Annotated in this window: 55 protein-coding genes, 3 tRNA genes and 1 riboswitch (2 of these 59 running past the window's edge); of the genes, 31 read left to right on the top strand and 27 right to left on the bottom strand. The window is 65.6% G+C overall.

The annotated features are described in order from the left end of the window. A protein-coding gene (locus AC1RHV_RS24045; RefSeq protein WP_492302150.1) for a UbiH/UbiF/VisC/COQ6 family ubiquinone biosynthesis hydroxylase crosses the window boundary here: on the bottom strand, positions 1 to 648 show its 5' portion. The gene continues 522 nt to the left of window position 1, outside the view; only the first 648 of its 1,170 coding nucleotides appear in the window; the start codon lies at positions 646 to 648; its stop codon lies off the left edge, out of view. A 79-nt stretch (positions 649 to 727) separates the two neighbouring features. Here AC1RHV_RS24045 and AC1RHV_RS24040 point away from each other — a divergent pair, with 79 nt between their 5' ends. Continuing rightward, positions 728 to 1,192 (top strand): TM2 domain-containing protein, encoded by a 465-nt coding sequence (locus AC1RHV_RS24040; protein ID WP_492302148.1) that lies wholly within the window; start codon positions 728 to 730, stop codon positions 1,190 to 1,192. 23 nt (positions 1,193 to 1,215) lie between these two features. Here AC1RHV_RS24040 and AC1RHV_RS24035 read toward each other — a convergent pair whose 3' ends face one another. Further along, the gene (locus tag AC1RHV_RS24035; protein ID WP_119449696.1) at positions 1,216 to 2,559 is read right to left on the bottom strand and encodes an aminopeptidase P N-terminal domain-containing protein; all 1,344 of its coding nucleotides are present in this window, start codon (positions 2,557 to 2,559) and stop codon (positions 1,216 to 1,218) included. Positions 2,560 to 2,687: 128 nt separating this feature from the next. Further along, positions 2,688 to 2,876: riboswitch (yybP-ykoY riboswitch) on the top strand. Between the two features lie 52 nt (positions 2,877 to 2,928). Here AC1RHV_RS24035 and AC1RHV_RS24030 point away from each other — a divergent pair. The 6 genes from AC1RHV_RS24030 to AC1RHV_RS24005 all read left to right on the top strand — a co-directional run bounded on the left by AC1RHV_RS24030 (position 2,929) and on the right by AC1RHV_RS24005 (position 10,330). Continuing rightward, positions 2,929 to 3,933: a sodium:calcium antiporter gene (locus AC1RHV_RS24030; protein WP_119449695.1), complete on the top strand. Its 1,005-nt coding sequence runs from the start codon at positions 2,929 to 2,931 to the stop codon at positions 3,931 to 3,933. A 441-nt stretch (positions 3,934 to 4,374) separates the two neighbouring features. Beyond that, positions 4,375 to 4,728, top strand: a complete 354-nt coding sequence (locus AC1RHV_RS24025) for a hypothetical protein (protein WP_054449923.1) — start codon at positions 4,375 to 4,377, stop codon at positions 4,726 to 4,728. 421 nt (positions 4,729 to 5,149) lie between these two features. After that, a complete protein-coding gene (gene mgtA, locus AC1RHV_RS24020; RefSeq protein WP_175159432.1) occupies positions 5,150 to 7,948 on the top strand; it encodes a magnesium-translocating P-type ATPase in 2,799 nt (932 codons plus the stop codon). Between the two features lie 52 nt (positions 7,949 to 8,000). Then, positions 8,001 to 9,104 carry a porin gene (locus tag AC1RHV_RS24015; RefSeq protein WP_492302145.1) on the top strand — a complete coding sequence of 368 codons (1,104 nt, stop codon included), beginning with the start codon at positions 8,001 to 8,003 and terminating at the stop codon, positions 9,102 to 9,104. Between the two features lie 87 nt (positions 9,105 to 9,191). Next, positions 9,192 to 10,067, top strand: a complete 876-nt coding sequence (locus AC1RHV_RS24010; RefSeq protein WP_492302143.1) for a cytochrome c oxidase assembly protein — start codon at positions 9,192 to 9,194, stop codon at positions 10,065 to 10,067. Between the two features lie 65 nt (positions 10,068 to 10,132). Further along, positions 10,133 to 10,330, top strand: coding sequence for a hypothetical protein (locus AC1RHV_RS24005; protein ID WP_054449932.1), 198 nt, complete (start codon positions 10,133 to 10,135; stop codon positions 10,328 to 10,330). A gap of 28 nt (positions 10,331 to 10,358) precedes the next feature. Here the strand turns inward: AC1RHV_RS24005 and galU are convergent, their stop codons facing one another. Beyond that, positions 10,359 to 11,210: a UTP--glucose-1-phosphate uridylyltransferase GalU gene (galU, locus tag AC1RHV_RS24000; protein WP_054449934.1), complete on the bottom strand. Its 852-nt coding sequence runs from the start codon at positions 11,208 to 11,210 to the stop codon at positions 10,359 to 10,361. A gap of 57 nt (positions 11,211 to 11,267) precedes the next feature. Between galU and AC1RHV_RS23995 the strand changes: the two genes are divergently transcribed. Next, positions 11,268 to 12,794, top strand: coding sequence for a M48 family metalloprotease (locus AC1RHV_RS23995; protein ID WP_054449936.1), 1,527 nt, complete (start codon positions 11,268 to 11,270; stop codon positions 12,792 to 12,794). A gap of 36 nt (positions 12,795 to 12,830) precedes the next feature. Here the strand turns inward: AC1RHV_RS23995 and AC1RHV_RS23990 are convergent, their stop codons facing one another. The 4 genes from AC1RHV_RS23990 to AC1RHV_RS23975 form a co-directional block, all read right to left on the bottom strand. Then, positions 12,831 to 13,931, bottom strand: coding sequence for a YheT family hydrolase (locus tag AC1RHV_RS23990; RefSeq protein WP_054449938.1), 1,101 nt, complete (start codon positions 13,929 to 13,931; stop codon positions 12,831 to 12,833). Positions 13,932 to 13,948: 17 nt separating this feature from the next. After that, the gene (locus AC1RHV_RS23985; protein WP_054449940.1) at positions 13,949 to 14,371 is read right to left on the bottom strand and encodes a YybH family protein; all 423 of its coding nucleotides are present in this window, start codon (positions 14,369 to 14,371) and stop codon (positions 13,949 to 13,951) included. A 37-nt stretch (positions 14,372 to 14,408) separates the two neighbouring features. Next, a complete protein-coding gene (locus AC1RHV_RS23980; protein ID WP_054449942.1) occupies positions 14,409 to 14,624 on the bottom strand; it encodes a zinc-finger domain-containing protein in 216 nt (71 codons plus the stop codon). 77 nt (positions 14,625 to 14,701) lie between these two features. After that, positions 14,702 to 15,622, bottom strand: coding sequence for a branched-chain amino acid transaminase (locus AC1RHV_RS23975; protein WP_054449943.1), 921 nt, complete (start codon positions 15,620 to 15,622; stop codon positions 14,702 to 14,704). Positions 15,623 to 15,818: 196 nt separating this feature from the next. Here AC1RHV_RS23975 and AC1RHV_RS23970 point away from each other — a divergent pair, with 196 nt between their 5' ends. The 3 genes from AC1RHV_RS23970 (at position 15,819) to AC1RHV_RS23960 (ending at position 18,699) form a co-directional block, all read left to right on the top strand. After that, positions 15,819 to 16,568, top strand: a complete 750-nt coding sequence (locus AC1RHV_RS23970; protein ID WP_059371643.1) for an AzlC family ABC transporter permease — start codon at positions 15,819 to 15,821, stop codon at positions 16,566 to 16,568. Beyond that, positions 16,565 to 16,900 (top strand): AzlD domain-containing protein, encoded by a 336-nt coding sequence (locus AC1RHV_RS23965; RefSeq protein WP_054449947.1) that lies wholly within the window; start codon positions 16,565 to 16,567, stop codon positions 16,898 to 16,900. Before AC1RHV_RS23970 ends, AC1RHV_RS23965 begins: the two co-directional genes overlap by 4 nt. A gap of 323 nt (positions 16,901 to 17,223) precedes the next feature. Further along, entirely contained in the window at positions 17,224 to 18,699 is a 1,476-nt protein-coding gene (locus AC1RHV_RS23960; RefSeq protein WP_156337298.1) for a DEAD/DEAH box helicase, read from the top strand. Between the two features lie 81 nt (positions 18,700 to 18,780). Here the strand turns inward: AC1RHV_RS23960 and AC1RHV_RS23955 are convergent, their stop codons facing one another. Then, on the bottom strand, positions 18,781 to 19,164 hold the full coding sequence (locus AC1RHV_RS23955; protein WP_054449951.1) for a thioredoxin family protein: 384 nt from the start codon (positions 19,162 to 19,164) through the stop codon (positions 18,781 to 18,783). Between the two features lie 63 nt (positions 19,165 to 19,227). Between AC1RHV_RS23955 and AC1RHV_RS23950 the strand changes: the two genes are divergently transcribed. The 3 genes from AC1RHV_RS23950 (at position 19,228) to AC1RHV_RS23940 (ending at position 21,919) form a co-directional block, all read left to right on the top strand. Continuing rightward, positions 19,228 to 20,037 carry an EI24 domain-containing protein gene (locus AC1RHV_RS23950; RefSeq protein ID WP_054449954.1) on the top strand — a complete coding sequence of 270 codons (810 nt, stop codon included), beginning with the start codon at positions 19,228 to 19,230 and terminating at the stop codon, positions 20,035 to 20,037. A gap of 34 nt (positions 20,038 to 20,071) precedes the next feature. Continuing rightward, entirely contained in the window at positions 20,072 to 20,887 is an 816-nt protein-coding gene (locus tag AC1RHV_RS23945) for a competence/damage-inducible protein A (RefSeq protein ID WP_125471645.1), read from the top strand. 168 nt (positions 20,888 to 21,055) lie between these two features. Beyond that, positions 21,056 to 21,919 carry an IclR family transcriptional regulator gene (locus tag AC1RHV_RS23940; RefSeq protein ID WP_119449688.1) on the top strand — a complete coding sequence of 288 codons (864 nt, stop codon included), beginning with the start codon at positions 21,056 to 21,058 and terminating at the stop codon, positions 21,917 to 21,919. 81 nt (positions 21,920 to 22,000) lie between these two features. On the opposite strand, the gene AC1RHV_RS23935 is transcribed toward AC1RHV_RS23940, so the two are convergent. Then, entirely contained in the window at positions 22,001 to 22,978 is a 978-nt protein-coding gene (locus AC1RHV_RS23935) for a tripartite tricarboxylate transporter substrate binding protein BugD (RefSeq protein WP_054449960.1), read from the bottom strand. Between the two features lie 376 nt (positions 22,979 to 23,354). On the opposite strand from AC1RHV_RS23935, the gene phaP reads away from it, so the two are divergent. After that, complete coding sequence (phaP, locus tag AC1RHV_RS23930) at positions 23,355 to 23,933, top strand: TIGR01841 family phasin (protein WP_054449962.1); 579 nt, start codon at positions 23,355 to 23,357, stop codon at positions 23,931 to 23,933. Between the two features lie 149 nt (positions 23,934 to 24,082). Here the strand turns inward: phaP and AC1RHV_RS23925 are convergent, their stop codons facing one another. The 5 genes from AC1RHV_RS23925 to AC1RHV_RS23905 all read right to left on the bottom strand — a co-directional run bounded on the left by AC1RHV_RS23925 (position 24,083) and on the right by AC1RHV_RS23905 (position 28,265). Then, the gene (locus AC1RHV_RS23925; RefSeq protein WP_119449687.1) at positions 24,083 to 25,123 is read right to left on the bottom strand and encodes a quinone-dependent dihydroorotate dehydrogenase; all 1,041 of its coding nucleotides are present in this window, start codon (positions 25,121 to 25,123) and stop codon (positions 24,083 to 24,085) included. A gap of 67 nt (positions 25,124 to 25,190) precedes the next feature. Beyond that, on the bottom strand, positions 25,191 to 25,928 hold the full coding sequence (locus AC1RHV_RS23920) for an arginyltransferase (protein ID WP_054449966.1): 738 nt from the start codon (positions 25,926 to 25,928) through the stop codon (positions 25,191 to 25,193). A gap of 42 nt (positions 25,929 to 25,970) precedes the next feature. Continuing rightward, positions 25,971 to 26,744, bottom strand: a complete 774-nt coding sequence (gene aat / locus AC1RHV_RS23915) for a leucyl/phenylalanyl-tRNA--protein transferase (RefSeq protein WP_054449968.1) — start codon at positions 26,742 to 26,744, stop codon at positions 25,971 to 25,973. Further along, on the bottom strand, positions 26,741 to 27,322 hold the full coding sequence (locus AC1RHV_RS23910; protein ID WP_175181135.1) for an NUDIX hydrolase: 582 nt from the start codon (positions 27,320 to 27,322) through the stop codon (positions 26,741 to 26,743). The genes aat and AC1RHV_RS23910 overlap by 4 nt, the downstream gene beginning before the upstream one ends. A gap of 10 nt (positions 27,323 to 27,332) precedes the next feature. After that, a complete protein-coding gene (locus AC1RHV_RS23905) occupies positions 27,333 to 28,265 on the bottom strand; it encodes a LysR family transcriptional regulator (RefSeq protein WP_313387496.1) in 933 nt (310 codons plus the stop codon). Between the two features lie 130 nt (positions 28,266 to 28,395). Here AC1RHV_RS23905 and AC1RHV_RS23900 point away from each other — a divergent pair, with 130 nt between their 5' ends. Together AC1RHV_RS23900 and AC1RHV_RS23895 are read left to right on the top strand one after the other, a co-directional pair. Continuing rightward, entirely contained in the window at positions 28,396 to 28,797 is a 402-nt protein-coding gene (locus AC1RHV_RS23900; RefSeq protein ID WP_125471643.1) for a DoxX family protein, read from the top strand. A 97-nt stretch (positions 28,798 to 28,894) separates the two neighbouring features. Beyond that, positions 28,895 to 29,359, top strand: a complete 465-nt coding sequence (locus AC1RHV_RS23895; RefSeq protein WP_175159438.1) for a nuclear transport factor 2 family protein — start codon at positions 28,895 to 28,897, stop codon at positions 29,357 to 29,359. Positions 29,360 to 29,368: 9 nt separating this feature from the next. On the opposite strand, the gene AC1RHV_RS23890 is transcribed toward AC1RHV_RS23895, so the two are convergent. From AC1RHV_RS23890 to AC1RHV_RS23880, 3 genes are all read right to left on the bottom strand, one after another. Beyond that, entirely contained in the window at positions 29,369 to 29,959 is a 591-nt protein-coding gene (locus AC1RHV_RS23890; RefSeq protein WP_054449975.1) for a DUF2946 family protein, read from the bottom strand. A gap of 2 nt (positions 29,960 to 29,961) precedes the next feature. Further along, positions 29,962 to 30,285, bottom strand: coding sequence for a hypothetical protein (locus AC1RHV_RS23885; protein WP_054451291.1), 324 nt, complete (start codon positions 30,283 to 30,285; stop codon positions 29,962 to 29,964). 113 nt (positions 30,286 to 30,398) lie between these two features. Further along, on the bottom strand, positions 30,399 to 31,310 hold the full coding sequence (locus AC1RHV_RS23880) for a LysR family transcriptional regulator (RefSeq protein ID WP_175181139.1): 912 nt from the start codon (positions 31,308 to 31,310) through the stop codon (positions 30,399 to 30,401). A 98-nt stretch (positions 31,311 to 31,408) separates the two neighbouring features. Between AC1RHV_RS23880 and AC1RHV_RS23875 the strand changes: the two genes are divergently transcribed. After that, complete coding sequence (locus AC1RHV_RS23875; RefSeq protein WP_492302136.1) at positions 31,409 to 32,383, top strand: D-2-hydroxyacid dehydrogenase family protein; 975 nt, start codon at positions 31,409 to 31,411, stop codon at positions 32,381 to 32,383. Further along, positions 32,380 to 32,838 carry a hypothetical protein gene (locus tag AC1RHV_RS23870; protein WP_492302134.1) on the top strand — a complete coding sequence of 153 codons (459 nt, stop codon included), beginning with the start codon at positions 32,380 to 32,382 and terminating at the stop codon, positions 32,836 to 32,838. Before AC1RHV_RS23875 ends, AC1RHV_RS23870 begins: the two co-directional genes overlap by 4 nt. A 100-nt stretch (positions 32,839 to 32,938) precedes the next feature. On the opposite strand, the gene AC1RHV_RS23865 is transcribed toward AC1RHV_RS23870, so the two are convergent. The 4 genes from AC1RHV_RS23865 to AC1RHV_RS23850 form a co-directional block, all read right to left on the bottom strand. Further along, a tRNA-Cys gene (locus tag AC1RHV_RS23865) sits at positions 32,939 to 33,012 on the bottom strand. A 55-nt stretch (positions 33,013 to 33,067) separates the two neighbouring features. Next, positions 33,068 to 33,143 (bottom strand) — tRNA-Gly (locus AC1RHV_RS23860). Positions 33,144 to 33,293: 150 nt separating this feature from the next. Next, on the bottom strand, positions 33,294 to 33,932 hold the full coding sequence (locus AC1RHV_RS23855; RefSeq protein ID WP_492302132.1) for a ProQ/FinO family protein: 639 nt from the start codon (positions 33,930 to 33,932) through the stop codon (positions 33,294 to 33,296). A gap of 249 nt (positions 33,933 to 34,181) precedes the next feature. Further along, on the bottom strand, positions 34,182 to 35,042 hold the full coding sequence (locus AC1RHV_RS23850) for a hypothetical protein (protein WP_492302130.1): 861 nt from the start codon (positions 35,040 to 35,042) through the stop codon (positions 34,182 to 34,184). 515 nt (positions 35,043 to 35,557) lie between these two features. On the opposite strand from AC1RHV_RS23850, the gene AC1RHV_RS23845 reads away from it, so the two are divergent. After that, positions 35,558 to 38,512 carry an autotransporter family protein gene (locus tag AC1RHV_RS23845; RefSeq protein WP_492302128.1) on the top strand — a complete coding sequence of 985 codons (2,955 nt, stop codon included), beginning with the start codon at positions 35,558 to 35,560 and terminating at the stop codon, positions 38,510 to 38,512. 172 nt (positions 38,513 to 38,684) lie between these two features. On the opposite strand, the gene AC1RHV_RS23840 is transcribed toward AC1RHV_RS23845, so the two are convergent. Together AC1RHV_RS23840 and AC1RHV_RS23835 are read right to left on the bottom strand one after the other, a co-directional pair. Beyond that, the gene (locus AC1RHV_RS23840; protein WP_054449988.1) at positions 38,685 to 39,299 is read right to left on the bottom strand and encodes a hypothetical protein; all 615 of its coding nucleotides are present in this window, start codon (positions 39,297 to 39,299) and stop codon (positions 38,685 to 38,687) included. Positions 39,300 to 39,410: 111 nt separating this feature from the next. Continuing rightward, positions 39,411 to 39,486, bottom strand: a tRNA-Gly gene (locus AC1RHV_RS23835). A gap of 321 nt (positions 39,487 to 39,807) precedes the next feature. Here AC1RHV_RS23835 and AC1RHV_RS23830 point away from each other — a divergent pair. From AC1RHV_RS23830 to AC1RHV_RS23785, 10 genes are all read left to right on the top strand, one after another. Continuing rightward, a complete protein-coding gene (locus AC1RHV_RS23830) occupies positions 39,808 to 40,542 on the top strand; it encodes a succinate dehydrogenase/fumarate reductase iron-sulfur subunit (RefSeq protein WP_054449990.1) in 735 nt (244 codons plus the stop codon). Position 40,543: 1 nt separating this feature from the next. After that, on the top strand, positions 40,544 to 40,879 hold the full coding sequence (locus AC1RHV_RS23825) for a succinate dehydrogenase (protein ID WP_054449992.1): 336 nt from the start codon (positions 40,544 to 40,546) through the stop codon (positions 40,877 to 40,879). Further along, positions 40,876 to 41,220: a succinate dehydrogenase/fumarate reductase transmembrane subunit gene (locus tag AC1RHV_RS23820; protein ID WP_054449994.1), complete on the top strand. Its 345-nt coding sequence runs from the start codon at positions 40,876 to 40,878 to the stop codon at positions 41,218 to 41,220. The genes AC1RHV_RS23825 and AC1RHV_RS23820 overlap by 4 nt, the downstream gene beginning before the upstream one ends. Before the next feature lies 1 nt (position 41,221). After that, positions 41,222 to 42,961, top strand: a complete 1,740-nt coding sequence (locus tag AC1RHV_RS23815) for an L-aspartate oxidase (RefSeq protein ID WP_175213856.1) — start codon at positions 41,222 to 41,224, stop codon at positions 42,959 to 42,961. 12 nt (positions 42,962 to 42,973) lie between these two features. Continuing rightward, complete coding sequence (locus AC1RHV_RS23810; protein WP_054449999.1) at positions 42,974 to 43,909, top strand: fumarate hydratase; 936 nt, start codon at positions 42,974 to 42,976, stop codon at positions 43,907 to 43,909. Beyond that, positions 43,903 to 44,583, top strand: coding sequence for a fumarate hydratase C-terminal domain-containing protein (locus AC1RHV_RS23805; protein ID WP_054450001.1), 681 nt, complete (start codon positions 43,903 to 43,905; stop codon positions 44,581 to 44,583). The genes AC1RHV_RS23810 and AC1RHV_RS23805 overlap by 7 nt, the downstream gene beginning before the upstream one ends. Positions 44,584 to 44,632: 49 nt before the next feature. Next, positions 44,633 to 45,466, top strand: coding sequence for an amidohydrolase family protein (locus AC1RHV_RS23800; protein ID WP_054450003.1), 834 nt, complete (start codon positions 44,633 to 44,635; stop codon positions 45,464 to 45,466). A gap of 52 nt (positions 45,467 to 45,518) precedes the next feature. Then, a complete protein-coding gene (locus tag AC1RHV_RS23795) occupies positions 45,519 to 46,391 on the top strand; it encodes a LysR family transcriptional regulator (RefSeq protein WP_054450007.1) in 873 nt (290 codons plus the stop codon). Between the two features lie 170 nt (positions 46,392 to 46,561). Then, positions 46,562 to 47,563, top strand: coding sequence for a Bug family tripartite tricarboxylate transporter substrate binding protein (locus AC1RHV_RS23790; protein ID WP_119452067.1), 1,002 nt, complete (start codon positions 46,562 to 46,564; stop codon positions 47,561 to 47,563). A gap of 6 nt (positions 47,564 to 47,569) precedes the next feature. Then, positions 47,570 to 48,325 (top strand): sulfite exporter TauE/SafE family protein, encoded by a 756-nt coding sequence (locus AC1RHV_RS23785; RefSeq protein WP_306650015.1) that lies wholly within the window; start codon positions 47,570 to 47,572, stop codon positions 48,323 to 48,325. 12 nt (positions 48,326 to 48,337) lie between these two features. On the opposite strand, the gene AC1RHV_RS23780 is transcribed toward AC1RHV_RS23785, so the two are convergent. Beyond that, on the bottom strand, positions 48,338 to 49,867 hold the full coding sequence (locus AC1RHV_RS23780) for a CoA-acylating methylmalonate-semialdehyde dehydrogenase (protein ID WP_119452066.1): 1,530 nt from the start codon (positions 49,865 to 49,867) through the stop codon (positions 48,338 to 48,340). 119 nt (positions 49,868 to 49,986) lie between these two features. Between AC1RHV_RS23780 and AC1RHV_RS23775 the strand changes: the two genes are divergently transcribed. After that, on the top strand, positions 49,987 to 50,952 hold the full coding sequence (locus tag AC1RHV_RS23775; RefSeq protein WP_119452072.1) for a LysR family transcriptional regulator: 966 nt from the start codon (positions 49,987 to 49,989) through the stop codon (positions 50,950 to 50,952). On the opposite strand, the gene AC1RHV_RS23770 is transcribed toward AC1RHV_RS23775, so the two are convergent. The 3 genes from AC1RHV_RS23770 to AC1RHV_RS23760 all read right to left on the bottom strand — a co-directional run. After that, positions 50,949 to 51,950 (bottom strand): Bug family tripartite tricarboxylate transporter substrate binding protein, encoded by a 1,002-nt coding sequence (locus AC1RHV_RS23770; protein WP_054450013.1) that lies wholly within the window; start codon positions 51,948 to 51,950, stop codon positions 50,949 to 50,951. The genes AC1RHV_RS23775 and AC1RHV_RS23770 overlap by 4 nt on opposite strands. A 62-nt stretch (positions 51,951 to 52,012) precedes the next feature. Next, positions 52,013 to 53,644, bottom strand: coding sequence for a thiamine pyrophosphate-binding protein (locus AC1RHV_RS23765; RefSeq protein WP_492302122.1), 1,632 nt, complete (start codon positions 53,642 to 53,644; stop codon positions 52,013 to 52,015). Between the two features lie 113 nt (positions 53,645 to 53,757). Beyond that, positions 53,758 to 54,129, bottom strand: the end of a protein-coding gene (locus AC1RHV_RS23760) for a catalase (RefSeq protein WP_492302121.1). Its footprint extends 1,086 nt past the window's final position; 372 of the gene's 1,458 nt are visible here — the last part of the coding sequence; its start codon lies beyond the right edge, outside the window; the stop codon is at positions 53,758 to 53,760.

The raw sequence follows: 54,129 nt of genomic DNA, 5'->3' as shown, positions 1-54,129 counted from the left end.
GTCCGGGGTCTGCGGATGCGGCAGCAGCGCCAGCGGGCCCTCGGCGGTGAAGCGCTCCCAGGCCCAGCCGCGGCGGGGCAGGGTGGCGTGCGCCGTGGTCAGCACCGCGTGCTGGTCGTAGTCGCGGCGCACGTCGACCGCGCCCGCGCCGTCGGATTGCACCGCCACCCGGCACAGCAGCGTCGTGTCGCCTTGTTCGATGCGCACGCCGTCCGCGTCCTGCATGCCGATCCGGGCGGGCGGGCCCGGCAGCACGGTGACGCCGCAGGCGGCCACGCATTCGTCCAGCTTGGCATGCAGGCCGGAATAGGCGACCACGCTGCCCAGTTGCGGCACGCCGAAATCGGTGTTCTGGATCAGCGTCCGGCCCAGCCGGCCGCGTTGCGACACATGGATGTTGCGGATGTCGGCCGAGCGTTCGGGCCAGGCATGCAGCGACTCCAGCAGCACCCGACTGCCGTGGTTCATGGCCAGCACGCGGGGATCCGTGGCGGGCGCCGCCACCGACGGCGCGACCGGGGCGGGCGCGCTGGCGGCAAGCAGCGCGATGCGCGCGGGGTCGGGCGCCACGCGCGCCAGCATCAGGGCCAGCACGCGGCCCACCGGGCCCGCGCCTAGAATCGCTATGTCGAAGGCGGATGAAGTCATGCCCGGATTTTAACCGTCCACTACAATCCGCAGCAGCCGGCGCGTCTTGGCGCCGTGGTCCTCTTTCCGGTCGATCGACATGACGCAGCTACAGGCCTCATCCCCGTTGTCCGCAGCTTCCGCCCGCCGCCCGCGCGGCAAGGTCGCGGTCGGGCTGCTGGCCTGCCTGTTCGGGGCGGTGGGGGTGCATTGGTGGTATCTGGGGCGCCGCCACGCCTGGCTGGTGACCGCGTACACGCTGATCAGCCTGTTCTGTGCCGTCAGCTTCTACCCTGTCTGGTACGACAACCCCGCCTTCTTCCTGGTGTTCATACCCATGGTCGACGGGTTCATCGAGAGCGCGGTGTTCTCGTTGATGCCGGACGAGAAATTCGACCGCCTCTACAACGACGGATTGGGCCGGCCGACCCAGACCGGCTGGGGGCCGGTGCTGGTTGCGATCCTGGCCTGCCTGGTCGGCGCCATCGTGTCCATGTTCGCCATCGCCATGGTGGTGGTCTACACCTGGATCGCCATGGGCTGGCTCGACGGCTACGTCTTTTAGCGCGGCTCTGGCGCGCCGCCAGCCTACTCGCGCATCAGCGCTTCGATCTCGCCGGCCTGCACCGGCACGCCGCGGGTGATGAGTTCACAGCCTTCGTCCGTGACCAGCGCGTCGTCTTCGGTGCGGATGCCGATGTTCCAGTAGGCCTCGGGCACGTCGTCAGCGGGCCGCACGTAGATGCCGGGCTCGATCGTCAGCATCATTCCCGGTTCCAGCTTGCGCCAGGGGCGTTCGGCGCCGTGGGCCGGGCCGGGCTGGCGGTAGTCGCCCACGTCGTGCACGTCCAGGCCCAGCCAGTGGCCGGTGCGGTGCATGTAGAAGCGGCTGTAGTCGCCGGATTCCAGCACCCCGTCCAGCGAGCCTTTCAAGAGTTTCAGGTCCAGCATGCCCTGCGCCAGCACGCGCAGGGCGGCCTGATGGCCGTCGTTGAAGCTGCGGCCGGGCGCCGTGGCCTGGGCGGCGGCATCCTGCGCGGCCACCGTCAGGTCGTACAGCGCGCGCTGCGGACCGCTGTAGCGGCCGTTCACCGGGAACGTCCGGGTGATGTCGCTGGCGTAGCTGTCGACCTCGCAGCCTGCGTCGATCAGCACCAGGTCGCCGTCGCGCAACACGGCTTCGCCGGCCGGGTAGTGCAGCACGCAGGCATTGGCGCCGGCGGCCACGATGCTGTTGTAGGCCACCGATTGCGCGCCGTGGCGGCGGAACTCGTACAGCAGTTCGGCCTCGATCTCGTACTCCCGCATGCCGGCGCGGGCGACGCGCATGGCGCGCACGTGGGCGCCGGCGGAGATCTTGGCCGCGCGCCGCATGGCCGCGATTTCCGTGGCGTCCTTGATCAGCCGCATCTCGGCCAGCAGCGGCCGGATGTCCTGTTGGCGCGAAGGCGGCGCATGGCCGCCGCGGCCGGCCTCGCGCGCCGCGGCCAGCCAGCGGTGCAGGCGCCCGTCGCTGCGCTTGTCGCCCGCCAGTGGAGCGTACAAGGTGGCATGGTCCTGCAGCAGCGCAGGCATCAGTTCGTCCAGCGCATCGAGCGGATGGGCGTCGTCGAAGCCGAAATGCGCGGCAGCCGCCTCGGGGCCGAAGCGCTTGCCCTCCCATATTTCATGTTCGATGTGGCGGGGGCGGCAGAAGAGCACGGCGCGGTCGGTCGCACCGGCGGTCAGTACCAGCCAGGCGCCGGGTTCGGTGAAGCCGGTCAGGTAGAAGAAGTCGCTGTCGTGCCGGTATGGATATTCCGCGTCGCGGTTGCGCGTGGCTTCCGGGGCGGTCGCCAGTATGGCGATGCCGCCGCCCTCCGCGCGCATCTGCGCCATCAGGCGTTGGCGCCGCGCGGCGTAAGGGGCGATGTCGTCGGGAGGCAGGCTCATGGCGGACTGGGGCGCGAACCCCGGCAGGGTGAGGATGCCGTTTACTTTACCTGCCATCCCCTGCTTGCGACAGCCCGCAAGGGGCGCACTGAATTCGCTGGACCGCGCAGGCCAAGCTGCTACAATCGCCGCTCTGTCATTGGGGAGTAGCCATCCTTTGTCCCCACAAAGGAGCTAGCGTCAACAGACTTGGTGGTTCAGCGCTGCGCAGCAGCCGCTAGAACTCCATGGCGCTAGTAGCGGTATCCATGCACGGCGGCACCCGCCGCATGGATCAGCCAGGCGAGACCTTTGGCCGCGTTGCGTTCACCCCAGCCGGGCGAGCCGCGACGTCGCGCCAATTGGTTTCTGCTCGTCCGGCTCGCCCATATGTTTCTCACCCTGTTCCTGTTTTTCCTGTCAGCGGCAGTGATCTACTTCGCCTGCGAGTTCTTCGTGAACGGCGTCGAATGGGTCGGCCATCGCTTCCAGCTTGGCGCCACCGCCACCGGCACCGTGCTGGCCGCGTTCGGTACGGCCTTGCCGGAAAGTGCCGTGACCTTCATGGCTGTCGTGTTTGGCGAAACCCCCGAGCAAAAAGACATAGGCGTCGGCGCGGCCATGGGCGGCCCGCTGGTGCTGGCGACGCTGGCGTATGCGGTGGTTGGCCTGGCTCTGTGGCGCTCGCGCCGCGGGCGGGCCACGCAGGCGGACTGTATCAACGCGGACCAGCGCCGGTTGGCCCGCGACCAGGCCTGGTTCATGGGCATCTTCATCTTCAAGGTGGGCCTGGGCCTGCTGGCCTTTGCCTGGAAGCCCTGGTTGGGCATCCTGTTCCTGGCCACGTACGGCCTTTACGTCAAGCGCGAGCTCAGCAACGACGAGGAGAGCCTGGACAGCGAGGACCTCGAACCGCTGAAGCTGCGCCCGCGCGACGAGGATCCGAGCATGTTCTGGGCAGTCACGCAGACGGTGCTGGCCCTGGTCGTGATCGCCGGGGCATCGCATGTGTTCGTGAACCAGATCGAGTTGCTGGGCGTGGCGATGGGCGCATCGCCTCATGTGGCCGCGCTGTTGCTGGCGCCGGTGGCGACCGAGCTGCCGGAAATCATGAACGCGCTGATCTGGGTGCGCCAGGGCAAGGAACGGCTGGCGCTGGCCAATATTTCGGGCGCCATGATGATTCAGGCGACCATCCCAAGCGCGCTGGGTATCTTCATGACGCCCTGGCTGTTGGACGGTCCCCTGCTCGCGGCAGGCCTGTTCACGATGCTGTCGATCGGCCTGCTGTGGCTCCGTTTCCGCCGCTCGGCCATGAGCGTGCCGGCGTTGTCGGCCGTGGGGGGCCTGTATGCCGTGTTCGCAGCCTATCTGGGCTGGCATTTCTACGTCTGACGGCGTTTGGTGCGCGGGGCTTGGGGCCCCGCGCTTTTTTCCGCATTCAGGCTCGATTTAGCGCCAAAAGCCTTGTCCATAAGTGGAAACCCGCGTAAAATTTTGCCCGTTATCCATCCCAGGAGCAGTCTTCGTGAATACCGATTCCGGCGAAAGTTGTCGATCTTGCATCGACGTCGCTGTTTAACAGGTCCACGCAGAACTCCGTCTGCCGCAGCCTGTTGAACAGGTTGCGGTTGTATCCCAAGCTCCAGGCGCAAGCCAGGGCAATCGCGCAAGCCAGCGGCTTGCCGGGAAACTCCCCAACATAAACCGCCAGAACCGCCGCTTCAGCCGCAGCGTCAGCGTTCGCGCACGTTTTTCTCGTGCCTGTCCGCCAAGCGCAGCGCGCATGCGCGCGTATTCGCGATCACGCTCCCCATTCTTGCAATGGAGGTCGTTATGCGTTTCTTCGACTTGTTCCTACGCCGCGCCGGCGTGGACCGCGCCACCGCCCTGGGCCGCCGCCGCGGCACTTCGCGCCTGACGGTCATCTGTCCGCGCGACGAGCTGGGCGCCTTGCGCAAGCAGATCTGCCTGGACTTCAGCGCCGCCGGCCTGGACGTCTCGCAAGTGCAGATCGACCAGGGCCGGGATCCTGGCATGGCATCCGCCTGCATCACCGTCAATTGCCCCCCGGAGCTGCGGGGCGAACTGATGTCGCAGGCGCGCCGCCTGAGCGCCAATCCCGCCGTGCGCCACGTGCATTTCGGCACCCAGACCACGACGCCGGCCGCGCAGGCCGCGCTGGCCTGAAGCCGTCCTTTCTTCCACAGGAGAGATCATGCCCAGTGCCTTAGACCCCGAGCCTCGATTGCGCCCAGTGCGCGGCGCCGGCATGCCTGTCTGACCTGTCTCCTCGCTGCGAGCCGACAGGCAGGATAGTCATCCTGGCCCGTACGGAGTCCGCAGCCAAGAATCACCGGCCTGGCCCACGTCGCGTGCGCCTCTGCCGCCGGCACCGATTCCTCCGCTAGCTCCCATCCGTTTTCCGCACCCGGCGCATTTCATGCGATCCGGATACCGGCAACATTGCCCCGGCGCCTGCGCACGCCTGTACGCGGCGGTTTGACGGCTTTCTGCGCGAAAGCCGCGGACCGCTGCTGCCCGCGCGCAGCCAGCAGAGGGCAGGGTCGTCCGTGTCTCCAACAACTACACGTACAACCGGAGCACTCCGATGTTCAAGTTTCTCAAGTCCTTCTTTACGTCGGCGGCGGGCCTGCGCCATAGCGCCAGACACTTCCGCCGTTCGCCCATGCCGGAACGCGGCGTCGCGACCGCCGCGGCGTCTTCCGACACCGCGCGCCATGCCAACCGCCAGATGCTGGACCTGTCGCGCATGGGCTTCGGCGCCCTGTTCGCCCTGTTCGGCAGCAGCCGCGGCGGGCTGTCCGAGGCCCAGGCCCAGACCGCGCGCGAACGCTACGGCGCCAACGAGGTCGACCACGAAAAGCCGCTCTCCTGGTACACGCATCTGTGGCTGTCCTATCGGAATCCGTTCAACCTGCTTCTGACCGCGCTGGCGGCGCTGTCCTGGCTCACCGACGTGCGCATGGCCGTGCCGGACGACCAGTCCTGGACGGCGGTATTCATCATCGGCGCCATGGTGCTCATCTCCACCGTGCTGCGGTTTGCGCAGGAACAGCGCTCCAGCCGCGCCGCCGAGGCGCTCAAGGCCATGGTGCAGAACACCGCCACCGTGCTGCGCAGCGACCCGGCGACCCAGGCCGAGGGCGATGCCCGCCGCTATTTCGGCGTGGCGCTGCATGTCAGCGGCTCGCGCCAGATCGAGGTGCCGCTGGCGGAGCTGGTGCCGGGCGACGTGGTGCTGCTGTCCGCGGGCGACATGATTCCCGCCGACTGCCGCATCCTGAATGCCAAGGACCTGTTCATCGCGCAGGCCGCGCTGACGGGCGAATCGCTGCCTGTCGAAAAGTACGCCACGCAGCGCAGCGAGACCGCCAACGCGCTGGAACTTGAGAACATGGCGTTCATGGGTACCAACGTGGTCAGCGGCTCGGGCAGCGCCCTGGTGGTCGCCACGGGCTCGCGCAGCTACTTCGGCCAATTGGCCGGGCGCGTCACGCAGACCAGCCGCGCGCCGACCCAGTTCCAGCAGGGCATCAACCGCGTGAGCTGGGTGCTGATCCGTTTCATGCTGGTCATGGCGCCCATCGTCATGCTGATCAACGGCTTTACCAAGGGCGACTGGATGGAGGCGCTGCTGTTCGCGCTGGCCATCGCCGTGGGCCTGACGCCCGAAATGCTGCCCATGATCGTCACGGCCACCCTGGCCAAGGGCGCCGTGCGCATGTCGCGCCGCAAGGTCGTGGTCAAGCGGCTGGACGCGATCCAGAACCTGGGCGCGATGAACGTGCTGTGCACGGACAAGACCGGCACCCTGACCCAGGACCGCATCGTGCTGGAGCGCCACACCGACGTCTACGGCGCCAGCAGCGACGACGTGCTGGCCTACGCCTATCTCAACAGCTACTACCAGACCGGTTTGAAGAACCTGCTGGATGTGGCGGTGCTGCAGCACGCCGAAGTCGAGCGCAAGCTGGATCTGGCGGCAAAGTACCGCAAGGTCGACGAGATCCCCTTCGACTTTTCCCGGCGCCGCATGTCGGTCGTGGTCAACGAAACCGAGAATGGCCGCGAGCATCACGAATTGATCTGCAAGGGCGCGCTGGAGGAGATGCTGGCGGTCTGCACCCGCCTGCGCGTGGGCCACGAAGAGCATCTGCTGACCGATGCCCGCCGGGCCGACATCCGCCGGGTGACGGCGGACCTGAATCGCGACGGCCTGCGCGTCATCGCGGTGGGCGTCAAGGAAATGCCGCCCACCCAGCAAACCTACGGCGTGGCCGACGAGTCCGATCTGGTGCTGGTCGGATACATGGCCTTCCTGGATCCTCCCAAGGAATCCACCGCCCCCGCGCTCAAGGCGCTCAAGGATTCCGGCATCGAAGTGAAGGTGCTGACCGGCGACGTGGAGCTGGTGACGCAGAAGGTCTGCCGCGAGGTCGATTTCGAGGTGCGCAAGGTCTATCTGGGCGCCGATATCGAGGCAATGGACGAGGCGCAACTGGCCGCCGCCGTGCGCGAGGCCAATGTGTTCGCGCGGCTCACGCCGGCCCACAAGGAGCGCATCGTGCGCAGCCTCAGGGCCCAGGGAAACACCGTGGGCTTCATGGGCGACGGCATCAACGACGCGCCAGCCCTGCGGGCGGCCGACGTGGGCATCTCGGTGGATTCGGCGGTCGATATTTCCAAAGAGGCTGCGGACATCATCCTGCTGGAAAAGAGCCTGATGGTGCTGGAGGACGGCGTCATCGAAGGTCGCAAGACCTTCTGCAACATGCTCAAGTACCTGAAGATGACGGCCAGCTCGAACTTCGGCAATGTCTTCTCGGTCCTGGTCGCCAGCGCCTTTCTGCCGTTTCTGCCGATGCTGCCCATCCACCTGCTGGTGCAGAACTTGATGTACGACATTTCCCAGACCGCAATCCCGTTCGACAATGTCGACGAAGAATTGTTGAAGAAGCCCCAGCAGTGGGACCCTGACGGCCTGGGTCGCTTCATGGTGTTTTTCGGTCCGATCAGCTCCCTGTTCGACATCGCCACCTATGCGCTCATGTGGTACGTTTTCCAGGCCAATACGCCGGAACACCAGACGCTATTCCAGTCGGGCTGGTTCGTCGAAGGATTGTTGTCGCAGACGCTCATCGTCCATATGATCCGCACACGCAAGATCCCGTTCCTGCAAAGCCGCGCCGCGTGGCCGCTGATGGGCATGACCCTGCTGGTGGTGACGATGGGGTTGCTGCTGCCGTTTTCGCCCTTGGCCGAGTACCTCCAGCTGCAGCCGCTGCCGTTGAGCTACTTCCCCTGGCTGATCGGCATCCTGTTGGCCTATTGCACGCTGACGCAGTTCCTGAAGGGAATCTGGGTCCGCCGCTACGGCTGGCAATAAGTAGATGAGGCCCGCGGCGGGCGCAAGCCCGCCGCGCGATCAGGAGAAACACATGAGAATCGCTACTTTTGCCGCGCTGATGGCAGTGGGCCTGGCCCTTCCCTTGGCGGGTCGCTGCGCCGAGACCGGGCAGGGGCTGACGCTGTACGGGGTGGTGGACGCGGGGCTGGCCGTCACTTCGGTCTCGGGGCAGGGCAGCCACAGCGGGCTGCTCAACGGCGGATTGACCGATACGCTGTGGGGCATGACGGGGGCGGAAGACATGGGCGGGGGCTGGAGCGTCAGGTTCCAGCTGGAAAGCGGCTTCGATCCCTCGTCGGGCAAGCGGGCCGACGACGACCGCTACTTCAATTACGCCGCCTGGGTCGGCCTGGGGCATGACAGCTTCGGCGACCTGCGGTTGGGGCGCCAGCACACCATAGGCCAGGTCTACGGCAATTCCCTGGAAATCGCGTCCTGGAAGGAAATGGGCATGGGTGCCACCTTCAAGGCGTCCGACAACTACCAGCTCAGCAACCTGGTCAATTACTACACGCCGGTCTGGCAGGGCTTCCAGGCAGGCATCGGCTATTCCTTCGACGCCGACGACCGCAGCCAGTTCAAAACGGCCAACAACAACCGCGCGCTCAGTCTCGGCCTGAAATATGAGGATGGACCCTTGCTGGCGGTCGCCACCTGGGACCAGCTGCGCCTGGCCGACGCGCCGCCGGGCAGCAACGGACGGCCGCAAGCGGTCCAGCTGGGCGCTTCCTATGACTTCGAGGTGCTGAAGCTGTCCCTGGCATGGTCGCGCCAGCGCAACGGCGATGTCGGGCTGGACGGGGGCGATCCCGACGGACTGGGCATGGGCCTGGGACCGGCTGCCTTCGTGCGCGGCGGCACGGTCGATGCCTGGCTGGTCGGGGCCAGCGTGCCGGTCGGGCCTGGCGCCGTGCTGGTGCAATGGTCGCTGGCCCATCCAGACTGGCATTGGGACAACGGCATGACGGCGCGCAATGCGCAGGTGATGACGCTGGGCTATACCTACAGCCTGTCCCCGCGCACGACGCTCTATGCCTTCGCCGGCTATGCGTCGAACTACACGCTGGACGACCAGTTCGATCCTGCCCATTCCCACACCACGCGGGTGGGCACGGGCATTTCGCACCGTTTCTGAGCGCCGGGGCAGGGCGGGCCGGGGTCAACTACAATCGGCGGGTGCGGCGCATGGCGCCCGTCCTCGTACAGCCCCGACGTTTTCCGGATGGTTTGCATGGATAGTCTCGAATGGCTCATACCCTGGGAGTTCTCTCCCACGCTGGTGGCCTCCTTCCTGGTGGCCATCGTGCTGTTCTTGCGCGGCCAAAAGGTCCATCGCGTGACCGCCGCCCGCAGCATCCTGTTCTGGACCGGCATGGTGCTGTTGTACCTGTCCATGCATACCCGGCTGGACTACTACGCCGAGCGCATGTTCTTCATCCACCGCATCCAGCATCTGGTGTTGCACCATCTGGGGCCGCTGCTGGTGATGGCGGCATTCCCGGGGCAGGTGATGCGCGCGGCCCTGCCCATGCGCTGGCGCATCCGCCTGCGCGACTTCCTGCGCACCGGCGCCGGCCGCGCCACGGTGGCGGTGCTGACCCACAAGATCTTCGTGCCGACGCTGTTTGTTTTCCTGGTGCTGGTCTGGCTGATCCCGTCGGTGCAGTTCTATTCCATGCTGGACTGGCGCCTCTACCGCCTGATGAACTGGTCGGTGGTCATCAGCGGCTTCATGTACTGGAACCTGATCCTGGACCGCAGGCCCGCGCCTCCCGCGGCCATGACGCCGGGCGGCCGGGTCATTTCTCCCGTGCTGACGATGCTGCCGCAAATGGTGGCCGGCGCGGTCATTGCCTTCACTGAAAGCGACATCTATCCGCTGTTCGAACTATGCGGCCGCGCCATCGCCATGTCGGCCCAGACCGATCAGACCATAGGCGGCCTGACCATGTGGATTCCGGCCGCGCTGGTCGAGGTGATCGGCCTGATGGTGGCCCTGGGAACCCTGATGCGCCTGTCGGCCAAGGGGCGCTTGCGCAAGGCGGATCGCGATGCGCTGGCCCGTTCCAAGGCCCGTGCCCGCGCCGCTTCAGCCTGAAAACCGCGGCGGGTGGCATACGCCGTCAGCTTAGAAGCTCTTCGGCGTATTTCATCTGCGCAGCCTTGCTGACGATGACGCTGGAGGGTACATACCGCCAGGAGGTGCTGTACACGTCCGCACCGGGCGCCGTGATCGTCCTGATGGGCGTGGCGGCACAGCGCTTTGGCATCGGCGGGCCGAAGGCCCATGAGCCCTCGGCGCGGAAGATTCTGGAACAAGGCTTCAACGGCCGGCGCGAGGCCGCGGCGCTTAAGCCTTGACGCGGCACGAATAGCCGCAGGCTTGTGGCTATTCCGGCAGCAGGCCGTGGTACTTCTTGCCCAGCGCCACGGTGGCCTGGAACATGCCGGCCTTGCTGCCACAGTCGTAGCGCACGCCTTCATAGCGGTGCGCATACACGGCGCGCTCGCGCATCAGCGAGGCGATGCCGTCGGTCAGCTGGATCTCGTTACCGGCGCCCATCTTGGTCGAGCGCAGGTGGTCGAAGATCGCGGCTTCCAGCACGTAGCGGCCCACCACGGCGAGCGTCGACGGCGCGGCTTCGGGGTCGGGCTTTTCGACGATATGGGTGACGCGTTCCGTGCGGCCGCTGGCGCTGGCCTCCCCCTGGCGGGTGGCCACGATGCCGTACTTGCGGGTATCCGCGCGCGGCACGTCCTGCACGCCGAGCACACTGGCGTTCTGCGCCACGGCCACGTCGATCAGCTGCTTCAGCGCGGGCTGGTCGGAGTCGATCAGGTCATCGGCGAGCAGCACGGCAAACGGTTCGTCGCCCACGGCCGGCGCGGCCGACAGCACCGCGTGGCCCAGTCCCAGCGGGGCCGACTGGCGGATGTAGAGGCAATTCACATGCGCAGGTAGAATGCCCCGCACCATGGCCAAAAGCTCGTGCTTGCCCTTGCTTTCCAGGTCCGATTCGAGTTCCGGCGCGGAGTCGAAGTGGTCTTCGATGGCGCGCTTGTTGCGCCCCGTCACGAAGATGAGATCGGTGATCCCGGCGGCCACGGCTTCTTCCACGGCGTATTGGATCAGCGGCTTGTCGACCACGGGCAGCATTTCCTTGGGCATCGCCTTGGTGGCGGGCAGGAAGCGCGTACCCATGCCGGCGACGGGGAAAACGGCTTTACGGACAGGACGCATTGAGACCTCGTTGGGGCTATCGATGAAACATTTTAAGCGCATCGCTATCATAGGCTTATGAACCGCAGGAAAATGCCATCCATTTGCTCGATTGCGAAACGGGGTGCAATCGTCGGGCTGTCCGTGGCCCTGGCCGTCCCAGCCCTCCCCATCGCCGCCTGGGCGCAGCCCGTAGGCCTGCCCTCGATGGGTGCGGCCTCTGCCGCTGAACTGTCCCCTGCGCTGGAGCGCAGCCTGGGCGAGGCCATCATGGCCCAGGGGCGGCGCGACCCGACCTATGTGGACGATTCCGAACTCAGCCAGTACCTCACCACCATGGGGCGCAAACTGGCTGCCTTCGCGCCCGGCGCGGTCCCCGAGGTCGAGATGTTCGGCGTGCGCGACCCCGAAATCAACGCTTTCGCCATGCCCGGCGGCTTCATCGGCGTCAATACGGGACTGATCGTGGCTTCCGCCAGCGAGTCCGAACTGGCGGCGGTGCTGGCGCACGAAATCGGCCACGTCGTGCAGCGCCACATCGCCCGCGGCATGACCCAGCAGAACCAGAACAGCATGGTGATGCTGGCGAGCCTGGCGGGGGCGCTGCTGGCGGCCCTGGCCGGGGGCGGCGGCAACCTGGCGGTGGGCGTGGCGGCATTCGGCCAGGCCGCGGCCATCAACCGCCAGCTGGGTTTTTCACGCGATGCGGAACGCGAAGCCGACCGGGCCGGGCTGCAGATGCTGACCAAGGCGGGCTACGACGCCGAAGGCATGGCGCAGATGTTCGGGCGCCTGATGAATGCGTCGCGCCTGAATGAAGGCGCGGGCGGCGGCTCATGGGCCAGCACCCACCCGCTGTCCATCGAGCGTATGTCGGACGTGCAGAATCGGGTGCGCAACCAGTCTCCGGTGGCGCGCCACGTGGATAGCGACGATTTCTGGTACATACGCGCCAAGATGCGCGTGGTGCAGGGCCGCGACGCGGTCAGCCTGCGCACCGCCGGCCAGCAATTGCAGGACGAGGCCCAGGCCCTGTCGGGCGTACGCAAGTCGGCCGCCTACTACGGCCTGGCGCTGCAGGCGTTCCAGCGCAACAACCTGGCCGAGGCCGAGCGCAACTGGAACCTGGCGTCGGCGGACGGTCGAAGCTCGGCCCAGCTGGCCAAGCTCAGTGTGGATATCGCCCTGGCCCGCAAGGAGTACCCCCGGGCGCTGGAGCTCGCCCAGGCTGGCACCAAGCGCTGGCCCGCCCACCGGGCCCTGGGCATCGCCTACGCCCAGGCGCTGCAAAGCGTCGGCCGCCACACGGACGCGCAGGAATACCTGCGGGCCAAGATCAAGCAATGGGGTAGCGACGAGCCCAGCCTCTACCAGATGCTGGCGCAGAGCGAAGACCGCAACGGCAAGCCCGTGGCCGCGCGCCGCGACCAGGCGCGCTTTTACGTCATGACGGGCGCATACGCCGCCGCGGAATCGCAGCTGCAGCAGGCGCGCAACATGTCCACCGACTTCTACGAGCAGTCTCAGATCGACGTGCAGATCAAGGAAGTGAAGGACAAGCTGGCCGAAGAGCGCCAGTTGCTGGAACGCTTCAAGTCGGGCTGAGCGCCCGGCCGAGCCGGGCAGGGCGCAGGGCGCGCCCTACAGGCCGGTTTCGAAGAAGCGTCCCAGCCGCTGGGGCAGCCAGTTCAGGTGGGCGGGGAAGCTGCCGGTCGGAAAACCGGCATGGCCGCCATCGGTAGGCTGATGCAGCAGGATGGTGGACGAGCATTCCTCGGGCGTCGGCAGCGACGCGGCCGGCACGAACGGATCGTTGCGGGCATTGAGCACCAGCGTCGGCACGGATATCTTCGGCAGCCAGGGCTTGCTGGACGCCCGCGTCCAGTAATCCAGCGCATTGCGAAAGCCGTGCATGGGCGCGGTGTACGTGTCGTCGAATTCGCGCAGATCATGCGCATGGGCGATGCGCATGACGTCCACGGCGCCGGGATAGCGGTGCGCCTTCTCCAGCACCTTGTGCTTGAGCGTCTTCAGGAAATGGGCGGTGTAGACCCTGCGGTTGAATATGCCGGTGGACAGCGTCTTGCCGCAGGCCACCAGGTCCAGCGGCACGGACACGCCCGCGCAGGCCGTCAGCCAGCCGGTATCCTCCTGGTGTTCGCCCAGGTATTTGAGCAGGGCGTTGCCCCCCAGCGATACGCCGACCGCATGCCATCGAGCATGCGGGATGCGCTGGCGCACGGTATTCAGCATGAAGCCGACCTCGGCCGAATCACCCGAGTAGTAGGCGCGGGCCAGGCGGTTGGGCACGCCCGAGCAGCCGCGGAAATGCGCGATCACCACGATCCAGCCGCGCGCGCGGAAGTGATGCGCGATGGACTGCGCATAGCGGCTGTTGCTGCCGCCTTCCAGGCCGTGGAACAGGATCAGGGCTGGGGTATCGGGCGTATGCGGCAGGGACTTCCAGTCCGCATCCGTCATCCACCGGGCCGCGGCGGTCTTGCCATTGGCAACCGGACGCTGGCCGCTGACGGGCGCACCGTCGGCGGACTTGTGTGGGAACAGGCCCGGACCGGTCCAATCGAAATCGACGAAGTCGGTGTCGGGCGTGTCCACCCGTTCGCGCACGAATGCGATGCGGTGATACTGCGCGAACAGGGCGGCATAAACCGTCTGGCTGTCGCCTCCGGGCAACCAGGAGGGGACGGGACAGGGCGTTGTATCAAGACGAGCAGCGGCCAACTAAAAATCCACCCGATTCAGTGCAGCATGTCGGGTACGTCGTGCAAGTCGAGCACCCCGGCTTCGGTGGGCGCCGGCGAGGCATGGTGCATGACCATGCGCCAGCCGGTGGGCCCCTTGTGGTAGATGTTGGTGGCGTAGCAATTGGCGAATTGCGTGCCTTCCCGCGTCTGCACCGCCACCTGTTCCACCAGCACGTGCACCGCGCACATCATGCTGAGCATGACCAGCGGGCGCAATGGGCGCACGTGCAGCGGGCCGTTGGCCAGCACCTGCTGCCAGGAATCGTGCACCGCCGAGTGGCCGACGATGCGCAGGCCCCCCGGATGGATGCAGACGACTTCCTCGTCGTCCGCCCAGACTTGCATCAGGCGTACGACGTCCGCCTGGTCGAGGGCTTCGTAGAACGCGTGCTCTGCTTCTTCGGGCGTGGCGAACATGGCGGCGGAAACGGGTGGACGTTGTAGAGCGGGTGACTCAGTGGCCGTGCAATACGGTGCCGGGCTTCAGGCGGTATTCGGCGCCGCAGTAGGCGCAACTGGCGGAGCCGGTGCGGGCCACGTCCAGGAACACGCGCGGATGCATGCTCCAGAGCGGCGCCTTGGGGCCCGGACAGAACACGGGCAGGTCGTCAGCGCCGACCTCGATGACTTCGTGGGGGTGGGGGACGGCGGCCGGAGCAGCAGCGGTCATGGATATTCCTGAAAAAAAACCGGTAATCGGCAGGTTGGGGCAATGATGCGGCCTGGTCATGGACCGGGCCGCGCGGATCAGACTTTACTCAGCCAGTGATGGTACTTCGGGTTGCGGCCATTCACCACGTCAAAAAAAGCTTTCTGCAGCCGCTCCGTGATCGGGCCGCGCCGGCCGGAGCCGATCTGGCGGTTGTCCACTTCGCGGATGGGGGTCACTTCGGCGGCCGTGCCGGTGAAGAACGCCTCGTCGGCGATGTAGACGTCATCGCGTGTCAGGCGCTTGGTCACCACGCGCAAGCCCAGGTCGGCGGCCAGCGCATGGATGGTGGAGCGGGTAATGCCGGTCAGGGCGGATGCGATCTCAGGCTCGCAGAGCACGCCGTCCTTGACGATGAAGAGGTTTTCGCCGGAACCCTCGGCCACGAAGCCTTCCGTGTCCAGCAGCAGGGCTTCGTCGTAGCCGTCCTGCAGGGCCTCGGTATTGGCCAGGATCGAATTGGCGTAGGTGGTGGCCACCTTGGCGCGCGGCATCGTGACGTTCACGTGCTGGCGCGCGAATGACGACACCTTGACGCGGATGCCTGCGGACAGCGCCTCTTCGCCCAGATAGGCGCCCCAGGGCCAGGCGGCGATGGCCACGTGCACCCGGGCGCCCTTGGGCGACACGCCCATTTTTTCGGGGCCGTAGAACACCAGGGGGCGCAGGTAGCCGGCTTCCAGCTGGTTTTCGCGCACGACCGTCCGCTGCGCCTCGTTGATCGTGTCGCGATCGAAGGGCATCGGGATCTGGTAGATGTGAGCCGAATTGAAGAGGCGGTTGGTGTGGTCTTCGAGGCGGAAGATGGCGGTGCCGATCTCGGAGCGGTAGGCGCGCACGCCTTCGAATACCGACAGGCCGTAATGCAGGGAGTGCGTCAGGACGTGCGTGGTCGCGTCTCGCCACGGTACGAGCTTGCCGTCATACCAGATGAAGCCGTCGCGGTCTGCCATCGACATGGTCTACTCCCAAGCGCCCAAGAATCCCGAGGCCCGTATTGTATCAAGCAGCGAGGTTACAATACGCCCCTATTCGCGCCCCGGCGCGGCGCCGCCAGGCCCGCGCGTAGTGATCCCGGCGGGCGAACGGGTTGTCGTGCGTTCCTTTTCCTTAGAGTTTCCATGTCGTCCTGTCCGAATCGCCAGGGGCCAGCAGTTGTCCTCTGAATCCGCGCTTCCTGAATCCGAAGACCCCGTCGCGGTCCGCCAGGAGCGTATCGCTGCATTCCGGGCTGGCGTGCACGCCATCGTGCCCGCCCTGATCGCCACCGCAACTTGGGGGCTGGTCACCGGCGTGGCCATGGTCAAGTCGGGCTTGACCGAAACCATGGCGCTGGCCATGACCCTGTTGCTGTACGCGGGCTCGGCCCAACTGACGTCCCTGCCGCTCATCGCCACTGGCGCGCCGCTTTGGCTGATCTTCGCCGCCGGCTGCGTGGTGAACCTGCGCTTTCTCATTTTCGGCGCGGCGCTGCATCCCTATTTCCGCCACCTGTCCTGGCCCAAGCGGCTGGGGCTGGGGTATTTCACGACCGACATGGGCTTCGTGCTGTTCATGCCGCGCTTTGGCGATGCGGCCGTGCGCGGCACCCGCGAGCAGCTCTGGTTCTTCCTGGGCGCCATCGCGCCGGGCTGGTTCGTGTGGCAGACCTCGTCCATCGTCGGCATCTATCTGGGCTCCATGGTGCCCACGGACTGGTCGCTGGACTTTGCCGCGGTGCTGGCGCTGCTGGCCATCACGGTGCCGCTGGCCAACACCAAGCCCATGCTGATTTCCATGCTGGCAGCCGGCGTGGTCGCCTGGACCGGGCAGGTCCTGCCGCTGCGCCTGGGCCTGGCCGCCGCCGTGGTGGCGGGCGTGGTCGCCGGCATTTGGGCCGAACGCTACTTCAAGGCCCGCGCATGACGCTCTGGCCTGCTGAAATCTACGTCTATTCCGCCATCCTGCTGCTGGCGCTGTGCAGTGTGCTGACGCGCGCCGGCTTCATGCTGTTCGGCGACTACATCCCCCTGCCGGAAGGCGTGCGCCGCGCCTTGCGCTACGCGCCCGCAGCCGCCCTGACCGCCATCATCGTGCCCGACCTGCTGCCCTGGAAGGCCGGCCTGGGGCCGGTGTTCGACTACAAGCTGGTCGCGGGCGTACTCGCCATCCTGGTATTCCTGCGCACCCGCAGCGCGGTGCTGGTCATCATCGTCGGCATGCTGGCGCTCTGGGGCCTGCGCTGGCTGGCCGGCTAAGAGTCATTACCCAAAACGTCCATCCAGTGGACGCGGCTGGTATGCCCGGCGGGCGCTTGCTGACAGCGGGCGGAAGGCGTTTGCAATGCCTTTCAGAAGGCGGCTGGACCGTGTGGTAATGCGGCTGCGCTAAAATCATGTTATCCACAGCAATCCGGGCCTGGTACTGCCCTCATAAGTATCGAATCCAGAATGCGCCGCCTGGCCAGCAAGGCAGGATGCAGATTGCGCGTGTTCAGGTTGTTCCGATGCATATGTAGTGCAGTGCGCGTAGCACTCTCGTTTTGTTCTTTTTCACTGGTCCCGGTATCTGCCTAACCCTGATGACTGAATCCACTCAATCCGTAGCACCTGCCGCGCCCGCGCCGACGTTCACCGATTTCGGGCTGCACCCTCTGCTTCTGCAGTCCATCGCCGAAACCGGCTACACCACGCCCACGCCGATCCAGGCGCAGGCCATCCCCGTCGTGGTGGAAGGGCGCGACGTCATGGGCGCAGCCCAGACCGGCACCGGCAAGACGGCCGCCTTTACGCTGCCCATCCTGCATCGCCTCATGCCGCTGGCCAATACCAGCGCATCGCCCGCGCGCCATCCGGTGCGCGCGCTGATCCTGACGCCCACGCGCGAACTGGCCGACCAGGTCTACGAAAGCGTCAAGCGCTACAGCAAGCAGACGCCCCTGCGTTCGGCGGTGGTGTTCGGCGGCGTGGATATCGGTCCGCAGAAGGAAGCCCTGCGCCGCGGCTGCGAAGTGCTGGTGGCCACGCCCGGCCGCCTGCTCGACCACGTCGAGCAAAAGAACGTGAACCTGAGCCAGGTCGGCATCCTGGTATTGGACGAAGCCGACCGCATGCTGGACATGGGCTTTCTGCCCGACCTGGAGCGCATCATCCGCCTGCTGCCCGCGCAGCGCCAGGGCCTGCTGTTCTCCGCCACGTTCAGCAATGAAATCCGCAAGCTGGGCCGCTCGTACCTGAATCAACCGGTCGAAATCGAAGTCGCGGCGCGCAACGCCACCGCCAACACGATCACCCAGATCGCCTACAAGATGCCTAGCGACGCCAAGCGCGCCGCGGTCGTGCATCTGGTGAAGTCGCGCGGCCTGAACCAGGTCATCGTGTTTTCCAACACCAAGATCGGCACGGCGAGGTTGGCCCGCGACCTGGAACGCGATGGCGTCAAGGCTGAATCCATTCATGGCGACAAGACCCAGGCTGACCGCATGAAGGCGCTGGAAGCCTTCAAGGCCGGCGAACTGGAAGTGCTGGTGGCTACCGACGTGGCCGCGCGCGGCCTCGACGTGGCCGGCGTGCCTTGCGTCATCAACTACGACCTGCCGTATAACGCGGAAGACTACGTGCACCGTATTGGCCGCACGGGCCGCGCGGGCGCATCGGGCGAGGCCATCGCCTTGTTCACGCCCGACGAAGAACGCTTCCTGCTCGACATCGAAAAACTCATCAAGCGCGAAGTGCCGCGCGGCACCCTGGATGTTCCTGCCGACCTGGTCGCGCGCAGCCACCGCCGCAGCGACGAGCGCCGCGGTTCGTCGTCGCGCGAAGGGCGCGAGGGTCGTGAAAGCCGTGACAGCCGCGGCGACCGCGGCCGTTCGTCCGACCGCCGCTCCGGCTATTCGTCCGGCGCGCCGCGCCAGCCCGTGGACGATTTCTTCCTGAAGCCCTACGAGCCCTCGGCGCCGTCCGCGCCCGCCGAAGAACCGGCGCCCAGGAGCAACGGCGCATCCTCGGGGCCGAAGCGCCAGATCGCCGTCCTGCTGGGCGGTAGCCGCAAGCCCTGAAAGGCGCCGGCATGAAAAAACCCGCAAGCCCTTAGGTCTGCGGGTTTTTTTATGGCTGGCGCGCGTGACGCCCGCTGCGGCTCAGGCGGCCAGCATGCGCGGCAGGTCCGGCAGCGCGGTGGCGACCGCAGGGCTGTTTTCATTCAGGCTTTCGAGCAGGCGTTCCAGGTGGCCGATGTGCGGCAGCATGGGGCCGTAGAACACCACCTTCGATCCGATCTGCACCAGCAGCGTGGGGAAGTTCTCCACGTCTTCGTCGCCCAAGAGTTCGGCGTGGTCCTCGATGTCGATCCAGGCGAAGACGTGCCGCGGCATGGCGGCGGCCAGCGCTTGCAGCTTGGGCTTGTATTGCTCGCAGGTGTCGCACCAGGCCGCGCAGAAGCAGGCCACCAGCCAGGCGTCGGGCGATGAGCCCAGCCGCGCGCGCAGCGCGGCCAGGTCGGTATCGGGTACAAGTAGGGACATGTGGGCAGATGAAGGCGTGTTTGACTATCATACCCGGGATGTCTACCCCCTCATTCCTCGTCCATGACTGCTTTGCGCACTGATTCCGCCACGCCCGACAACGGCCGATTTTCCGCTGCCGGGGCCGGCGCCGTCAGCGTGGGCCAGGCGTTCAAGCGCGCCCTGGTGTCCCAATGCCATCCCTCCATGCTGTTCGCGGTGCTGCTGCCGTTCCTGATCGCGCTGGTGGGGGCCCTGTTGCTGCTGTACCTGTTCTGGACGCCGCTGAACGAATGGCTGGCTGCCGAGGCGGCGCGCTGGGACTTCGTCAACCGGGCCGAGGACTGGATGCTGGCGATGGGGCTGTTCTCGCTCAAGGTCTACATGATCCCCGTGATCGCGGTGGCCATCTTGTTGCCGGTATCGGGCATCCTCGGCCTGGCGATTGCCGCCGTGTTCGTGATGCCGCTGGTGCTGAACCACGTCGGCAAGCGTGAGTATGTGAGCGTCACGCGGCAAGGCAAGCATGCGACGGCGGTCAGCGTATGGAACGCGATCTGGGTATCGCTGGCCTTTGCCGCGGGCTGGCTGCTGACGCTGCCGCTGTGGCTGGTGCCGCCCATGGCTATCGCCTTGTCGATCTTCTGGTGGGCGTTCGCGTTTTCGCGCATGATGCGCGTGGACGCCATCGTCGAACACGCCAGCCCCGCCGAGCGCAAGCTGATCCTGGAACGCAACAACGGCGGCTTCTGGACCATAGGCCTGATCTGCTCGCTGTTGAACCTGTTGCCGCCCGCGTGGGTCATCCTGCCGGTGTTCTCGGCCCTGGTCTACGCCCACTACGGTCTGGAAGCGCTCAAGCGCTTGCGCGAGGACCGGGTCATCGACGTCTGAATCGCGTCATTCTTCTCAACTTCTGGAATCGGACATGGCCGCAGAATCCGCCGCCCGCCGCATTGGCCTCATCATCGTAGGGGACGAAATCCTCTCGGGCCGCCGTCAGGACAAGCATTTTTCCAAGGTCGTCGAGCTTCTGGGCGCGCGCGGCATGCAGTTGGGCTGGGCTGAAATCGTGCCCGACGACCGCGACACGCTCATCGCCACCTACAAGCGCAGCTTTGCCACCGGCGATGTGGTGTTTTCCTGTGGCGGCATCGGCGGCACGCCCGATGACCACACGCGCCAGGCCGCCGCGGCCGCGCTCGGCCTGCCGCTGGCGCTGCACCCGGAGGCCGAAGAGGCCATCGCGCTGCGCACGGCCGAGATGGCTGCCAAGGGGCAGGGCACAGCCGACATGAGCGCGCCGGAAAACCAGCAGCGCCTGCAGATGGGCGTGTTTCCGGAAGGCTGCGAGATCGTCCCGAATCCCTACAATCGCATTCCCGGCTTCTTCATCAAGGACCACACCTTCGTGCCGGGCTTTCCCGTCATGGCGTGGCCCATGCTGGAATGGACGCTGGACACGCGCTATCGTGCGCTGCAGCATGTGCGCGCCCACGCGGAGCATTCCTTCCTGGTATTCAGCATGCCCGAATCGCGTATTACGCCGGCCATGCAGGCCGTGGAAACGCGCTGGCCCGGCGTGCGCGCGTTCAGCCTGCCCAGCGTGGGCGAGGCCGGCGGCACCCCCCATATCGACCTGGGCGTGAAGGGCGAACCGGCCGCGGCAGCCGAAGCGCTGGAGTATTTGCGGGCCGAGGTGCTGCGCCTGGGAGGCAGGCTGGCGCCCCCGCCAGCAGCCTGAAGTCAGGGCCGCACCCGATGTGCGGCCCTTTTTTTGATACAAAAAGCGGTTGCCAAACGCGCCAGTAAATTTCACAATACGGGAAAGAACTGTTTGCTGCAATGCCGCAAGTCCGGTTCCCTAAGGTGGGGCCCTACAGGCGGCGCGGCTGTCCACGCCCCCCTTTCCATGTCCCGTCTCCCCACTACCCGCAACGCCCTGGACGCCGAGACCGAAGGCGCCTCCGCCCATCCCATCGCCATCCAGGTGATCGAACGCGCCATGCGTCTGCTCGATGCCCTGGCCGCGCAGCCGGATCCGGTTACGCTGAAAGAACTGTCCGCGACCACGGGCCTGCATGCGTCCACCGCGCATCGCATCCTTAACGACCTGGTCGTGGGCCGCTATGTCGAACGCGTCGACAACGGCCTCTATCAGCTGGGCATGCGCCTGCTGGAGCTGGGTTCGCTGGTCAAGGGGCGCCTGAACGTGCGCGAGGCGGCCATTTCCGCCATGCGCTCGCTGCACAAGCTGACCGGGCAGACCATCAACCTGTCGGTCCAGCAGGGCGACGAGATCGTCTACATCGACCGCGCCTGGAGCGAGCGTTCCGGCATGCAGGTGGTCCGCGCCATCGGCGGCCGCGCGCCGCTGCACCTGACCTCCACCGGCAAGCTGTTCCTGTCCACCGCCGATGCGCGCCAGGTCCGGGCCTACGCGCTGCGCACCGGCCTGGCCGGCCACACGCGCAACAGCCTGACCGACCTGGACCGCCTGGAGCGCGAACTGGCGTTAGTGCGGCGCCACGGTTATGCGCGCGACAACGAAGAACTGGAACTCGGCGTGCGCTGCATCGCCGCCGGCATTTTCGACGATACCGGCAAGTTGGTCGCCGGCCTGTCCATTTCGGCCCCCGCCGAGCGCCTGCAGGACGACTGGATCAAGGCGCTGGTCGACACCGCCGCCAGCATCTCGGAAGCGCTGGGCTACGAGCCCTCCGTTTCCACCGGCTTCAACGGTCTGGGCATGGCCGCAGAGGCTCTGCGCCCGTAATCCAGGGCCGGCCTGCAAAAAAAGAAAAGCCCCGGACGGGGCTTTTCTTTTTGCATGCGCCGCCAGGGCGCATGGTTTGGGTTACTGCTGTTCGACGCCAGCCTTCTTGAACAGCTCGCCCCACTGCGGGACTTGCTGCTTGACCTTGGCTTCCAGGGCTTGCGGGTTCGCTTCGGACGTCAGCACAGTTGCGCCCAGCTGCTTCATGCGTTCCTGGAATTTGGGATCGGCCAGGCCAGCCTGCAGGCTCTTGACCAGCTTGTCGACGACGGGCTTGGGCGTGCCCTTCGGCACCCACATGCCATGCCAGATGCCCACTTCGAAGCCCTTGTAGCCGGATTCGTCCATGGTCGGCAGGTTCGGCAGCGTGGGGACGCGCTTCAGGCTGGTGACTGCGTAGGCCTTCACCTTGCCGCTGTCGATCTGCTGGGTGGTGTTGGTGGTCTGGTCGCAGAGCAGGTCCACCTGCTTGCCCAGCAGGTCGTTCATGGCGGGCGCCGTACCCTTGTAGGGGATGGTCAGCAGCTGTACGCCCAGCGCCTCGACCAGCATGGTGCCGCACAGATGGCTGGCGGCGCCGATGCCGGCGTTGGCCAGGGACACCTTGTCCTTGTTCTGTTTGACGTACTCGGCCAGTTCCTTGATGTTGTTGGGCGGGAAGTCCGAACGCGCGATGATGGTCATCGGCACGTCGACCACCAGGCCGATGGGCTCGAAGCTCTTGTAGGGGTCGTACCCCGGATTCTTGTACAGCGAGGGCGCCGTCGAGAAGCCGGCGTGCATCAGCAGGACGGAGTAGCCGTCAGGCTGGGCGCGCGCTACCTGGGTCGTGCCGATGGTGCCGCCGGCGCCGCCCTTGTTCTCGACCACGACCGTCTGGCCCAGGCTCGGCCGCATGGCTTCCGCGAGCGAACGCGCGACGTTGTCCGTCGGGCCGCCAGCGGCGAACGGCACCACCATGTTGATGGGGCGATCCGGATATTCGGCTTGGGCGGCGCCGGCTGCGAGCATGGCGCTGGCCGCGAGCAAGGCCGAAAGCGTGCGGGGGATGAGGGTCATGGAGTCTCCAATTGCAGGGTTTGCTGCGATTTGCTGTTGCGCGCTGACTTGTGGGTTTATTTGTCTGTCATCAGCGTGAAAGCAGTTTAGAAAACAATTGATACGACGTCACTTCGGGTATTTCCTGAATCCTGGGAAACCTTTGTGCTGGATCAAACCCGGACAAGGCATGCACCGTCAAAGTGCAATTCTTTGTTGCGTCGCACAAAAACTCCTTGACAAGGATTTTTCTCAGCCTAGAATGTCAATTGTGCAGTGCATCAAACGGGCCGGCGGTAGCTTGTAGTACCAGTTTCCGCGCACGTTTCTATAGTTCGTCGCAGACAACCATTCCTTATTTGCCGGACAGCCTCCGGCTACCCTGAAGGAGCATTCTATGAGCGCTATCCCGCAACAAGTCCTGGACCGTCAAAAGGCCAGCATCAACACCATCGTGGCCGCCCAGTCGGCCGTGTTCGCCGGCTTCGAAAAGCTGGTCGAGCTGAACCTGAAGGTCGTCAAGGCCACTCTGGACGAAGTCGCCCAGAAGTCGCAGCAAGCCGCTGAAGTCAAGGATCCGCAGGAAGCCGCCGCTTTCGCCTCGGGCCTGCTGCAGCCGGGCGCCGAAAAGGCCATGGCCTACACCAAGCACGTGTACGACATCGTTGCCGGCGTGCAGACCAGCCTGGTCAAGCTGACCGAGGAACAGATCGCCGAAGGCCAGCAGCAGCTGAGCGAAGCCGTCGACCAGTTCTCCAAGAACGCCCCGACCGGCTCCGAAAGCGCCGTTGCCCTGATCAAGTCCTCGCTGGCCACCGCGACCAGCGCCTACGATTCGATGACCAAGGCCGCCAAGCAGGCCGCCGAAGTCGCCGAGTCGAACCTGAATGCCGCCGCCAACGCGACCTTCAAGGCTGCCTCGGATGCCGCCGACGCCGCCACCAAGGTTGCCAGCCGCAGCCGCCGCAGCGCCTAAGTTTTTGGCGCGCAGTGCTGCGCAAACCGCAGTTATGTAGTACTGTTGAGTGACAGAGCAGAGCTGGAATTAGGGCCACCCACCGGGTGGCCCCTTTTTTTGCCTGCTTTTTTCGCTGTACGGCCGGCGGATGCCGGCCGCGTCTGGGCTCAGCGCGCCACGGCGCGCACGCACTCGCCTACCAGCGCCGGGCCGCGGTAGATCAGGCCGGTATAGAGCTGCACGGCGTCGGCGCCCGCATCCATCTTTTCGCGCGCCTGGCGGCCCGACATCACGCCGCCCACGCCGATGATCGCCAGGCTGCCGCCCAGCTTTTCCTTCAGGCGGCGGATGACGGCCAGAGACAGTTCATGCACCGGGGCGCCCGACAGGCCGCCCGCTTCCTCGGCATGCGGTTGGCCGGTGACGGCGTCGCGCGAGAGGGTGGTGTTGGTGGCGATGACGCCGTCGATGCCGTGGCGCGGCAGCGTTTCCGCGATGGAATCGATCTGTTCGTGCGTCAGGTCCGGAGCAATCTTCACCGCCATGGGCACGCGCCGCTGGTGCTGGTCTTCCAGCGCGCGGCGCTTGTCCGCCAGTTGCGCCAGCAGGGCCGACAGTTCGTCGCCGCCTTGCAGCGCGCGCAGGTTCTTGGTGTTGGGCGACGAAATGTTCACCGTCACGTAGTCGGCATGCGGATACACGCCTTCCAGCCCGATCAGGTAGTCATCTGCGGCGCGCTCGATGGGCGTGTCCGCGTTCTTGCCGATGTTCAGCCCCAGAATGCCGCCTTGCTTGCGCCAGGTGCTGCGCTGCACATTGGCCAGGAAGGCTTCCAGGCCCTGGTTGTTGAAGCCCAGCCGGTTGATCAGCGCATTGGCGCGCGGCAGCCGGAACATGCGCGGCTTCGGGTTGCCGGGCTGCGCGCGCGGGGTCACGGTCCCCACCTCGATGAAGCCGAATCCCAGGTTGCCCAGTGCGTCGATATAGGCGCCGTTCTTGTCCAGGCCCGCGGCCAGCCCGATCGGGTTGGCCAGCTGCAAGCCCATCAGCGTGCTTGGCGCCTTCGGCTGCGCGTGCATGAGCTTGCGGGTGGCACCGCATTCATAGGCGCGTTGCAGGCCCGACAAGGTGACTTCGTGGGCGGTTTCCGCGTCCATGGCGAACAGCGCCGGGCGGGCCAGGGGATAGGCGTGGAAGAGGATAGACATGGGGCGGAATTGTAGAGCGAATTTTGCCGGCCCTGCGCCGCCCCAGGCGCTCCAAAGAAGGGGCGGATCAGGCGGGCGGCAACGCGGGCTGGTCGCCCCACACGCCGTCGACCAGGAACTGGGCCGGATGGAAGCTGGATTTGTAGGACATCTTGCGGCTGTCGGCGATCCAGTAGCCCAGGTACAGCCAGGGCAGGTTCAGTGTGCGGCATTGTTCGATCTGCCACAGGATGCTGTAGGTGCCCAGGCTGCCGGCAATGTCGGGATCGTAGAACGTGTAGACGGACGACAGGCCGTCGTCCAGCACGTCGATGATGGACACCATGACCAGCTCGCCGGTCTCGTCGCGGAACTCGACCAGGCGGGTGTTGACACGGCTGGTGAGCAGGAATTGCGCATACTGCGTGCGGCTGTCCTCGTCCATGCCGCCGCCCGGATGGCGGCCCTGCTGGTAGCGCGTATAGAGCCGGTAGTGCTCGGGCGACCAGGCCAGCTCCGCCACGAATGACTGCAAACCCTGGTGATCGCGCCAGGCGCGGCGCTGGCTGCGATTGGGCGCGAAGCCCGCCGTATCCACGCGCACCGGGATACAGGCGTGGCAGTTGTCGCAATGGGGCCGGTAGGTGAACAGCCCGCTGCGCCGAAAACCTTGCTCCACCAGTTGCGAATACGTCCCTGCGTTGATCAGATGGCCGGGCGCGGCAACCTGCGACCGTGCCTGGCGACCCGGCAGATAGCTGCAAGGGTAGGGAGCGGTGGCGTAGAACTGCAGGGTGGAGAAAGGGAGTTCTTTGAGCTGGCTCATCGGAGGTCCCGCAATGCGGCAGCAGGCCCGCAAGGGGAGTGGCTACATATTAACGCCGAACCCCGGGCCCGATGCTGTGTCGGGATGCAAGCGGCCAGCGCTGTCCAGCGTGCCCCGCGCCCACGCGACGGCAGGTAGCGCAGTGGCGGTGCGCACATGCTGCAGGAAAGCGGCGCGCGGGATGGGGCGCGCGCCCAGGCTGGCCAGGTGGCGCGTCTGCTGCTGGCAGTCTATGCGTTGCACGCCTTGCGCGGCCAGATAGCGCACCAGATAGGCCAGCGCGATCTTCGAGGCGTTGGGCGCGCGGGTGAACATGGATTCACCGAAGAACATGCGGCCCAGGCTGATGCCGTAGAGGCCGCCGGCCAGTTCGCCGTCAATCCAGGTTTCGATGCTGTGCACGTAGCCGGCCTCATGCCAGGCGCGATAGGCCTGCTGCATGGCTGCGGTGATCCAGGTGCCGGGCTGGCCGTCACGCGGCGCGGCGCATTGCGCCATCACCTCGGCGAAAGCGGTGTCCACGCGTACCTGCACGCGCGGCGCGGCGCCTTGCTCCTGGCTGGCGATCTGCCGCAACAGCTTGCGCAGCGAATGCGAGGGCGCGAAGTCCTTCACGGCGAGCACCATGCGCGGATCTGGGCTCCACCACAGGATGGGCTCGCCCTCGGAGTACCACGGGAATATGCCGTTGGAATACGCCTCGATCAGCCGGGGCGTGGACAGGTCCGCGCCCGCCGCGAGCAGGCCGTCGGGATCCGCAAGCGCAAACTCCGCGGGCGGAAAAGGGGTGTCGACGGCGAGCCAGGGCAGTTTCAACGGTGCGATTCTAGGGTGTAGTGATGGGGGGGATACACGCCCTGCTTGCGGTCGTCGAAGTAGTGGCGCAGCGTGGTCGCCACGGTGCGGAACGCCAGGTCGTCCCAGGGGATCTCGGACTCGTCGAAAAAACGGGCCTCCAGGCTTTCGGGGCCGGGGTCCAGCGCGTCCGACAGCGCATCGGCCAGGTAGAACACGTGCACCTGATCGATCTGCGGCAGGTCGATGATGGTGTAGAGCTCGCCCAGCTTGATGCGCGCGCCGGATTCTTCCAGTGTTTCGCGGGCGGCGCCCTGCGCCGTGCTCTCGCCCAGCTCCATGAAGCCGGCGGGCAGGGTCCAGGTGTTGTAGCGCGGCTCGATCGCGCGCCGGCATAGCAGGACGCGGTTCTCCCAGACCGGCACCGTGCCGACCACCAGCCTTGGATTCTGGTAGTGGATCGCACCGCAGTGATCGCAGATGTCGCGTTCGCGGTTGTCGCCTTCGGGAACCCGGCGGCTGATGGGCGAGCCGCATTGGCTGCAGAAATGCGAACGGCGCGGCGCGGGGAAGTATTCGAGGGGCGATTTTGCGGTCATGGGTACGATTCTAACGGCTGCGGCGGGGGCTGGCGCGCCGGCCCGGAACGGCTGGGGAGGAGGCGCCGAAGCGGCCTTCCAGATGCTCCACGAAGGATCGTACCTTGGGCGACAGGAAGCGCCGGTGCGGGTAGACGGCGTACATGGAGATCGGGGTATGGGCGTAATCGGTCAGCAGCGCAATCAGGCGCCCGGCGCGGACGTCGTCGCCCACCAGGAAATCGGGCTGCAGGATGACGCCGTGCCCGGCCAGGGCCGCGGTCCGCAGCACATCGCCGTTATTGGCCCGCAGGGCCGCGTTCACGCGCACCAGATGGGTCACGCCGTCCTTCTCGAAATGCCATTCGTTGCCGGTGCTGGCATAGGCGTAATGCAGGCAGCGGTGCTGCTTCAGTTCCTCGGGCGTCTGCGGCGTGCCATGGCGTTGCAGGTAGTCGGGCGCGGCGCAGACCAGCAACTGCTGCGGCGCCAGCGGCCGCGCGACCAGCGAGGAATCCTGCAGCGGCCCGATGCGCACCGCCACGTCGTAGCCGTCCTCCACCAGGTCCACCACGCGGTCGTTCAGGTCCAGGTCGATGATCACGTCGGGGTAGCGCTGCAGGTACTCGGCTATGGCAGGCCCCAGGTGCAGGATGCCGAACGACACCGGCGCGCTCACCCGCAGCCGGCCGCTGGGCCGTTGGCCCTCGGCCTGCAGCGACAGCTCCAGGTCCGCCACCTCGGCCAGGATGGGCCGCACGCGTTCATAGAAGGCGCGTCCGGCGTCGGTCATGCTCAGCTTGCGCGTGGTGCGGTTCAGGAGGCGCACGCCGTATTTCTGTTCCAGATAGGCGATCTGGCGCGTGACCACGGAACGGGCCAGGCCCATCTTGTCGGCCGCGGCCGCGAATGAGCCCAGCTCCACGACCTTGGCATAGGTCTGCATGGCGGTGTGCGTGTCCAAGATTGTTTCCTATCGGGGAACAATAATTTGCAATTCTGCATGTTTATCTTTGTTTTTGGAATCGCAAGAATAGCGCTCATCAAGAATCTTCCCATCCTGGGCGATTCCCCTACCGCTCTAGGAGAGTGCAATGGTTGATACCCGTACCGCGCCCTATGCCGCGCTGTTGCTGCGCGTGGCGCTCGGCGTCATGTTCCTGGCCCATGGCCTGACCAAGCTGCTGGTGTTCACGCTGCCCGGCACCGCGCAGTTCTTCGCCAAGATCGGCTTCGCCGGCTGGCTGGCATACCCGGTGACGTTTTTCGAAGTCGGTGCCGGCGTGCTGTTGATCCTGGGCGTCGTGCCGCGTTGGGTCGCCGTCATTGCCGTGGTGCAGCTGTTCGTGGCGTCGACGGTGCATTTTCCCAACGGCTGGGGCTTTGGCAATGCGGGCGGAGGCTGGGAATATCCGATCTTCCTGACCGTGGCTGCGGCCGTACTGGCGTTGCTGGGCGACGGCAAGTACGCGCTGGTCAAGAGCGGCCGCGGCTGATCGCTGCGCGCACCAGACTGTCTACCGCCACGGACGTGGCCGACAGGACGGCCGGACCATAGAATGGCCCGGCCGTTTTTCCATTCCGGAGTTCTCCATGTTCTTCTCCAAGCCTTGCTTCAAGCGCGCCGTTGCCGCAGCCATGCTGGCCCTGGCCCTGTCTCCCGCCGTCCATGCGTCCGCCGAACAGGAAGCTGCCAACAAGGCGGCCGTGCTGGCCTTCTACGAGAAGGGCCTGAATCAGAAGGACGCGGATGCCGCCTTGAAGTACGTCGGCGACCGCTATGTGCAGCACAACCCGAATGCGGCGGACGGCCCCGAAGGCTTCCGCAAGTTCATCGCCTTCCTGCGCGACAAGTTTCCGCAGTCGCGCAGCGAGATCAAGCGAGTCTTCACCGATGGCGACTACGTGATCCTGCACGTGCATGCGGTGCGCCAGCCCGGCGATCGTGGCAGCGCCATCATCGATATTTTCCGCCTGGAGCAGGGCAAGATCGTGGAACATTGGGACGCGGTGCAGCCCATTCCCGAGCAGTCCGCCAATCCCAACGGCATGTTCTGAACGCGCCGTTCAGGCGCGGGGATTCGCTTCGAAGCCCAATTCCCGCGCCACATCCTTTTGCGCTATCAGCGCCAGCGGCGCGGCCGCATAGGTTCCGGGCAGGACGGCCTGGACTGCGCCACCGGGCGCAAGATCCGCCAGCGCATCCAGCAGCGGGGCGCCGTCCGCCGTGGCCATCTTCTCCAACAGCGGCTGCAGATCGCGGTCCAGCACGATGCCGGCGCCCAGGGGCGTCATCGCATACAGCTGTCCCGCGTCGTCCAGCTTCCACGTATCGACCGAATCGACCGCGACGTTCGTGTGCGTGAGCAGTCGGCGGCTGTCGTCGCTCAGCCGCAGCACATAGGGCGCGGCGTCCAGCCGCAGGAACACGCGCTGCGGACCATTCTGGAAGAACCAGCGGCCCGCTTCATCGTGTTCGTAATTGCGGTTGATGAATTCCAGGATCTGCGTATTGGTGATGGACTCGCCCGGACCGCCTTCGGCTGATTGCCCTTGCGGATGCAGGCGCCAGCGGCCGCGCGCGTCCAGCGACAGCCAGCCGTATACCGCTGGCACGTCGGGCCAGCGGGCTAGCGCGTCCTTCACCGATTGATCCATGTTCAGGGGCGGATGATGATGGGGGGCGGGTTGATGACAATGGCGGGCGCCGGCATCACGGCCACCGGCTGCGGCACCTGCACATAGCCGTGGCGGTAGTCGTCCCGGCATTTGCGCTTTTCCTGGTAGTCGCCATTGCGCTTCCATTTACGCTCGACCTTACAGGCGCCGTCCCAATACTGCTCTTTATACTCGCGCCCGTGGCGATGGCGGTGCTTGTCCGAATCGGCCTGCGCCGCAAGCGGGGCGAGCGTGAGCAATGCCGCCGTGGACAGCGTCAACAACGCGGAGGAGGGGCGGGCTCGAGAGTTCGGAATGGTACGCATAGGGTCCGTCATCAGTTGCAAACGGCGTCACCATAGCAATCATTTGATTGACGGCGCGTAGGGATGCGTAACCAGATGCTGGCAGAAACCCGCAATCGTACCTGAGCCGCGGTTTACTGCGGCGCGGCAGGGCGCCGTTGCGAGCGTCTTTCGCGCCTTATGAATCCCAAGAGCGCTTCGGCAGCGGGTGAAAGGCTGCTGCCGCGGCGTTGCATCAGCACGAATGCCCGCGACACAGCGGGGCGCACCAAGGGCACCGCCGCCAGCATCGGATAGGCCCCAGGTTGCAGGGCGAGATCGGGAACGATGGCCACGCCCACCCCCGCCGCCACCATGCCCACCGCGGTCGTGCTTCTCTGGACCTCGAAGCGGGCCTGCAAGGCGATGCCCGCGGGCAGTTGATCATCAAGCAGGGGGCGGTTGCTGCTGCCCGCGCCAGGCAGGATCAGCGCTTCGTTCTCCAGCTCGGACCAGGGAACCGCCTTGCGCCGGGCCAGGCGGTGTTCATTTCCGCAAACCAGCACGAAACGGTCGTGCAGGAGTTCCTCGTATTCGATTTCGGGTACGAGTCTGTCCGCGATCCCTATGCCGAACTCGGCGGCGCGGTGCAGCACGGCCTGCTGCACGGCAGCGGAAGAGTGATCCAGCACGCTGACCCGGTTGTCCGGAAATGCCGAGGCATAGGCTTGCAGCACGCGTGGCAGAAAGCGGACGCCCACCGTCGGCACGCAGGCCATGGTCACGTTACCCGCGAGCGCCTGCCGTTGTTCCCGGATCTGCTGCAGAGCGCTTTCCAGTTCACCCAGCAGGCGCCGCGCCTGCGGCAGGAAGCTGCGGCCCACGGTGCTCAGCGAGAGCGTGCGGGTGGTGCGATCGACCAGGCGTACGCCCAGGTGGATTTCCAGGTTCCGGATGCGGCGGCTCAGCGCCGCCTGCGAGAGGAACAGCGACTCGGCGGCCTTGCCGAAACTTTCCCGTTCAGCCAATGCCACAAATGCTTGAACACCCAGGACGTCCAGTTTCATAGATTTTTTGCATCAATGAACGAAATCATTTCATTTTACGAGGGGCCCTGGGCAGCGTAAAAATTGAGCACTCACTCTCACCCAGCGGGGTACCGCAAATGAAGATCGCTATTCTGGACGACTGGTTCGACACTCTCCGTCGCCTTCCTTGCTATGCCCTCTTGCGAGATCACGAGGTCACCGTCTGGACGGATCACGCCGAAGATACCGATGTGCTCGCGCAGCGCCTCGCCGATACGGAAGCGTTGGTCTTGATCCGCGAGCGCACCACCATACGCCGCGAGTTGATCGAAAAGTTGCCCAAGCTGCGCCTGATTAGCCAGCGCAGCGTCTATCCGCATATCGACGTCGCCGCATGCAGCGACCATGGCGTCCTTGTCTGCTCGGACCTGCACGCCGATACGCCCTCTTATGCCGCGGCGGAGCTGACCTGGGCGCTGGTGCTGGCCGCCATGCGCCAATTGCCGCAGCAGGTGGAGTCCATGCGCCAGGGGCGTTGGCAGTGTGGGGTGGGCCACACCGTGCGGGGCAAGACCATGGGCATCTTTGGCTATGGGCGCATCGGTCGAGTGGTTGCGGGCTACGCGCGGGCGTTCGGCATGCGGGTGCTGGTCTGGGCGCGGCCCGAGTCGCTGCAGCGCGCACGCGAGGACGGGCACGAAGTCGCGGCCTCCAAGCAGGAGTTCTTCGCGTCCTGTGACGTGCTGTCGCTGCATATGCGCCTGGTAGCCGCCACCAAGGGCATCGTCAACGCGGCGGACCTCGCGGCCATGAAGGAAGGATCGTTGTTCGTGAACACCAGCCGTGCCGGACTTGTCGAACCTGGCGCATTGGAGCGGGCGCTGCGGGCAGGCCGTCCGGGTATGGCGGCGCTGGATGTCTTCGAGCAGGAGCCATTGACCGATACCGCGAATCCGTTACTGCAGATGCCCAATGTCCTGTGCACGCCTCACATCGGATATGTGACCTATGAGGAATGGGATCTGCAGTTCAAGGATGTGTTCAACCAGATTCTCGGCTTTGCGGCAGGCAAGCCCGTGAACATGGTGAATCCGCAGGTGGCATCGTCATGAACCTGTCCTTGGAACGCCTGGCGAAGCAGCTGGATCTGGCTGCCGCGAACCAGGAACGCCTGCGACTGGCTTTCGGCCTCGCCTGTGCGCAGCGGGTCGAGTATCTGCTCGAAGAACAGGAGGTCGTGGATTGCCTGGCGAGCCTGGGCCGTTTTCTGGACGGCGCGATCGCCCACGAACAGCTGGAGCAGATTTCCAGGCGGGCTGCGAGCCTGGCGAACCAGCACCAGGGATCGAAATCGTTGGACGGCTGCGGCCATGCCGCGGTGTCCGCGACCTATGCGGTTGCCAGCGCCCTGGCCGGCAAGGCGCTGCGCGCAGCCGAATACGCGGCTTACGCAGCGGTTTACGGACAGGGTGGTTACGGCGCCGTGTCTGATCCCGAAGCGTTCAGGGTGGAGTTCGCCTGGCAGACGAAATGTCTGGAGTCCTTGGCTGCCGGTAGGGTTGAATAGTCCGTATCGATGCTGTGGAACGGCGCCTTGTCGTGCGGAGCCCGGCATCTCGGAAAACAAAAAACCCGCAGATTTTCATCTGCGGGTTTCGGAAAATCGCTGGAGGCGCAAGCCGGAATCGAACCGACGTACACGGATTTGCAATCCGCTGCATAACCACTCTGCCATTGCGCCAGCACTTGCAAGAAAAAAGGAAGCGCGGTGTTGGCCGTTGCTTCCTTTTTGTATTTGGAGCGGGAGACGAGTCTCGAACTCGCGACCTCAACCTTGGCAAGGTTGCGCTCTACCAACTGAGCTACTCCCGCGGGGGTACTGCAATTTGGTGTGTTTTCTGACTTGGTTTTCAGAAAGGCCGTGTCCACCAAAGACAGCGATTATACACAGAATTTTGGGCTTGTGTAGCCTGGCGGGGCGGGGAAGTGAAAAATCCCCGCCCGCCGGGCCAAACAGTGTCCTTAGGGCGTATCGCTCGATGCCGGCGTTGTGACGGCCGCGGCTTCGGGGGCGGCTTCAGGCGCGGGGGCGTCAGCCGGGGCGTCAGGGGATGCGGCAGCCGGCGCGGCGGCCTTTTTCGCGGGACGAGCCTTGCCGGCCGGCCGGCGCGAAGCCTGGCGGCGCGCGTAGGCGGCTTGCTCCGCCGTGACCGTGCCTGCAGGCTGGCCTTGCAGGTCGACGCGTGTAGCGTCCGCGACCATGCTGCTCCAGTAGCGGCTGCCCTTGCACCAGGTGGCGATGGCTTGTTTGAGCTGTTCTTCCGTCATGCCCAGCTTCTCGAGATGCTGGGCCGCGTCGGCCAGGATGCCTTGCTTGAGCGGCAGCTTGGGCGCGGGATTCTTGGGGAACGCCTGCGGGAAGTGCTTTTGCAGGCGCCAGATGGCCTCGACCGCGGGGTCGACGGGCTCGCGCTTTTGCTGCGCGCGGGCGGCAGCCTTCGCTTGACCCGACTCGCGCTTTTGCTGCGGCCGCGCCGTAGGCTTCGCTTGATCAGGCTCCCGCTTCTTTGTCCGGCCTGCCGCCTTCGGTTGGACCGGCACCGCCTTTTGAGCCTGTGCCCGCAGCTGCTCGCGCAGGTCGGCAAGTTTTTCAAAACCCATTGTTATTTCCAAGACCTCAGATTTGTTCAGGCTGAAGGTTACCGCATGTGCGCGAATGCAGCACAGCCTGGGCGTTACGCGTGTGGCGCCGACGCCATGGCCGCAGACGTCGGCGGATGCCGGTTTGCCGGCGGATCAGCGTTTGGAAGACGGGCAGGCGGGCTGGCCGGGCACCTGTATGTTTCTCTCGGTTTGCGGCGGGCCGGACCAGGCTGAGTCCGATCGGCGCGACGTCGATGATCTTGCGGTTCAGCGCGAGGCTGTCGATGAGCGCTGTCTGATGCCGTATCGCGGGCGAAACCAGCGTTTCCCTGATGTGGCGTACGCCCAGCTGGCGCCTTGGAAGCTGAAGGAGTCGCGGGCCAACCTTGCCGAGATCGGGCCGGTTGCGGAAGGAGAGGGGCCGCCGTGCAAGGCGACCCGGCTGTCATTGTCGTAAAGCGCATAGCTTGCGCCGTCGCTGGCGTGTTCCGCTGTGATGACGGAGGCGATGTCGTCGACTTCGAGCCCTACCCAGGTCTGCTCGTTGCCAGCCCCTTCGAGCGGCGTATACAGAAACAGATGATCGGTGGCGTCCGTCAGGGGTCTGATCCAGACGACCGGTGCGCGTCCGTCGTCCGGATCAGGCGTGGCGTGGTGCGAGGCCAGGGTGTCGCGGAGCCATTTTTCCGCTTCCCTGGAAATGTGGTGTCCGCCTAGCCGCGTGTCGTCCACCGCCAGGCGCGTCGAGCCGGGGCCTGCCAGCGTCGTGTAGACGATGCGCGCGTTGGCGGCGGCTACGTCCGCCCGGTTGCGGCGGGTAAGAATCAGCGCCCAATCGTAGGAGTCCGCCCCGTTCATCAGCGGGATGACGTTGACCTGTCCGGTCTGGCCGAAGGTCCTGGGCGTGTGCTGGGCTGGCATGCGGTCGGTGTTGCGCACTGACGAGGAGGCCACTGCCCGGAGCAGCGTTTCGCGCTGATCGAAGAATATCTGCGCGCGGTCAGCGGCGGCATTCATGCGGCGGCGGTAGCTGGAGACCTCGTCACTGAACGACCAGTACATCGACAGCATCGTGCCGATGAGTATGCATGCCTGCAGTGCCATGGCGAGCAGATGCAGCAGGGTCATCGGCAATCTGGCGGTTGCCGGCGTGTATCCGTCGGGGAGGCTGGGGGCGGCCATCATGCCAGCGATGGTATGGGCCGGGCCGGGCTTCACGGATAAGAAAATTCTGGAAGCGCGATGGCGCCGGAGGCCTCGTTCCCATACGGCTATGTCAATTTGTTTCCCGATTGCCTCGGAAATCGGGAAATAGTGCGCCAGTGGTGTCGGCGTGGATGGTATCCGACAAGAAAATTTAAATAAATCGGATATTGGTCATTTTATTTATTTTCTACGTGCGGATGGTATCCATATTCAAATTCTGCGATTTTGGATGGTATCCAAGATACTGAATTAATTAATAAAGATGGTATCTATTCATTAATTTTCGATATTGAAAGAAAAGGGGTATAAATTGCCTCCTTTTTTCGCGAAAACTTGTTTCGGCCATTAGGTTTACCCGGTTACTTAATAATACTTTTATAGCGATCCGGTAATGCCTTGGATATCAGATTTATTAATCGACATATGGAGGATTTACGTTGATACACGACACGAAGAAATGGCTGACGGCGACGCTCGCGCTGAGCGCGTCCTACTGCGGTGGCGTTACGGCTGCGGACCTGACGGTTACGTCGGGCAATACGCAGGTGTTCGACGGCTCGGCCAATTTCCCCGGCGGGGTGGATGTCAACGGCGGCACGCTGGTGATCGGCGGCAATGGCGGCGGCTCGGGCGTTACGTTGGGCGGTAACGTCAATGCGAACTCGAACGGCACCGTCGCGGGCTTTGGCTCGATCAATGGCGACCTCAACGTGTCCGGGGCGCGCGTGGCGCCGGGCTATGAAGTCGGCACGCCCACTGGCGTCTCCAACGGCAATCTGGTCGTCAACGGCAACCTGTCGATGAACAATGCCGTGTTCAATTTCGAGACCGGCTACGCGGGGCTGCCGATTACGCAACCCGGCACCGGCGACAACATCACCGTGCGCGGCGATGCCGCCATCAACAACACCACGCTGAACGTCACGGTCAACACCCTGGGCGTCAATGCCGGCTACTACCGGATCCTGTCCTACGGCGGCAATCTGAGCGGCAACGGCCTGACGCTGGGTTCGGTCTCGGGTGATTCCGCCCCTGCCGCGACCATCCAGAACCTGACTGGCGACAAGCAGATCAACCTCATCCTGGGGCCGAGCACGACCAATCTGTGGAACGGCAACGGCGCGGCATCTGCAACCCGCTCGGGCGGCGGCAACGGCACCTGGAGCGCGGCCAGCACCAACTGGAACAGCCCGAGCAATGCCACGGGCGCTCTGCCCGACGGCGGCTATGCGATTTTCACGGGCGCGGCCGGCTCGGTGACCGTGGACGGCAGCGCCGGGCCGGTGCGCGTGTCGGGCATCCAGTTCGCCACCGACCGCTATCGCCTGCAAGGCGCTCCCATCACCCTGGTCGGCAGCGGCGGCAACCCGCCCGCGATCGTGGTCGGTGACGGCACCTATGCTTCGGGCCAATTCGTCGACACCATCGACAACCCGCTGCAAGGCACGCAGGGCTTCGTCAAGACCGGCCCGGGATCGGTGATCCTGACCGCGGACAGCAGCGGCCTCACGGGCCCCATCCTGATCGCCGACGGCGCCCTGGAAATCGACGGCAAGCTGAACGGCCCGATGGACATCGGCCGCGAAGTCGTGCTGGCGGGCGTGGGCCAGGTAGGCACCACCAACCTCTATCCCACCGCGGTCATTTCTCCGGGCAATGACGGCACGCCCATGGGCACGCTCACCGTCAACGGCAACCTGACCTTTGGCCAGAACACCATCTACCGCGTGCATGCCGATCCGGCCAGCAGCCTCAGCGACCGCATCCACGTCACCGGCGTCGCCTACCTCGACGGCACCGTGGCGCATGTGGGGCCAGACGGCAACTACGCGCCGCGCACGACGTACAACATCCTGACGGCCGATGGAGGCATCCAGGGCCAGTTCACCGGCGCTTCGAGCGGATACGCGTTCCTGACGCCCACGCTCAGCTACGACCCGAAGAATGCGTACATGACCCTGACGCGCAACGACGTGCCGATCGGCAGCATCGGCGGCTCGGGCAACGAGAGCAACGTGGGTGGCGCGCTGGACCAGGAAGAGCCGCCCGCGACGGGCAACGGTTCGTCCTCGAACGGCAACGGCTCGACGTCGACGGGCAATGGCTCGTCTTCTGCCGGCAATGGTTCGACGTCGACGGGCAACGGTTCGTCTTCGGCTGGCAACGGTTCGACGTCGACGGGGAATGGTTCGTCTTCGACCGGCAACGGCTCGACATCGACCGGCAACGGTTCGTCCACAGCCGGCAACGAAACGCCCCCCGCCGGTAGCGGGTCCTCCCTGGTCGACAGCGGCGTCGCCGCGGGCAAGAACACCGGCGCCAGCCAGGTGGCGGCGGCCGTGCTCGCCATGACGCCGAACGAAGCGCGTTCGGCCCTGAAGATGCTGTCGGGCGAAGCCTACGCCAGCACCGCCAGCGTGCTGCTGAGCCAGGGCGACACCGTGCGCACGCTGCCGCTGTCGCATCTGCGCGGCAATCTCGACGCGCCGGTGCTTGCCGGACGGCCCACGGCCCAACTGGGCGCGCCGTCGTCCGACGCCATGCCGCAAAGCGGCGCCTCGCCGGTTTGGGCGCAAGCGTTCGGCAACTGGAGCAAGTTCGGCAGCGACGGCAACGCGTCCAGCGTGAGCCAATCGTCGGGCGGCCTCTTCGTCGGCGGCGATGGCGCGGTCGGCGGCGGCTGGCGCCTGGGCGCTGCGGTTGGCTACATCGGCAGCCACAACTCGATCGACGACGCGTCCTCGCGTACCAATGTGGACAGCTACACGGCCACCTTGTTCGGCGGACGGAACTTCCAGGCCGGCCCTGGTCACGTCCGGTTCATGGCCGGCGCGGCCTACACCTGGCATGACATCGACGCAAAGCGCGACGTGGCAGCCGGCAGCCTGAACCAGCGCCTCGAGTCGTCCTACCACGCCTCGTCGACGCAGGTGTTCACCGAACTCGGCTACAACCTGCCGCTGGGCGATGCCTACACCATCGAACCCTTCGCCGGGCTGGCATGGAACCAACTGCGCACGCGCGGCTTCGAGGAATCGGGCGGCACGGCGGCCCTGCACGGGTCCAGCAATTCCGATGACGTGACCAGCACCACGCTGGGACTGCGCGGCGGCTGGGAGTTCGGCTCTGACCGCACGCCGGGCCGTCTGACCGCGTCGCTGGGCTGGCGCCATGCCATGGGCGATGTCAAGCCCAAGCAACAGCTGGCCTTCGAAGGCGGCAGCACGTTCTCGGTGACGGGCGTGCCGATCGCCCGCGACGCCGCGGTGTTGGGCCTGGGCGCAGAAATGGCGATCACGCGCAACACGACGGCCGGCATTGCGTATGACGCGCAGTTCGGCGGCGGCAACCGCCAGCAATCGGGCGTGCTCAAGCTGGCTGTGCGCTTCTGATTGGACGCCGCACAGGCGCAACAGGCATCGCGATTGCGGCGCCCGTTGTGCCTGTGCGGGTTGGAATCCAGGCCAAATGAAAAGGGGCGAATCGAAAGATTCGCCCCTTTTTCCAGGACTTGCTCAAGAATGCGCGCTGAGCGGGGCCAGGGCGGACGAGACGCAGTTGGTCCTAGCGCTTATCGGCCCCTTGCCATCGCAGATAAGCCGAGCGGGTAACAGCAGACACTGAATCGAGGACTTTCCGGTGATCGACCTGATGCCGCAGCATCAGCCGTGCATCGGCCACGGCGCGGGATTTGCAGAACCAATGGCAACTGTGCTGCAGCAGATACAGCTCTGCCGAGAGGTGGTACGCGCGTTCTCTTGCGTCCCAGTGGCTCTCGTTGTCCACGACATGGCGCAAGCCGGATGCATGGATGTACAGCAGTTCACGAAAATCCCGTGTCCTTGCAGGAAGAAAGCGCTCGATGTATGGCACGCAGAACGAGAGCGTGCTCACACGGGTAGCCTGCGGACTTTCCTTTTGCATGGCGTCGGCCAGCGACCGTACTTGTGCCGCCACGGCGCGTTCGGTCTGAGCGAAGGTTTCCAGCACCTGTAGCTGGCGTGTTTCGGCGTCTTCGCGGATGGCGCGTGTGTAGCCTTGCGTCAGGGTTTCCATGTGGCGCTCAAGCTGCAAACCGCCCAGATGACGGCCCAGCAGCGCGATGCGGGCGCGCTGGTAGCGCACGCGCAGCACCTGCCATGCAGCGACAAGCACCAGCAGGATCAATGCGGTATCCATTGCCCGTGTTCCTTCATTTTTCAAGCGGCGCAAACCGCAATGAAAAAAGGGCCCGTAGGCCCTTTCTCAAGGATTTTCAGAATTCCGAGAAGGAAGCTGGAAATCAAAATTTGGAGCGGGAGACGAGTCTCGAACTCGCGACCTCAACCTTGGCAAGGTTGCGCTCTACCAACTGAGCTACTCCCGCAATTTCTTGCCTGGAGCCAGCCCCAACTGGGCGGTTCCTGACAAGCGAGGCGGAAGTATACCCAATTTTTCCAAAGATGCACGCGGGCCGCGGAATGCCGCGATGCGGGCCTTCGAAGCGGCGCGCTGACGCTGCTTCGGCGCCCCGGTGGTCGCCATTGATTGAACATGCGGCGGCGCGGCATGCGCCGGATCGCCAGTCCGGCGCTATGAAAACTGGCAAATTATCTTCAAAAAATATCAACTAAATCCATATTGCTTCACTCATACGCGAGATTCAGAATTCTGTTCATGGGCGCAGCCTGTCGCCCGAGGGCGGAAAATGGATACTAAGAACTCCACGAATCAGAGACAACTCACGGTCCGCATTTCCCGGGGAACCGAGGACGGGGCCTACTCCACGTACTCGGTCCCCTGGCGCGAAAACCAGACGGTCCTGGATGTGGTGACCGAAGTCCAGCGCACGCAGGAGCCCAGCCTCTCGTATCGCTACGCCTGTCGCGTCGGCGTGTGCGGGTCCTGTGCCATGACGGTCAATGGCAAGCCGCGCTGGACCTGTCGCACGCATGTGAGCCGCGTCGAGGAAGGCGGCGTGATCGTGATCGAGCCAATGCGCAATATGCCGCGGATCAAGGATCTCGTCGTCGATATGAGCGAGTTCTTCCAGAAGTGGGCGCGCGCCGGGAACACCTTCGTCGGCACAGCTACACGCAACGATCCGCCGGCGTTGGTGTCGCCGCAGAGCAAGAAGCGCAAGCAGGCCGACGCGGCCATCGAATGCATCAATTGCGGCGTGTGCTACGCGGCCTGTGACGTGGTGTCCTGGGACAAGGACTATCTTGGCCCGGCCGCCCTGAACCGCGCATGGACGCTGTACAACGACGAACGACACGCCGACCCCAAGGACGTGCTGCGCAAGGCCACCTCCGGCAGCGGCTGCAATTCCTGCCACTCCCAGGGCAGCTGCATGAAGCACTGTCCGGTAAGCCTCAGCCCCACCGGCAGCATTGCCGGATTGAAGCGCAGCGCCATCTTCAGCCTGCTCAAGGGAGGCTGACATGGAAGCTCGTCTTTTCGCGCTCCAGCGTCTGACGGCGATGGTGATGGCGCCCTTTGTCCTGGTACATGTGGGCCTGGTCATCTATGCCGTGCGCGGCGGCCTGACCGCGGGCGAGATCCTCTCGCGTACCGAGGGCAACTGGTTCTGGATAGTCTTCTACGGCCTGTTCGTCGTGAGCGTCTCGGTCCACGTGCCGATCGGCGTGCGCAACATCCTGATCGAGTGGCTGCAGTTGGGCCGCGGCGCGGCGTCCGCGGTCGGACTGGCGTTCGGCCTGGGACTGCTCATCCTGGGCGTTCGCGCCGTCGCGGCGGTGGGAGGCCTGATGCCATGAGATCCGCGCGCAACCATCAGGCGTACTGGGCTTTCCTGGGGCATCGCATTTCCGGCCTGGCGCTGGCCCTGTTCCTGCCGGCGCATTTCTATGTGCTGGCGATGGCGCTGGACGAGGCGCGGCTGGACGGATTCCTGAAGCTCGCCGACATGCCGGCGATGAAGGTCGGCGAGTGGGGGCTGGTGCTGCTGCTGACCCTGCACATGTTCTTCGGGCTGCGCCTGCTCGCATTGGAGCTGCTGCCTTGGCGTTCGCCGCGGGACGCGCGCGTCGCGTGGATCGGCTGGGGCTTTGCGGTCTCCATGGCGACGGGCCTGGTTTTCATCGCGGGAGTGATCTGAGATGCGGATCGAGAACATCAAGACGGACATCCTTGTGCTGGGCACCGGCGGCGCGGGCCTGTTCGCGGCGCTGCACGCCAAGAAGGCGAATCCGTCGCTGCGCGTGACGGTGACGGTGAAGGGCCTGTTGGGCAAGTGCGGCTGTACCCGCATGGTCCAGGGCGGCTACAACGTCGCGTTGGCCGCCGGCGACTCGGTGGAACGCCATTTCATGGACACCATCGAGGGCGGCAAATGGCTGCCGCGCCAGGACCTGGCGTGGCGGCTGGTCGAAGGCGCCGTCGAGCGCGTGCGCGAACTGGAAAACGAGATCGGCTGCTTCTTCGACCGCAATCCCGACGGCACCCTGCATTCCAAGGCGTTTGCTGGCCAGAGCTTCGACCGCACTGTGCACAAGGCAGACCTGACGGGCATCGAGATCATCAACCGGCTCATGGAGCAGGTGCGGGCGCTGGACGTCGATGAACTGGAAGAGCATCGCGCCATCGAACTGATTCCCGCCGCCGACGGCTCTGGTATTTCCGGCGTGCTGTTCATCGACATGCGGACAGGCCTTTACCGCTACATCCAGGCCAAGGCCGTGCTGCTGGCAACGGGGGCGGGGCCGACCATGTACCGCTACCACACGCCTTCGGGCGACAAGACCTGCGACGGCCTGGCCATGGCGCTGCGCTACGGCTTGAAGCTGCGCGACATGGAGATGGTGCAGTTCCATCCCACCGGCCTGCTGGGCGGGCCGGACACGCGCATGACCGGCACGGTGCTGGAGGAGGGCCTGCGCGGAGCGGGCGGCTACCTGCTCAATGGCGACGGCGAGCGCTTCATGGCCAATTACGACAAGCGCGGCGAACGCGCCACGCGCGACGTGGTCAGCCGCGGCATCTACGCCGAAATGCGCGCAGGACGCACGGGGCCGATGGGCGGGGTCTACATCCAGATGAGCCATCTGGGCCCGGACAAGGTGGCCAAGACTTTTCCCGGCATGGTCAACCGATGCAAGGACTGCGGCTTCGATCTGGCGGGCGGCAAGGTGGAGGTGGTGCCGACGGCGCACTACCTGATGGGTGGGGTCGAATTCAACGTGGACGGTTCAACCGCGTCGCCGGGCCTGTATGCGGCCGGCGAGGATTGCGGCGGCGTGCACGGCGCCAACCGCCTGGGTGGCAACGGCGTCGCCAATTCCACGGTGTTCGGCGGCATCGCGGGCGATGCGATGGCGGCCTACGTTGCGAAGTCCGGCCAGTGGCGCGACCCCGACCAGGGCGTCATCGCGCGCGGCATCGAACGCGCCGAGTTCCCGTTTTCCCGGCCCGCGGGCCGCATCCACGAGCTGCGCGACGCGCTCTCGCAAACCATGTGGGACGACGTAGGTGTGCTGCGCCGCCAAGAGGCCATGGCGCATGGCCTTGATGCCATTGCCGGCCACCGCGCCGCCTTGCGCGATATCGGCGTGGCGGACGGCGACCGCCGCTACAACCTGACCTGGCACGACTGGCTCAACCTGGAAAGCCTGGTCGACATTTCCAAGGTCATCACGGTTTCGGCGCTGGCGCGAGAGAACAGCCGCGGCGCGCACTACCGCGAAGATTTTCCCGAAGCTGGCGACCTGCACACCAGCTGCTACACGCGCGTGAGCGCGCAGGACGGCGAGGTGGCGCTGGAGATGGTTCCGGTTTCCTTCGACATCGTAAAACCCGGCGAATCGCTCATCGAGGGCGAGGCGGGCATTCCCCAGAGCTGAGGCACTCCAACCATGAGCATTCCTGTCCAGAAAGTTGAAGAGGCGGCGCTGGAGATCATGCGCCGCGCGGCCATCGAGATTCCGGCCGACTACAAGCGCGGCATCCAGGAGCTGCAGAAGAAGGAAACCGGCAAGCTGCCGCGTTTTGTCATCCACGCCATGGTGGACAACTGGGAAGCCGCCGATCAGGACCGGCGCCCAATGTGCGCCGACACCGGCCTGCCGCGCTACTACGTCAAGGTGGGCAACAACGCCTCGGTCGACAGCGGCTTCGTCGCCGTGGAACGCGCGCTGCGCCACGCCACGGCCGAGGCCACGGTCAGCGTGCCGCTGCGGCCCAACCGCGTGCATCCGCTCTGGCGTACCGACCATAACAACAACGTCGGCATCAATGCGCCAGAGGTCGAATGGTCCTTCGAGCCGGACTGCGATTGGATAGACATCACCACCGTGCACAAGGGCGGGTTGTTCGGCACCGACTACCGCATGCTGTTTCCAGGCGACGGCATAGACGGCATCAAACGCTTCGTGCTGGACACGCTGATCGCCTTCGGCAAGCGCGGGCTGGCCTGTCAGCCGGCCATCGTCGGCATCGGGCTGGGCGGCTCCAAGGACACCTGCATGCAGCTGGGCAAGCAGGCCGCCTGTCTGCGCACGGTCGGGGACCGTAATCCGGACCCCAAGGTGGCGGAGCTTGAATTGGAGCTGATGCAGCTGGGCAATTCCATCGGCATGGGCGCCATGGGTTTCGTCGGCTCCGGCATGGTGGTGGACTGCCATATCGAGTGCGGCTACACCCACACCGGGGGCATGCCCATCAGCCTGCACACTTTCTGCCTGTCTTCGCGCCGCGCCACTGCGCGGATCCATGCCAACGGGGAGATCGAGTACCGCACCGATCCCCAATGGTTCACGCCCTACATGCGCCGGGAGACGGTCGAATGGTAAGCAATGACGACGACATCAAGGTCTTTCATCTGGACCTGCCCGCCAGGCGCGAAGACATCGCCAAGCTGGAACTCGGCTCGGCCGTGTACTTGAACGGCGTGGTCTACACGGCCCGCGAAGGCGTATACAAGAAGGTGCTGGACCAGGGCTTGCCGCTGCCCGTGGACTTGCGCGCCATCAGCAACGTCAACTTCCATTGCTCGCCGGCGGCGGCGCCGGACGGTCGCGGCGGCTACAACGTGGGCGCCGTCACCGCCACCGCCTCGTTCCGATTCTCCAAGTGGATACCGCGTTGGCTGAAAGAGACCGGCTGCCGCATCCTGATCGGCAAGGGCGGGATGCCCGCCGACGATTACAAGCAGGTATTGGCGCCGGGCGGCGCGATCTACCTGACGACCGTGGGCTACGGCACGGGCGCACTTCTGGGCCGGGGCATCAAGCGCGTGCGCGAAGTGCATTGGCTGGACGAACTGGGCATAGCCCAAGCCATGTGGCTGTTCGAGGTCGAAAATTTCGGGCCCTTCATCGTCGAGAGCGACCTCGAAGGCAATTCGCTTTTCGCCCAGCACGCCGAGACCATCAATGCAGGCATCGAGAAACTCTACGCCGGGCTGAAGCCGCCCGCGCTGCACCGCTACGGCGAGACGGACGATCGCAAGGACGAAGTGATGTAGGCGTGCAAGCGCGGCCCGGGTAACTCCACCCCCTGACAAAGAGACTGCAATGATCATCGACTTTAGGCTGCGGCCGCCGGTAGGCGGCTTCCTGGATACGCTGATGTACTCGGCGGGAGAACGTCGCGATGGCTTTACGCGGACGGTGGGCTTCGAGCCCTCGGCCGCGGCGCAGCAGCAATCGATGGCGCTGCTGCTGAAAGAGATGGATGCCGCGCGGATAGACCGCGGCGTGGTCGTGGGACGCCTGGCCGGCGTGCTGGGCAGCGTGTCCAACGAGGACGTGCGAGGCATCGTGGCCGAGCATCCGGGCCGATTCATCGGCGCCGCCTCCATCGACCCCACCGACCGGCGCCGCGCGTGCCAGACCATCAGCCAGGCGGTGGAGGACGGCTTCAAGCTGATCAATATCGAGCCGGGCTCCTACCCGGTTCCCATGTACGCCGACGACAGACGCCTGTATCCGATCTACGGCCACTGCGAGGACCTGGGCGTGCCGGTGATCATGATGGTCGGAGGCACGGCGGGGCCGGACTTGAGCTATTCGGATCCGATACGGACCGACCGGGTGCTGGCGGATTTTCCCGCCCTGAACGTGGTGGTCGCCCATGGCGGGTGGCCCTGGGTCACTGAGATCCTGCACCTGGCGTTCCGGCGCCAGAACCTGTGGCTGTCGCCCGATATGTATTTTTCCCGCATGCCAGGCTGGGAGGAATACGTGAAGGCGGCAGACGGTTTTCTCTCGGACAGGATGCTTTACGCCAGCTCGTTCCCGTTCTGCCCGGTGCAAGGGTACAAAGAGTGGTTCGAGACCTTGCCGATCCGGGAAGATAATCTTGGGAAAGTCATGGGAGGGAACGCGCGGCGGCTGCTTGGCATCTGACGCGGCATACTCCTCCTTTCCGCAATGCCGTCTACACCAGGAACCTTCTTGCATGGATATCCGCACGCTCTACACGCTGATCGCGATTGCAGACCACGGCAGTTTCGCCGAGGCCGGCAATACCATCGGCCTGTCGCTGTCGGCGGTGAGCATGCAGGTTCGCGCGCTCGAGGACGAGCTGGGCATCACGATCTTCGACCGCAGCCGGCGTCCGCCCATCCTCACGGACACGGGGTTGGCGCTGGTGCACCGGGCGCGCGACCTGATCGCGCATTGGGAAAGCATGAGCGCCGCCTTGAAGAAGGGTACTTCGTCGGGATTGCTCAGGCTCGGCAGCGTCCATACCTGTGTGTCGGGCGTGTTGCCGCTGGCGCTGCGGCACCTGCAGAAGCAGGGCCACGGCCTGGAGGTCCATGTCACCACGGGACTCACGCACGACCTGGAGCGCGCCATCTATCACCGCCAGCTGGACGTGGCGATCGTGACCGAGCCCGATGCGCCGCGCTCGGGCCTGGATTTCCTGCCGTTCGTCGAGGAACAACTGGTCGTCATCGCCCACCGCTCGGTCAAGGGCGCCAGCGATCAGGAGATCCTGGAGCAGAATCCCTATGTCCGTTTCAATCGTTCGGCGCGCGTGGGGCATCTGGTGCAGGAAGAGATGGTGCGCAGGCGCATCACCGTGCGTTCGACCATGGAGATCGACAACCTGGAAGGCGTGATCGCCATGGTGGCCAATGGCCTGGGCGCATCGGTGGTACCGGCCTGCCGCGGCAGGAACGAGTTTCCCCCGGGCATCCGCGTCATTCCGTTCGGCTCGCCCACGGTCACTCGTCGCCTGGGCATCCTGGCGCCGAAGGAGAACCCGCGGGCCCATCTTACGCAGTTGTTGCTCGACGCATTGAAGTCAGTCTGTGCCGGCCAGTAGTTCTTAGTCCGGTAGTTCTGTAGTTCAGCAGCCTAGTAGTCCGCAGAAAAACACCGCAACGTCCCGAAAAATCGAGCCATCGGCCCGAGGGTCAGTTGCTGCCTGGCGAATCGTCAGCCGGCCGAACGCCGACCCGCTACGCCGTCCCGCGAACTGAAGGAGACAAAGCCATGAAGAACCAAACTCAACCCAATATTGCGCGCCGCCGCATCGTCAAGACGCTGGGCTGTGGCCTCGCGCTTACGCCGTTTATCGCCCTTCCGGCGCGAGCCGACTGGCCGGCGGACAAGGTCATACGCATGATCGTCCCGTTTTCGGCGGGCGGGGCCACCGACCTGCTGGGCCGCGCGTTGGCGGCCGAATTGGGCAAGGGCCTGAAGCAGAGCGTAATCGTCGAGAATCGCGCGGGCGCTGGCGGCAGCGTGGGCGCGCAGGCTGTCGCCAGCGCGCCGGCGGACGGCTATACGCTGTTGCTTGCGTCGGGCAGCATGTTCACGGTCAACCAGTTCATCTACAGCAAGCTGCCTTACTCGCTGACGGATTTCAGTCCCATCGGCAAGGTGGCAAACGGACCCATGGTCATCACCGTCAATGCCAACCTGCCGGTCAAGAACACGCGCGAGCTGATCGAGTACGCCCGCGCCAGGCCTGGCAAACTCAGCTTCTCGTCCGCGGGCGTGGGCAGCCAGACGCACATGGCGGGCGAAGCTTTCAGCGATGCGGCCGGGATCGAACTCATGCACGTCCCGTACAAGGGCGAGGGGCCGGCCTACACCGACCTCATGGCGGGCGTGATCGAAGTCGCCGTGGGCAATATCAATGCCATCGTGCCGTTGCTCAAGGGAGGACGCCTGCGGGCGCTGTCGGTGACGGGCAAGGAACGTTCCGCGTTGCTGCCGGACGTGCCGACCACGGCCGAGGATGGAGTGCCGGGGTTCGAGTTCACGGGTTGGTTCGCCCTGCTGGCGCCGGCGGGCACGCCCCAGGCTTCGGTCGACCGGCTGCTGGCCGATGCCAGGACGGCGGTGGCGCAGCCCAACATGCAGCGCTATCTGGCTGACCAGGGGATGTCGGCGACCATCGTGCCTGCCGCCGCGCTCAGGGAGGAGATCGCCAGGGAGTCCGCCAAGTGGAAGGCGCTGGTGGAAAAGAAGAAGATCACCGCAAGCTGAATCCGCATGATGCCGCCCGATACGCTCGCCTTTGCCGCACCCGTCGTCCTTGCCGCCTATGTCGTCTTCGGGATGACGGGATTCGGCGCGGCCATGGTGGCCGTGCCGCTGCTGGTCCAGTTCATGCCCTTGCAGTTCGCGGTTCCGCTGGTGGTGCTGTTCGACCTGGCCTGCACCGCGCTGGTGGGCGGCAGCAACTGGCGGCGCGTTTCCCTGGTCGAACTCAAGCGCCTGTTTCCCTGGCTGCTGCTGGGGATAGGGCTGGGTGTGACGCTGCTGCACAACGCCGGCGCTCGCTGGCCTTTGATCCTGCTGGGCAGCTTCGTGCTGGCGGTGTGCATCAAGGGCCTGCGGGGCGCGCGCGGGGCCAAGCCGTCGGCGCCGCTGAATACTTTCTGGGCCTTGCCGTTCGGCGTGTTCGGCGGCATCTTCAGTGCGCTGTTCGGGACCGGCGGGCCGATCTACACCATCTATCTGTCGCGCCGGCTGGATGCGCTGGACCAGTTCCGCGCCACGATCTCGGTGGTCATCCTGGCCAGCGGCCTCATCCGGGCGGCGGCCTTCGGCGCCGCCGGACTGTATGCGCAGCCGGAAATCCTGTTCGCGGCCGCCGTGCTGCTGCCCGTGGCCCTGATCGGCCTGTACGGCGGATCCCGCCTCAGGGTTCGGGTGTCCCCGGAACTGCTGAAGCGGGCCATCTTCGTTCTGCTCGCGATAGCGGGCGCAGGCGCCATCTATCGCGGATGGGTCTCGCCTGCGTGAGACAGGCTGCCGTTACTTGGCCGTCGGCATGGCGAACTCGGCGCCCTTGCCAATGCTTTCGGGCCAGCGCTGCATGATCGACTTCTGCCGCGTGTAGAAGCGCACGCCTTCTTCGCCATAAGCGTGCATGTCGCCGAACAGGCTGCGCTTCCAGCCGCCGAATCCATGCCAGGCCATGGGCACGGGGATGGGTACGTTGATGCCCACCATGCCAACCTCGATGCGGCGGCCGAACTCGCGCGCGACGTTGCCGTCGCGGGTGAAGCAGGCCACGCCGTTGCCGAATTCGTGGGCATTGATGAGATCCACGGCTTCTTTCAGATCCTTCACGCGCACGCAGCCCAGCACCGGGCCGAAGATCTCTTCCTTGTAGATGCGCATGTCCGGCGTGACGTGGTCGAACAGCGTGCCGCCCATCCAGAAACCGTCGCCGCAGCCTGCGCCTGCCTGAGAACCCTGGAAGCCGCGGCCGTCCACCAGCAGTTGCGCGCCTTCCTGCACGCCCAGATCGATATAGCCGCTGATGCGCTCATGCGCGGCGCGGGTCACGATGGGGCCCATCTCGGCCGCGGGGTTCTCGCCGTCCAGCACCTTCAGCGTCCTGGTGCGTTCGATCAGTCTGGGCAGCAGCCGGTCGGCCACGTCGCCCACCAGCACCGCCACGCTGATCGCCATGCAGCGCTCGCCGGCCGAGCCGTAGCCGGCGCCGATCAGGGCGTCGACCGCCTGGTCGATGTCGGCGTCCGGCATCACGACCATGTGGTTCTTGGCGCCGCCCAGGGCCTGCACGCGCTTGCCATGGCGTGCGCCGGTCTCGTAGATGTAGTTGGCGATGGGCGTGGAACCGACGAAGCTGATGGCTTTCACGTCCGGGTGTTCCAGCAGCGCATCAACCGCCACCTTGTCGCCCTGCACCACGTTGAACACGCCGTCGGGCAGCCCCGCTTCGCGCAGCAGTTCGGCGATGCGCAGCGATGCGCTGGGGTCGGTGGGGCTGGGCTTGAGCACGAAGGTGTTGCCCGCCGCGATCGCCACCGGGAACATCCACATGGGTACCATCACCGGAAAGTTGAACGGCGTGATGCCCGCCACCACGCCCAGCGGTTGGCGCAGCGTCCAGTTGTCGATGCCGGTGGAAACCTGCTCGGTGTGGGCGCCCTTCAGCAACTGGGGAACGCCGCAGGCGAACTCGACGATGTCGATGCCGCGAGTGACTTCGCCTTGCGCATCGCTGAAAACCTTGCCATGCTCGGCGGTGATCAGGTGGGCAAGTTCGTCGCGATGCTTGTTCATCAGTTCAAGAAACCTGAACAGCACGCGGGCGCGGCGGATGGGAGGGGTGTCCGCCCATTGCGGAAATGCCGCCCGGGCGCTGGCCACGGCGCGGTTCACCTCGTCGGGCGTGGCCAGCGCCACCTGCTTGGCGACGGCGCCCGTGGCCGGGTTGTAGACGGGCTGGCGGCTGCCTGTCCCGTCGACGAGGCTGCCGCCGATATAGTGTCCGGCATCGCGGGATTGGGCGCTGGCATTGCTTGCGGTCATGGCTGGCTCCTGGGCTCATGCATGGTGTTCTGGAGCTGGCAATGTCGCGCATTGCCGCCCGGACGTCGAGACCGCAGGGCTGGAATCAGTGTTTGATGTTTCGAACAATGGAGCAAGGCATGACGAAAACCAGGCGTCTGGAAGATCTGTGGTCGCATATCCATTGCCTTGGGGTGCTGGCCGATACCGGCAGCTATACGGCGGCCGCGCGCCGCCTGCAGATCAGCAAGGCGTCGGTGAGCCAGCGCATCGTGGAACTGGAGCAGGCGGCTGGCGTCCCCCTCGTGCGCCGCACCACCCGCAGCGTCGGCCTGACCGAGGCGGGGCAGAGCCTGGTCGACCAGACCGCGGCGGCCTTTCTGCGCATCGAAGAGGGCTTCTCGGCCGTGCGGGACCTGTCCGAGGGGCCGCGCGGCGTGCTGTCCGTGACCGCACCCGTAGCCCTGGGACGTCAGGTCATTGCGCCGCTGATACCCGGATTCCTGAAGAATTTTCCCGACGTGCGGATCCAGCTGGAACTCAGCGACCATCTGGCGTCCCTGGCTACCGAAGGCTTCGACCTGGCTATCCGGCATGTGGCCGGCGTGCCGGACACGCACGTCGCGTCGGTCATCTGCGAGACGCGCTCCGTGCTGGTTGCGGCCCCGGAGTACCTGGCGCAGCACGGCACGCCGAAGACGCCGATGGATCTGGCCGCCCACAATTGCCTGCACTACCTGCGGCGCAGCGGCAGCGCTACCTGGTCGTTCGAGTCGCGTGACGGAGACAAGCGCGTGGCGGTTCCGGTGCGCGGCAGCTTCACCGCGAACAACAGCGAAGTGCTGCGGGAGGTGGCTGCCGGATCCCTGGGGATCGCGCTGGTGCCGGATTTCAGCGCCAACCAGGCCCTGCGCAGCGGAGAGTTGGTCGAGGTCCTGCGCGGGTGGCGCGTGGTGGGCGAATATGCAGAACGGCTGTACGCAGTCAGGCCCTACACGCCGCGCGTGCCGCTGACCGTATCCTCATTCGTCGGTTACCTGCGCGAGGCGATCCCGGCGTCCGCCGGACTTGGCGGACCGCCTGGAGCGGGCAATGAGGCGGGTTAATTGACTTGCAACCCGGCCTTGGCCACAAGGTCGGCATAGATCGCGGCTCCCTGGCTGACGTATTTTTCCGTTTCCGCGGGGGACAGGACGTGGGGGATGCCGCCGAAGTTGGCGTTGCCGGCGATCCACTTCGGATCCTGTGCGATCTGCTTGAGCACGTCGGCCCATTTGGCCACCGCTTCGGGACTCATGCCCGGCGGCCCGAACAGTCCGCTCCAGCCTACGACAGCTTCGAGTTGAGGCAGCCCCAGCTCGCGGGCGGTCGGGATGTCGGGGAACTGCGCCAGGCGTTCGGGCGTGGTCGTCAGCAGGGCGCGCAGCTTGCCGCTGGCAAGTATGCCCGTCATCGAACTCAGGTTGTTGCAGGCGAAGTCCGCATCCTTGCTGAGCACCGCCAGCGCGACTTCGTTGCCGCCCTTGTAGGGGACGTTGACCACGGCCTCGGATTTCAGGCCGAGGCTGCTGAGCAGCAGCTGCGGCGCAAGATTCTGCACCGTGGCCGGACCGGAATGGCTGTAGTTGAGCTTGCCGGGATGGGCCTTCAAGGCCTGTGCCAGATCGCCGATCGTCTTGTAAGGGCTGTCCGGATGCACCACACAGACCACGGGGTTCAGCTCCAGCAGTCCGATGTACGTGAAGTCCCGGGCGGTATAGGGCGTGGTCTTGGGTTGTAGCGCGGGCAGCAGGACCTGGGAGCCTATCCGGCCGACGAGCAGGGTGTAGCCGTCGGGAGCGGCGTTCTTCACGGCGGCCGAGCCGATCGCGCCGTTCGCCCCGGCCTTGTTGACGACGACCAGCGGCTGGCCAAGCAGGCCTTGCGCGGCGGCGGACAAGTTGCGGGCCGCCATGTCGGCGTCGCCGCCCGCGCTGAACGGCACGATGAGCTGGACGGGTTTGGCGGGATAGGCTTGGGCGGTTGCCAGGCCCGGAAGCGCGGCCAGCATGCAAATCGCGGCGCGAGCGAACGCGCCCGGCCAGAGGCCGGTAGGTCTCATCATGAGAAGTCTCCTGTCGTGCTAAGGGACGAAACCGGACTGCAGCTGGGCTCGATGCTTCGAGGTCAATGACCGGTCGCGGACTGCGTTGATGCGCTGAAAACCGGAGCGGGTTCGCCCGCCAGGGATACGTTGACACATGCGGGCAGCCCGCTGTCCGCCGCCGCGCGCAGCGCGGTGGCGAGGCTGTCGCGGTCCCGGGCGGCGTAGCCGGCTCCGCCAAGCGCCGCGGCGACTTCGTGGTAGCGCGCGGTCGGCGCGAGTTCGCAGCCGATCAGCCTTTGCGGACCGTAGGTGCGCATCTGGATCAAGTGTTCCGCGTTCCAGCGCAGGTCGTTGCCGACCACGGCGACGATCGCGGCGCGCTCGCGTACGGCCGTGTCCAGCTCCATCAGGTGAAAGCCCGCCGTGCCGTCGCCCATGAGCACGGCCACGGTGGCCTCTGGTTGTGCGATCTTGGCGGCGATGGCGTAGCAGATGCCTGCGCCGATCGCGCCCGACATGCCGTTGATGATGCGCACCGGCGCCTGGCAGTATGCCTGCGCCCACTGGCCGAATTCGCCGCCGTCGCAGACCAGGATGGGATTGGGGGCGGACGTGAGAAACGCTTGGACCGCTTCACATAGCGCGCGCGGCCCCAATGCTCCATCGGCGCAAGCCGCGGCGCCCAGAGTGTTCCGGTTGCGCAGCGCTTCGTCCACGCGCGCGCGCCACGAGGCGCGCGCGGCCGGGGCTGGCGCCGCTGGCAATGCCGGCAGCACGGTGTAGGGATCGCCCTGCAGGGCCAGAGCCAGGCGGTCGCCCAGCAGGCGGGCCGCGCGTTCCAGCATCGCGGGGTCGGGGTCTATCGCCACGACCCGGGCCGTCTTGCCCAGCGCGCCCGTGCCGCCGAAGCCCAGCGTGAAGTCCAGGCACTTGCCGGCCAGCACGATGAGGTCCGCCTGCGGAATGATTTCGGCCAGGGAGCCCAGGGAAGGGTCCTTCAGGCCGCGCGGGCTTTCCATGGGGATGAGGTGCACGCCTAGCGTTGCTTCCAGCTTCTCGCGAACCGCGCGCATGTGCGGACGCGCTCCGGTGGGGCCTGCCAGCAACAGGGGGCGCTGTGCCGAGTCAAGCAGCGCGGCGAGCTGTTCCAGGCCGGCTGCGTCCACTGCAGCGGGCTCGCGCTTCGGTGTAGTGGCGGGCAGTTCTGCCAAGCCCGTCTCCGCGGTCATCAGGTCGAAGGGCAGGGCCAGATGAACCGGTCCGCGCCGTGGGGCAAGCGCTTGCGCGACCGCGCGGTCGAGCGCGGGATAAAGCTCCTGCACGGTCCGCGGACGCAGCGATAGCTTGGTCAAGGAACGGGTGATGGAAACCTGGTCCAGTTCCTGGAACGCGCCCATGCCGTCTTCTCCTACCGAGGAGTCGCCGGAGATGAGGAGCACGGGGCTTTCCGCCTGCGACGCCGAGTAAAGCGGCGCCAGGCCATTGGTGATGCCGGGCGCGGCGGTCAGCATCGCGACGCCAAGCTCGCCGGTGATCTGGGACCAGGCGTCCGCCATGAAGACGGCGGCCGCCTCATGCCGCACATGGATGATGCGGATGCCTGCATCGATACAGGCATCGTAGAGCGGCATGATCTGATTGCCGGACAGGCTGAAGATGGTCTTGACGCCCAGGCGATGCAGCGTACGGATAATCAACTGGGATCCAAGCACCTGTCTCTCCGCTGGGGCTGCGTCGGCTGTGCGCCGCGCGCCTGTTTTTTACCGGCTATGGGAGAGTTCAGTGTATCGGCTATCCGTGGCGGGTTGGTTGATGTTTTTTGAACCTAGGGGGCGGCCCGCGGACGGTCTTGTTCCGTCTGCGCGACCGCGTCGCGCACGCCTTGCCCATAGGCCGGGTCTGCCCGGGTGCAGTTGGCGATATGGCGTTCGATGACTTCCCTGGAGGCGCCGCGGATCGCGCGCGCGGTGTTCTGGAACAGTCTCTGTTTTTCGTCCGCCGCCATCAACCGGAACAGGTTGCCGGGCTGGGAGTAGTAGTCGGCATCTTCCCTGTGATCCCAGCGGGCCGCAGCGCCGCTGATCTCCAGCGGCGGTTCGGAATAGTCCGGCTGCGCCTGCAGGACGCCATGGCTGTTGGGCGTGTACGCGGGCGTGCTGCCGCCGTTGCCATCCACGCGCATCGCTCCGTCGCGGTG

Source organism: Achromobacter sp. GW823-FHT04E03, from assembly GCF_058796095.1.
The sequence above is the reverse complement of the archived record's forward strand: the minus strand, read 5'-3'. Positions and strand labels throughout refer to the sequence as shown.

Excerpts from the sequence above, each read along its gene's own strand:
- AC1RHV_RS24015 (WP_492302145.1), top strand. The coding sequence starts at position 8,001 with ATGAGAATCGCTACTTTTGCCGCGCTGATGGCAGTGGGCCTGGCCCTT.
- AC1RHV_RS23805 (WP_054450001.1), top strand. The coding sequence starts at position 43,903 with ATGGTAAGCAATGACGACGACATCAAGGTCTTTCATCTGGACCTGCCC.
- AC1RHV_RS23995 (WP_054449936.1), top strand. The coding sequence starts at position 11,268 with ATGAACCGCAGGAAAATGCCATCCATTTGCTCGATTGCGAAACGGGGT.
- phaP (WP_054449962.1), top strand. The coding sequence starts at position 23,355 with ATGAGCGCTATCCCGCAACAAGTCCTGGACCGTCAAAAGGCCAGCATC.
- AC1RHV_RS23800 (WP_054450003.1), top strand. The coding sequence starts at position 44,633 with ATGATCATCGACTTTAGGCTGCGGCCGCCGGTAGGCGGCTTCCTGGAT.
- AC1RHV_RS23870 (WP_492302134.1), top strand. The coding sequence starts at position 32,380 with ATGAACCTGTCCTTGGAACGCCTGGCGAAGCAGCTGGATCTGGCTGCC.
- AC1RHV_RS23975 (WP_054449943.1), bottom strand. The coding sequence starts at position 15,622 with ATGTCGATGGCAGACCGCGACGGCTTCATCTGGTATGACGGCAAGCTC.
- AC1RHV_RS23830 (WP_054449990.1), top strand. The coding sequence starts at position 39,808 with ATGGATACTAAGAACTCCACGAATCAGAGACAACTCACGGTCCGCATT.
- AC1RHV_RS23775 (WP_119452072.1), top strand. The coding sequence starts at position 49,987 with ATGACGAAAACCAGGCGTCTGGAAGATCTGTGGTCGCATATCCATTGC.
- AC1RHV_RS23890 (WP_054449975.1), bottom strand. The coding sequence starts at position 29,959 with ATGGATCAATCGGTGAAGGACGCGCTAGCCCGCTGGCCCGACGTGCCA.
- AC1RHV_RS23795 (WP_054450007.1), top strand. The coding sequence starts at position 45,519 with ATGGATATCCGCACGCTCTACACGCTGATCGCGATTGCAGACCACGGC.
- AC1RHV_RS24040 (WP_492302148.1), top strand. The coding sequence starts at position 728 with ATGACGCAGCTACAGGCCTCATCCCCGTTGTCCGCAGCTTCCGCCCGC.
- AC1RHV_RS24035 (WP_119449696.1), bottom strand. The coding sequence starts at position 2,559 with ATGAGCCTGCCTCCCGACGACATCGCCCCTTACGCCGCGCGGCGCCAA.
- AC1RHV_RS23855 (WP_492302132.1), bottom strand. The coding sequence starts at position 33,932 with ATGGGTTTTGAAAAACTTGCCGACCTGCGCGAGCAGCTGCGGGCACAG.
- AC1RHV_RS23900 (WP_125471643.1), top strand. The coding sequence starts at position 28,396 with ATGGTTGATACCCGTACCGCGCCCTATGCCGCGCTGTTGCTGCGCGTG.
- AC1RHV_RS23815 (WP_175213856.1), top strand. The coding sequence starts at position 41,222 with ATGCGGATCGAGAACATCAAGACGGACATCCTTGTGCTGGGCACCGGC.
- AC1RHV_RS23910 (WP_175181135.1), bottom strand. The coding sequence starts at position 27,322 with ATGACCGCAAAATCGCCCCTCGAATACTTCCCCGCGCCGCGCCGTTCG.
- AC1RHV_RS23840 (WP_054449988.1), bottom strand. The coding sequence starts at position 39,299 with ATGGATACCGCATTGATCCTGCTGGTGCTTGTCGCTGCATGGCAGGTG.
- AC1RHV_RS23810 (WP_054449999.1), top strand. The coding sequence starts at position 42,974 with ATGAGCATTCCTGTCCAGAAAGTTGAAGAGGCGGCGCTGGAGATCATG.
- AC1RHV_RS23920 (WP_054449966.1), bottom strand. The coding sequence starts at position 25,928 with ATGAGCCAGCTCAAAGAACTCCCTTTCTCCACCCTGCAGTTCTACGCC.
- AC1RHV_RS23935 (WP_054449960.1), bottom strand. The coding sequence starts at position 22,978 with ATGACCCTCATCCCCCGCACGCTTTCGGCCTTGCTCGCGGCCAGCGCC.
- mgtA (WP_175159432.1), top strand. The coding sequence starts at position 5,150 with ATGTTCAAGTTTCTCAAGTCCTTCTTTACGTCGGCGGCGGGCCTGCGC.
- AC1RHV_RS23945 (WP_125471645.1), top strand. The coding sequence starts at position 20,072 with ATGGCCGCAGAATCCGCCGCCCGCCGCATTGGCCTCATCATCGTAGGG.
- AC1RHV_RS23880 (WP_175181139.1), bottom strand. The coding sequence starts at position 31,310 with ATGAAACTGGACGTCCTGGGTGTTCAAGCATTTGTGGCATTGGCTGAA.
- AC1RHV_RS23955 (WP_054449951.1), bottom strand. The coding sequence starts at position 19,164 with ATGTCCCTACTTGTACCCGATACCGACCTGGCCGCGCTGCGCGCGCGG.
- AC1RHV_RS23820 (WP_054449994.1), top strand. The coding sequence starts at position 40,876 with ATGAGATCCGCGCGCAACCATCAGGCGTACTGGGCTTTCCTGGGGCAT.
- AC1RHV_RS23980 (WP_054449942.1), bottom strand. The coding sequence starts at position 14,624 with ATGACCGCTGCTGCTCCGGCCGCCGTCCCCCACCCCCACGAAGTCATC.
- AC1RHV_RS23965 (WP_054449947.1), top strand. The coding sequence starts at position 16,565 with ATGACGCTCTGGCCTGCTGAAATCTACGTCTATTCCGCCATCCTGCTG.
- AC1RHV_RS23850 (WP_492302130.1), bottom strand. The coding sequence starts at position 35,042 with ATGACCCTGCTGCATCTGCTCGCCATGGCACTGCAGGCATGCATACTC.
- AC1RHV_RS24010 (WP_492302143.1), top strand. The coding sequence starts at position 9,192 with ATGGTTTGCATGGATAGTCTCGAATGGCTCATACCCTGGGAGTTCTCT.
- AC1RHV_RS23785 (WP_306650015.1), top strand. The coding sequence starts at position 47,570 with ATGATGCCGCCCGATACGCTCGCCTTTGCCGCACCCGTCGTCCTTGCC.
- AC1RHV_RS24025 (WP_054449923.1), top strand. The coding sequence starts at position 4,375 with ATGCGTTTCTTCGACTTGTTCCTACGCCGCGCCGGCGTGGACCGCGCC.
- AC1RHV_RS23885 (WP_054451291.1), bottom strand. The coding sequence starts at position 30,285 with ATGCGTACCATTCCGAACTCTCGAGCCCGCCCCTCCTCCGCGTTGTTG.
- AC1RHV_RS23790 (WP_119452067.1), top strand. The coding sequence starts at position 46,562 with ATGAAGAACCAAACTCAACCCAATATTGCGCGCCGCCGCATCGTCAAG.
- galU (WP_054449934.1), bottom strand. The coding sequence starts at position 11,210 with ATGCGTCCTGTCCGTAAAGCCGTTTTCCCCGTCGCCGGCATGGGTACG.
- AC1RHV_RS23780 (WP_119452066.1), bottom strand. The coding sequence starts at position 49,867 with ATGACCGCAAGCAATGCCAGCGCCCAATCCCGCGATGCCGGACACTAT.
- AC1RHV_RS23940 (WP_119449688.1), top strand. The coding sequence starts at position 21,056 with ATGTCCCGTCTCCCCACTACCCGCAACGCCCTGGACGCCGAGACCGAA.
- AC1RHV_RS23875 (WP_492302136.1), top strand. The coding sequence starts at position 31,409 with ATGAAGATCGCTATTCTGGACGACTGGTTCGACACTCTCCGTCGCCTT.
- AC1RHV_RS23950 (WP_054449954.1), top strand. The coding sequence starts at position 19,228 with ATGACTGCTTTGCGCACTGATTCCGCCACGCCCGACAACGGCCGATTT.
- AC1RHV_RS24030 (WP_119449695.1), top strand. The coding sequence starts at position 2,929 with ATGTTTCTCACCCTGTTCCTGTTTTTCCTGTCAGCGGCAGTGATCTAC.
- AC1RHV_RS23895 (WP_175159438.1), top strand. The coding sequence starts at position 28,895 with ATGTTCTTCTCCAAGCCTTGCTTCAAGCGCGCCGTTGCCGCAGCCATG.
- AC1RHV_RS23825 (WP_054449992.1), top strand. The coding sequence starts at position 40,544 with ATGGAAGCTCGTCTTTTCGCGCTCCAGCGTCTGACGGCGATGGTGATG.
- AC1RHV_RS23770 (WP_054450013.1), bottom strand. The coding sequence starts at position 51,950 with ATGATGAGACCTACCGGCCTCTGGCCGGGCGCGTTCGCTCGCGCCGCG.
- AC1RHV_RS23960 (WP_156337298.1), top strand. The coding sequence starts at position 17,224 with ATGACTGAATCCACTCAATCCGTAGCACCTGCCGCGCCCGCGCCGACG.
- AC1RHV_RS23985 (WP_054449940.1), bottom strand. The coding sequence starts at position 14,371 with ATGTTCGCCACGCCCGAAGAAGCAGAGCACGCGTTCTACGAAGCCCTC.
- AC1RHV_RS23925 (WP_119449687.1), bottom strand. The coding sequence starts at position 25,123 with ATGTCTATCCTCTTCCACGCCTATCCCCTGGCCCGCCCGGCGCTGTTC.